53 protein-coding genes, 2 tRNA genes and 1 riboswitch are annotated in these 55,332 nt (G+C 66.1%); of the genes, 32 read left to right on the top strand and 23 right to left on the bottom strand.

What is annotated here, in order from left to right; translation table 11 throughout:
• Positions 1-3: 3 nt before the first annotated feature.
• The 10 genes from HS053_RS15950 (at position 4) to HS053_RS15905 (ending at position 8,677) form a co-directional block, all read left to right on the top strand.
• Entirely contained in the window at positions 4-879 is an 876-nt protein-coding gene (locus HS053_RS15950; RefSeq protein ID WP_174212263.1) for a MerR family transcriptional regulator, read from the top strand.
• A gap of 66 nt (positions 880-945) precedes the next feature.
• Positions 946-1,024 (top strand) — tRNA-Pro (locus tag HS053_RS15945).
• 60 nt (positions 1,025-1,084) lie between these two features.
• Positions 1,085-2,164 carry a 2'-deoxycytidine 5'-triphosphate deaminase gene (locus HS053_RS15940; protein ID WP_174212262.1) on the top strand — a complete coding sequence of 360 codons (1,080 nt, stop codon included), beginning with the start codon at positions 1,085-1,087 and terminating at the stop codon, positions 2,162-2,164.
• Positions 2,165-2,390: 226 nt separating this feature from the next.
• Positions 2,391-2,804 (top strand): cupin domain-containing protein, encoded by a 414-nt coding sequence (locus tag HS053_RS15935; RefSeq protein ID WP_174212261.1) that lies wholly within the window; start codon positions 2,391-2,393, stop codon positions 2,802-2,804.
• Positions 2,801-4,834, top strand: coding sequence for an ASKHA domain-containing protein (locus tag HS053_RS15930; protein WP_174212260.1), 2,034 nt, complete (start codon positions 2,801-2,803; stop codon positions 4,832-4,834). The genes HS053_RS15935 and HS053_RS15930 overlap by 4 nt, the downstream gene beginning before the upstream one ends.
• Before the next feature lie 37 nt (positions 4,835-4,871).
• Positions 4,872-5,411, top strand: a complete 540-nt coding sequence (locus HS053_RS15925; protein WP_174212259.1) for a sigma-70 family RNA polymerase sigma factor — start codon at positions 4,872-4,874, stop codon at positions 5,409-5,411.
• Positions 5,408-6,061, top strand: a complete 654-nt coding sequence (locus tag HS053_RS15920) for an anti-sigma factor (protein ID WP_174212258.1) — start codon at positions 5,408-5,410, stop codon at positions 6,059-6,061. The genes HS053_RS15925 and HS053_RS15920 overlap by 4 nt, the downstream gene beginning before the upstream one ends.
• A 93-nt stretch (positions 6,062-6,154) precedes the next feature.
• Positions 6,155-6,697 carry a fasciclin domain-containing protein gene (locus HS053_RS15915; RefSeq protein ID WP_174212257.1) on the top strand — a complete coding sequence of 181 codons (543 nt, stop codon included), beginning with the start codon at positions 6,155-6,157 and terminating at the stop codon, positions 6,695-6,697.
• Positions 6,698-6,892: 195 nt separating this feature from the next.
• Positions 6,893-8,545: a vWA domain-containing protein gene (locus tag HS053_RS15910; RefSeq protein ID WP_174212256.1), complete on the top strand. Its 1,653-nt coding sequence runs from the start codon at positions 6,893-6,895 to the stop codon at positions 8,543-8,545.
• A 58-nt stretch (positions 8,546-8,603) separates the two neighbouring features.
• A tRNA-Gly gene (locus HS053_RS15905) sits at positions 8,604-8,677 on the top strand.
• Positions 8,678-9,058: 381 nt separating this feature from the next.
• Here HS053_RS15905 and HS053_RS15900 read toward each other — a convergent pair.
• The 3 genes from HS053_RS15900 to HS053_RS15890 form a co-directional block, all read right to left on the bottom strand.
• Positions 9,059-9,451, bottom strand: a complete 393-nt coding sequence (locus HS053_RS15900; RefSeq protein WP_174212255.1) for a hypothetical protein — start codon at positions 9,449-9,451, stop codon at positions 9,059-9,061.
• 268 nt (positions 9,452-9,719) lie between these two features.
• A complete protein-coding gene (locus tag HS053_RS15895) occupies positions 9,720-10,265 on the bottom strand; it encodes a hypothetical protein (RefSeq protein WP_174212254.1) in 546 nt (181 codons plus the stop codon).
• 365 nt (positions 10,266-10,630) lie between these two features.
• On the bottom strand, positions 10,631-11,224 hold the full coding sequence (locus tag HS053_RS15890; protein WP_241699892.1) for a CHAP domain-containing protein: 594 nt from the start codon (positions 11,222-11,224) through the stop codon (positions 10,631-10,633).
• Positions 11,225-11,437: 213 nt separating this feature from the next.
• Here HS053_RS15890 and HS053_RS15885 point away from each other — a divergent pair, with 213 nt between their 5' ends.
• The gene (locus HS053_RS15885; RefSeq protein ID WP_174212253.1) at positions 11,438-11,791 is read left to right on the top strand and encodes a RidA family protein; all 354 of its coding nucleotides are present in this window, start codon (positions 11,438-11,440) and stop codon (positions 11,789-11,791) included.
• Between the two features lie 95 nt (positions 11,792-11,886).
• On the opposite strand, the gene pgi is transcribed toward HS053_RS15885, so the two are convergent.
• The 5 genes from pgi to HS053_RS15860 all read right to left on the bottom strand — a co-directional run bounded on the left by pgi (position 11,887) and on the right by HS053_RS15860 (position 16,679).
• Positions 11,887-13,494: a glucose-6-phosphate isomerase gene (gene pgi / locus HS053_RS15880; RefSeq protein WP_174212252.1), complete on the bottom strand. Its 1,608-nt coding sequence runs from the start codon at positions 13,492-13,494 to the stop codon at positions 11,887-11,889.
• Positions 13,495-13,497: 3 nt separating this feature from the next.
• Positions 13,498-14,169 carry a 6-phosphogluconolactonase gene (pgl, locus tag HS053_RS15875; RefSeq protein ID WP_174212251.1) on the bottom strand — a complete coding sequence of 224 codons (672 nt, stop codon included), beginning with the start codon at positions 14,167-14,169 and terminating at the stop codon, positions 13,498-13,500.
• Between the two features lie 9 nt (positions 14,170-14,178).
• Entirely contained in the window at positions 14,179-15,630 is a 1,452-nt protein-coding gene (gene zwf / locus HS053_RS15870) for a glucose-6-phosphate dehydrogenase (RefSeq protein WP_174212250.1), read from the bottom strand.
• 105 nt (positions 15,631-15,735) lie between these two features.
• A complete protein-coding gene (locus tag HS053_RS15865; RefSeq protein ID WP_174212249.1) occupies positions 15,736-16,425 on the bottom strand; it encodes an MgtC/SapB family protein in 690 nt (229 codons plus the stop codon).
• A gap of 26 nt (positions 16,426-16,451) precedes the next feature.
• Positions 16,452-16,679 (bottom strand): hypothetical protein, encoded by a 228-nt coding sequence (locus HS053_RS15860; RefSeq protein ID WP_174212248.1) that lies wholly within the window; start codon positions 16,677-16,679, stop codon positions 16,452-16,454.
• 3 nt (positions 16,680-16,682) lie between these two features.
• On the opposite strand from HS053_RS15860, the gene HS053_RS15855 reads away from it, so the two are divergent.
• Positions 16,683-18,308 carry an ATP-binding protein gene (locus HS053_RS15855; RefSeq protein ID WP_174212247.1) on the top strand — a complete coding sequence of 542 codons (1,626 nt, stop codon included), beginning with the start codon at positions 16,683-16,685 and terminating at the stop codon, positions 18,306-18,308.
• A gap of 6 nt (positions 18,309-18,314) precedes the next feature.
• Here HS053_RS15855 and HS053_RS15850 read toward each other — a convergent pair whose 3' ends face one another.
• From HS053_RS15850 to HS053_RS15825, 6 genes are read right to left on the bottom strand one after another with little or no spacing between them, the layout of a single operon-like run.
• Positions 18,315-19,091: a cobalamin-binding protein gene (locus tag HS053_RS15850; RefSeq protein WP_174212246.1), complete on the bottom strand. Its 777-nt coding sequence runs from the start codon at positions 19,089-19,091 to the stop codon at positions 18,315-18,317.
• The gene (locus HS053_RS15845; RefSeq protein WP_347233342.1) at positions 19,088-19,741 is read right to left on the bottom strand and encodes an adenosylcobinamide amidohydrolase; all 654 of its coding nucleotides are present in this window, start codon (positions 19,739-19,741) and stop codon (positions 19,088-19,090) included. The genes HS053_RS15850 and HS053_RS15845 overlap by 4 nt, the downstream gene beginning before the upstream one ends.
• A complete protein-coding gene (locus HS053_RS15840) occupies positions 19,738-20,487 on the bottom strand; it encodes an ABC transporter ATP-binding protein (protein ID WP_174212245.1) in 750 nt (249 codons plus the stop codon). The genes HS053_RS15845 and HS053_RS15840 overlap by 4 nt, the downstream gene beginning before the upstream one ends.
• Positions 20,484-21,464 (bottom strand): FecCD family ABC transporter permease, encoded by a 981-nt coding sequence (locus tag HS053_RS15835; protein ID WP_458358904.1) that lies wholly within the window; start codon positions 21,462-21,464, stop codon positions 20,484-20,486. The genes HS053_RS15840 and HS053_RS15835 overlap by 4 nt, the downstream gene beginning before the upstream one ends.
• A 43-nt stretch (positions 21,465-21,507) precedes the next feature.
• On the bottom strand, positions 21,508-22,347 hold the full coding sequence (locus HS053_RS15830) for an ABC transporter substrate-binding protein (protein WP_174212243.1): 840 nt from the start codon (positions 22,345-22,347) through the stop codon (positions 21,508-21,510).
• Positions 22,322-24,175 (bottom strand): TonB-dependent receptor plug domain-containing protein, encoded by a 1,854-nt coding sequence (locus HS053_RS15825; protein WP_174212242.1) that lies wholly within the window; start codon positions 24,173-24,175, stop codon positions 22,322-22,324. Before HS053_RS15825 ends, HS053_RS15830 begins: the two co-directional genes overlap by 26 nt.
• Positions 24,176-24,298: 123 nt before the next feature.
• Positions 24,299-24,496, bottom strand: a riboswitch (cobalamin riboswitch).
• A 149-nt stretch (positions 24,497-24,645) separates the two neighbouring features.
• Here HS053_RS15825 and HS053_RS15820 point away from each other — a divergent pair.
• The 10 genes from HS053_RS15820 (at position 24,646) to HS053_RS15775 (ending at position 34,574) form a co-directional block, all read left to right on the top strand.
• Positions 24,646-26,079 (top strand): amidase, encoded by a 1,434-nt coding sequence (locus tag HS053_RS15820; RefSeq protein WP_174212241.1) that lies wholly within the window; start codon positions 24,646-24,648, stop codon positions 26,077-26,079.
• 96 nt (positions 26,080-26,175) lie between these two features.
• Positions 26,176-27,276: an ABC transporter ATP-binding protein gene (locus HS053_RS15815; RefSeq protein ID WP_458358903.1), complete on the top strand. Its 1,101-nt coding sequence runs from the start codon at positions 26,176-26,178 to the stop codon at positions 27,274-27,276.
• A gap of 2 nt (positions 27,277-27,278) precedes the next feature.
• Positions 27,279-28,187 carry an ABC transporter permease gene (locus HS053_RS15810; RefSeq protein WP_174212240.1) on the top strand — a complete coding sequence of 303 codons (909 nt, stop codon included), beginning with the start codon at positions 27,279-27,281 and terminating at the stop codon, positions 28,185-28,187.
• Positions 28,180-28,983, top strand: a complete 804-nt coding sequence (locus tag HS053_RS15805; RefSeq protein WP_174212239.1) for an ABC transporter permease — start codon at positions 28,180-28,182, stop codon at positions 28,981-28,983. Before HS053_RS15810 ends, HS053_RS15805 begins: the two co-directional genes overlap by 8 nt.
• Before the next feature lie 29 nt (positions 28,984-29,012).
• Complete coding sequence (locus HS053_RS15800; protein ID WP_174212238.1) at positions 29,013-30,038, top strand: extracellular solute-binding protein; 1,026 nt, start codon at positions 29,013-29,015, stop codon at positions 30,036-30,038.
• 145 nt (positions 30,039-30,183) lie between these two features.
• The gene (locus HS053_RS15795; protein ID WP_174212237.1) at positions 30,184-31,614 is read left to right on the top strand and encodes an amidase; all 1,431 of its coding nucleotides are present in this window, start codon (positions 30,184-30,186) and stop codon (positions 31,612-31,614) included.
• 9 nt (positions 31,615-31,623) lie between these two features.
• Positions 31,624-32,841 carry a 3-deoxy-D-manno-octulosonic acid transferase gene (locus tag HS053_RS15790; RefSeq protein WP_174212236.1) on the top strand — a complete coding sequence of 406 codons (1,218 nt, stop codon included), beginning with the start codon at positions 31,624-31,626 and terminating at the stop codon, positions 32,839-32,841.
• 132 nt (positions 32,842-32,973) lie between these two features.
• Positions 32,974-33,450 (top strand): NUDIX domain-containing protein, encoded by a 477-nt coding sequence (locus HS053_RS15785; protein WP_174212235.1) that lies wholly within the window; start codon positions 32,974-32,976, stop codon positions 33,448-33,450.
• 51 nt (positions 33,451-33,501) lie between these two features.
• Positions 33,502-33,924: a DUF1178 family protein gene (locus tag HS053_RS15780; RefSeq protein ID WP_174212234.1), complete on the top strand. Its 423-nt coding sequence runs from the start codon at positions 33,502-33,504 to the stop codon at positions 33,922-33,924.
• Complete coding sequence (locus tag HS053_RS15775; protein ID WP_174212233.1) at positions 33,924-34,574, top strand: SDR family NAD(P)-dependent oxidoreductase; 651 nt, start codon at positions 33,924-33,926, stop codon at positions 34,572-34,574. Before HS053_RS15780 ends, HS053_RS15775 begins: the two co-directional genes overlap by 1 nt.
• A 7-nt stretch (positions 34,575-34,581) precedes the next feature.
• Here the strand turns inward: HS053_RS15775 and HS053_RS15770 are convergent, their stop codons facing one another.
• Positions 34,582-34,905 (bottom strand): 2Fe-2S iron-sulfur cluster-binding protein, encoded by a 324-nt coding sequence (locus HS053_RS15770; RefSeq protein ID WP_174212232.1) that lies wholly within the window; start codon positions 34,903-34,905, stop codon positions 34,582-34,584.
• Between the two features lie 171 nt (positions 34,906-35,076).
• Between HS053_RS15770 and HS053_RS15765 the strand changes: the two genes are divergently transcribed.
• Positions 35,077-35,634, top strand: coding sequence for a peptidoglycan-binding domain-containing protein (locus HS053_RS15765; RefSeq protein WP_174212231.1), 558 nt, complete (start codon positions 35,077-35,079; stop codon positions 35,632-35,634).
• The gene (locus tag HS053_RS15760) at positions 35,631-36,269 is read left to right on the top strand and encodes an HD domain-containing protein (protein WP_174212230.1); all 639 of its coding nucleotides are present in this window, start codon (positions 35,631-35,633) and stop codon (positions 36,267-36,269) included. The genes HS053_RS15765 and HS053_RS15760 overlap by 4 nt, the downstream gene beginning before the upstream one ends.
• A gap of 45 nt (positions 36,270-36,314) precedes the next feature.
• Here the strand turns inward: HS053_RS15760 and HS053_RS15755 are convergent, their stop codons facing one another.
• The 5 genes from HS053_RS15755 to rpiA form a co-directional block, all read right to left on the bottom strand.
• Complete coding sequence (locus tag HS053_RS15755; RefSeq protein ID WP_241699897.1) at positions 36,315-37,730, bottom strand: DegQ family serine endoprotease; 1,416 nt, start codon at positions 37,728-37,730, stop codon at positions 36,315-36,317.
• Between the two features lie 281 nt (positions 37,731-38,011).
• Positions 38,012-38,896: a protease modulator HflC gene (gene hflC, locus HS053_RS15750; RefSeq protein ID WP_458358902.1), complete on the bottom strand. Its 885-nt coding sequence runs from the start codon at positions 38,894-38,896 to the stop codon at positions 38,012-38,014.
• Positions 38,896-40,098: an FtsH protease activity modulator HflK gene (hflK, locus tag HS053_RS15745; RefSeq protein ID WP_174212228.1), complete on the bottom strand. Its 1,203-nt coding sequence runs from the start codon at positions 40,096-40,098 to the stop codon at positions 38,896-38,898. Before hflK ends, hflC begins: the two co-directional genes overlap by 1 nt.
• 154 nt (positions 40,099-40,252) lie before the next feature.
• Positions 40,253-41,626, bottom strand: coding sequence for a glutathione-disulfide reductase (gene gor / locus HS053_RS15740; protein ID WP_174212227.1), 1,374 nt, complete (start codon positions 41,624-41,626; stop codon positions 40,253-40,255).
• Between the two features lie 91 nt (positions 41,627-41,717).
• Positions 41,718-42,506 (bottom strand): ribose-5-phosphate isomerase RpiA, encoded by a 789-nt coding sequence (gene rpiA, locus HS053_RS15735; RefSeq protein ID WP_174212226.1) that lies wholly within the window; start codon positions 42,504-42,506, stop codon positions 41,718-41,720.
• Positions 42,507-42,646: 140 nt separating this feature from the next.
• Between rpiA and HS053_RS15730 the strand changes: the two genes are divergently transcribed.
• The 4 genes from HS053_RS15730 to HS053_RS15715 all read left to right on the top strand — a co-directional run bounded on the left by HS053_RS15730 (position 42,647) and on the right by HS053_RS15715 (position 47,506).
• Positions 42,647-43,987 carry an Nramp family divalent metal transporter gene (locus tag HS053_RS15730; RefSeq protein WP_174212225.1) on the top strand — a complete coding sequence of 447 codons (1,341 nt, stop codon included), beginning with the start codon at positions 42,647-42,649 and terminating at the stop codon, positions 43,985-43,987.
• A 133-nt stretch (positions 43,988-44,120) separates the two neighbouring features.
• Entirely contained in the window at positions 44,121-44,786 is a 666-nt protein-coding gene (locus HS053_RS15725) for a glutathione S-transferase family protein (RefSeq protein WP_174212224.1), read from the top strand.
• 6 nt (positions 44,787-44,792) lie between these two features.
• A complete protein-coding gene (locus tag HS053_RS15720) occupies positions 44,793-46,172 on the top strand; it encodes an L-serine ammonia-lyase (protein WP_174212223.1) in 1,380 nt (459 codons plus the stop codon).
• Positions 46,173-46,585: 413 nt separating this feature from the next.
• Positions 46,586-47,506 (top strand): DMT family transporter, encoded by a 921-nt coding sequence (locus HS053_RS15715; RefSeq protein ID WP_174212222.1) that lies wholly within the window; start codon positions 46,586-46,588, stop codon positions 47,504-47,506.
• Here HS053_RS15715 and HS053_RS15710 read toward each other — a convergent pair.
• Positions 47,445-48,125 (bottom strand): thiamine diphosphokinase, encoded by a 681-nt coding sequence (locus tag HS053_RS15710; RefSeq protein ID WP_174212380.1) that lies wholly within the window; start codon positions 48,123-48,125, stop codon positions 47,445-47,447. The two genes, HS053_RS15715 and HS053_RS15710, sit on opposite strands and share 62 nt — an antisense overlap.
• Positions 48,126-48,264: 139 nt before the next feature.
• On the opposite strand from HS053_RS15710, the gene HS053_RS15705 reads away from it, so the two are divergent.
• Entirely contained in the window at positions 48,265-50,688 is a 2,424-nt protein-coding gene (locus HS053_RS15705; protein ID WP_174212221.1) for a hypothetical protein, read from the top strand.
• A gap of 90 nt (positions 50,689-50,778) precedes the next feature.
• Here the strand turns inward: HS053_RS15705 and HS053_RS15700 are convergent, their stop codons facing one another.
• Both HS053_RS15700 and HS053_RS15695 read right to left on the bottom strand, forming a co-directional pair.
• Positions 50,779-51,018 carry a DUF2842 domain-containing protein gene (locus tag HS053_RS15700; RefSeq protein WP_174212220.1) on the bottom strand — a complete coding sequence of 80 codons (240 nt, stop codon included), beginning with the start codon at positions 51,016-51,018 and terminating at the stop codon, positions 50,779-50,781.
• Between the two features lie 18 nt (positions 51,019-51,036).
• Entirely contained in the window at positions 51,037-52,329 is a 1,293-nt protein-coding gene (locus tag HS053_RS15695) for an adenylosuccinate synthase (protein ID WP_174212219.1), read from the bottom strand.
• 90 nt (positions 52,330-52,419) lie between these two features.
• On the opposite strand from HS053_RS15695, the gene HS053_RS15690 reads away from it, so the two are divergent.
• The 3 genes from HS053_RS15690 (at position 52,420) to HS053_RS15680 (ending at position 55,022) form a co-directional block, all read left to right on the top strand.
• A complete protein-coding gene (locus tag HS053_RS15690; protein ID WP_174212218.1) occupies positions 52,420-52,830 on the top strand; it encodes a VOC family protein in 411 nt (136 codons plus the stop codon).
• A gap of 26 nt (positions 52,831-52,856) precedes the next feature.
• Positions 52,857-53,231, top strand: a complete 375-nt coding sequence (gene secG, locus HS053_RS15685; protein WP_174212217.1) for a preprotein translocase subunit SecG — start codon at positions 52,857-52,859, stop codon at positions 53,229-53,231.
• Positions 53,232-53,378: 147 nt separating this feature from the next.
• Positions 53,379-55,022: a CTP synthase gene (locus HS053_RS15680; protein ID WP_174212216.1), complete on the top strand. Its 1,644-nt coding sequence runs from the start codon at positions 53,379-53,381 to the stop codon at positions 55,020-55,022.
• The last annotated feature ends 310 nt before the right edge of the window (positions 55,023-55,332 follow it).

Below are 55,332 nucleotides of genomic sequence, written 5' to 3'. Positions count from 1 at the left end.
CGGATGGACAAGTCGCCGGACGCCTTCCGCACCATCTCCGAGGTCTCCGAGTTTCTGGAAACCCCGGCGCATGTGCTGCGCTTCTGGGAAAGCCGTTTTCCCCAGATCAGACCCGTCAAACGGGCCGGAGGGCGCCGCTATTATCGGCCCGCCGATGTGGCGTTGCTGACCGGCATCAAGCGGCTGTTGCATGATGAAGGCATGACGATCCGCGGCGTGCAGAAAATCCTGCGCGAGCAGGGCGTGCGCCATGTCGCCGGCCTGACCGGCGAGGCGCATTCCGAAGATGCCGAGGCGGCGCTTGAGGCGGCGCTTGCGGCGAATTTCCCCGGCGAAGACGATGCGCCGCTGCCGGTGGAAGAGATCGAGACGGCGCAGATCGTGGCGCTGGAAACCGCGCTGCGCCGCAACCCGCCGCCGCGGCCTGCCGTGCAGGAAAACCTTTTCGCGGGCCTGTTCGATCTGCCCGATACCGACCCGATCGTGGTCTCGCTGACACCCGAACGCCCGGCCGATCCGGTGGCCGAGACGCCTGCCGAAGAGCCGGAAATCTTCCTCGAAGTGACCGAGGCACTGGCGGCCGAGGCCGAGGATGCCCCGCCCGAAGAGGAAGAGGCGGTTGCCGCCCTTGTCGCCGCCGAGCTTGAGGCCGATTTGCAGGCCGAGATTGCCGCCGAAGATGCCATCTGGCAGGTGCAGGATGCCGCCGCCGCAGCCGAAGGCACCGATGACGCGCCGGAACCGGCCGATCTGCCCGCCCTTGCCGCACGAATCGCTGCCCTGCCGGTTTCCGCCCTGCTGCCTTGGCGGGCGCGGCTGCGGGCGCTGCGCGACCGGCTGCTTGCCCTGGAAGACCGCATGACGGCCCCGCCCTATTAGGCGGAAAAATCATGCACTTTCCTGCTTGCCCCCGCCCGGAATATCGTTATGTATCGCCGCCATCGTCGGGCCGTAGCGCAGCCTGGTTTAGCGCGTCCGTCTGGGGGGCGGGAGGTCGTGAGTTCGAATCTCACCGGCCCGACCATATGAAACCGCCCGCTTGCCGCAAGGCTTGCGGGCGGTTCCACATTCAGGGGCACTGATCATGACAGCCGGCGTTCTTCCCGCACAACATCTGCGCCACCTGATCGAAACTGGCGCCCTTGCCGCCGATCCCGCGATCCGCCCCGATCAGATTCAGCCCGCCAGCCTTGACCTGCGGCTGGGAACGGTGGCCTACCGGGTGCGCGCCTCGTTTCTGGCGGGCCATGGCGCAAAGGTCGCCGACCGCATCGCCGAATTCGAGATGCACCGGGTCGATCTGACCGCAGGCGCCGTGCTGGAAAAGGGCTGCGTCTATGTCATCCCGCTGATGGAGCGGCTGGCGCTGCCTGCGGGCATCACCGCCGTCGCTAATGCCAAAAGCTCAACCGGGCGGCTGGACCTCTTGACCCGCACCATCACCGATGGCGGCACCGAGTTTGACCGCATCCCCGAAGCCTATCACGGCCCGCTCTATGCCGAAGTCTGTCCGCGCAGCTTTTCGGTGCTGGTGCGCGCCGGGCAGCGGCTGAACCAGATCCGCTTCCGTCAGGGGCAGGCGGTGCTGTCGGATGCAGAATTGCGCAGCCTGCACGCCGAGGAACCGCTGGTTTCGGGCGCCGCGGTGATTTCCGAAGGGCTGGGATTTTCGGTCGATCTGCGGCCCGAAACGGGCGACCTGCTGGGCTACCGCGCGAAACCCCATACCGGGGTGATCGACCTTGACCGGATCGGGCATTACCCCGCCCGCGACTTCTGGGAAGAGGTGCGCGCCGGCGATGGCCGCATCATCCTTGACCCCGGCGCCTTCTATATCCTCGTCAGCCGCGAGGCGGTGACGATCCCGCCCGATTACGCCGCCGAGATGGCGCCCTATCTGGCCATGGTGGGCGAGTTCCGCGTGCATTACGCGGGTTTCTTCGACCCCGGCTTTGGCCATGCCGCCGCCGGGGGGGCCGGTTCGCGCGGGGTGCTGGAGGTGCGCTGCCACGAGGCACCTTTCGTGCTGGAACACGGGCAGGTCGTGGGGCGGCTGGTTTACGAACGCATGGCCGCGCGACCGGAAACGCTCTACGGCGCCGGGATCGCGTCCAACTATCAGGGGCAGGGCCTGAAACTGGCCAAGCAGTTCCGGGCGGGCTGACAGCCGACCCCCCTTCCCCGGCGCCGGATGCCTCCGGCGGGGATATTTTTGCCAAGATGAATGCGGCGGGTTTCATCTTGATCCAAATATCCCCCCCGGAGGGTCCGCGGCCCCAAACACGCGCAACCTTGCAGGATCACGCCGCTCCTTGACCGGGACAGGACGGATTCGGCCCTTGTCCCTGCCCCGCGCTCGCCTAGAAAGGGGGGAGCGAGCAGGACGGATCATGACAACACGACCCATCTCGGCGGATTCCGCCACCCTTCCCGACGAGCGCTGGGACAACCCGGCGCGCGGCAGCATCCGTTTCCGCACCCTGATCTCGGCCCCCGCCACGCCCAGCGACAGCCTTGTCTGCGGCGTGGCCCTGATGGCCCCCGGCGAAACCTTTGCCCTCCATTCCCACCCGCAGCCCGAAGTCTATTTCGGGCTTGAGGGCGAAGGCGAGGTGATGATCGACGGTGTGGCGCATCGTCTGGCGCCGGGCGTGGCGCTTTACATTCCCGGGGGGGCCTTGCACGGCGTGCCGCGGGTCGAGACGGCGCTGAAATGGTTCTACACCTTCGCCGCCGATTCCTTTGATGACATAAGTTACCGCTTCCCCGACGAAGCCCCCGACGAATCCAGGGACCAGACATGACCGACGACGCGCTTGTAATCTTTACCCCCTCGGGCAAGCGGGGGCGCTTTGCGCTTGGCACGCCGGTTCTGACGGCGGCGCGGCAATTGGGGGTGGACCTCGATTCGGTCTGCGGCGGGCGCGGCATCTGTTCGAAATGCCAGATCAGCCCCGGTTATGGCGAGTTTCCGAAACATGGCGTGACGGTGGATGAAGATGCACTGACGCCGTGGAATGCGGTGGAAGAGCGGTATAAGTCCAAGCGCGGCATGGCGCCGGGGCGCCGTCTGGGCTGTCAGGCGCAGGTGATGGGCGATGTCGTGATCGACGTGCCGCCGGAATCTCAGGTCCACAAGCAGGTGATCCGCAAATCCGCCACCCAGCGCGACATCGTGATGGACCCGGCGACCCGCGCCCTGTTCGTCGAGGTGGACGAGCCCGACATGCACGAACCCACCGGCGATTTCGAGCGGCTGAAGCGGGCGCTTGCCACGCAATGGGGGGTGGAAGACCCGCTGGTTGATCTGGGCCTTTTGCGCCGCCTGCAGCCGGTGCTGCGCAAGGGCGAGTGGAAGGTCACCGTCGTTCTGACCAAGGGCAACCATGACAACCGGCCCCGCATTCTCGAGGTTTATCCGGGCTTCCACGAGGGCGGGCTTTACGGGCTGGCGATCGACCTTGGCTCGACCACGATTGCGGCGCATCTCTGTTCGCTGGCCGATGGGTCGGTTCTGGCCTCGTCGGGTCTGATGAACCCGCAGATCCGCTTTGGCGAGGATCTGATGAGCCGGGTCTCCTATGCGATGATGAACCCCGGTGGTGATGTGGAGATGACCCGCGCCGTGCGCGAGGCGATCAATGCGCTGGCCGTTTCAATTGCCGCTGAGGCGAAGATCGACCCCAAGGCGATTTTCGAGGTGGTTTTCGTCTGCAACCCGGTGATGCACCATCTGCTGTTGGGGATCGACCCGGTGGAGCTGGGTCAGGCGCCCTTTGCGCTGGCCACCTCGGGCAGTCTCAGCTTGGATGCCAACGACCTTGACCTTGGCAATATCCACGGCGCGGCGCGGGTCTATGTGCTGCCCTGCATCGCGGGCCATGTCGGCGCCGATTGCGCGGCGGTGGCCCTGTCGGAAGAGCCGGGCAAATCCGAGGAAATGGTGCTGATCGTCGATGTCGGCACCAATGCCGAGATTCTTCTGGGCAACAAGGCCCGGGTTCTGGCCTGTTCCAGCCCCACCGGCCCGGCCTTTGAAGGCGCGCAGATCAGTTCGGGCCAGCGCGCCGCCCCCGGCGCCATCGAGCGGGTGGAGATTGATCCCGTGACCAAGGAACCGCGCTTCCGCGTGATCGGGTCCGACTTGTGGTCCACCGATCCGGGTTTTGCCGAGGCGACCAAGGCCAGCGGCATCACCGGCATCTGCGGCTCGGGCATCATCGAGGCGGTGGCGGAACTGCGCATGGCGGGCATTCTGGATCAGGGCGGCTTGATCGGCGGCCCCGATCAGGTGGGCACGCCGCGCTGTGTCCCCGAGGGGCGGACGCATTCCTATCTCTTGCACGACGGCAGCGCCGAGGGCGGGCCGCGCATTCTGGTGACCCAAGGTGATATCCGCGCCATCCAGTTGGCCAAGGCGGCGCTTTACGCGGGCGCCCGGCTTCTGATGGATGAAATGGGCGTCGATACCGTGGAAAAGGTCGTTCTGGCCGGGGCCTTTGGCGCCCATATCAGCCCGAAACATGCGATGGTTCTGGGGATGATCCCCGATGTGCCGCTGGACAAGGTGATTTCGGCGGGCAATGCCGCGGGCACCGGCGCACGGATTGCGCTGTGCAACGTGGCGGCGCGTGACCAGATTGAGGCGGTGGTGCATGACATCCACAAGGTCGAAACCGCCATCGAGCCGCGCTTTCAGGAGCATTTCGTCAATGCCAGCGCGATTCCGAACGCGGTGGATGCCTTCCCGGAACTGGGAAAGGTCGTCACCCTGCCCGAGGTCAGCTTCAACACCGCAGGCGCGGGCAGCGAGGGGCGGCGGCGGCGGCGTTAGGGCTTGACGGCCAGCGGCGGCGCGCTAGGTGCAGGTCATGACGGATGATCACATCGCACAGCACCTTGGCCGCATTGCCGCGCAGGACCGCGCGGCGTTCCGCGCCCTTTATGCGGCGGCTTCGGCGAAACTTATGGGGGTTCTTCTGCGTATCCTTGGCGACAGGGCCGAAGCGGAGGATGCGTTGCAAGAGGTGTTTACCCGGGTCTGGCTGCGGGCGGGCAAATTCGATGCCACGCGCGGTCAGGGCATGACATGGCTGATTGCGCTGGCGCGCAACCACGCCATCGACCGGCTGCGCGCCCGCCCGCCCCGCGCCGAAGGCGACGACGCGATGGAGGCGCTGGCCGATACCGCCCCGCGTGCCGAGGTGCAGTTGGTCGCCAGAGGCGAGGCACGGCGGGTCGCCGATTGCTTTGACCGGCTGGAACCGGACCGGGCGGCAGCCTTGCGGGGCGCCTATCTTCAGGGGCAAAGCTATGCCGATCTTGCGGCGCGCCATGCGGTGCCGTTGAATACGATGCGGACCTGGCTGCGGCGCGGTCTGCTGAGTCTTCGGGAATGCCTTGAACCATGAGCGAGCCGCCGATCCCAGCCCTGCCCGAGGATGACGCGCTGGCGGCCGAACTGGCGCTGGGCGTGCTGGAGGGCACCGAACGCGCCGCCGCCGAGGCGCGTCTGCGCCGCGACCCGGCGCTTATGGCGCGGGTGATCGCCTGGCAAGAGCGGCTGGCGCCCCTGAACCACGGCTTTGCCGAAGCGCCGGTGCCGCCCGATATGCTCAACCGGATCGAGGCGCGGCTGTTCCCCGCCCCTGCCCCGCGCCGGACATTGTGGATGACACTTGCCGGGCTGGGTCTGGCGGGGGTGACCGCGCTGGCACTGGTGGCGTTCCTTGTCTTTTCCATTCCGCCGGCGCGGGTCGAGGCGGTGCTGACGGCGGAAAACGGCACGCTGACCTATGATGCGGTCTTTGACGGGCTGCGCCTGACCGTCACCCGGGTTGCGGGCGAACCCGCGCCCGAAGGGCAGGTGCATGAACTGTGGATCATCGCGCCGGGGGCTGCTCCGGTGTCGCTGGGGCTTCTGGCGCGGGGGCCGCTGGTGGTGGCCTATCCGACCCCGCCCGCGGGCTGGGTGCTGGCCGTGACCGTGGAACCCGCAGGCGGCGCGCCCGAGGGCAAGCCGACCGGGCCGGTGATGATGCAGACCGAGATCACCTTGTAATCACAGAAACGCGAGCGGTGAAACTTACCGCGCAACTGCCGCGTAACTCCCATGAAGGCAGGGTGGTCCTGCCTCGATCAAGGGAGAAACACCATGAAATTCCGTCTCGCAACCGCCATCCTCGCCCTGACCGCCGGCATGGCTTTCGCCGAGAACCCGATGGTGGGCGGTGCTGCGATGTATGAAGACAAGAACATCGTCGAAAACGCGGTGAATTCGGCCGATCATACCACGCTGGTCGCCGCTGTTCAGGCCGCCGGTCTGGTGGAGACGCTTTCGGGCGCCGGTCCCTTCACCGTCTTTGCCCCCACCAACGAAGCCTTTGCCAAGCTGCCCGCAGGCACCGTGGAAAACCTGCTCAAGCCGGAGAACAAGGACACGCTGGTCAAGATCCTGACCTGCCATGTCGTCGCCGCCAATGCGATGTCGGATGCCATCACCAAGATGGTGGCCGATGATGGCGGCAAGCATACGGTCAAGACCGTCGGTGGCTGCGAATTCACCGCCATGACCAAGGACGGCAAGGTGATGATCGAGGATGGTCAGGGCAATGTCGCCACCGTGACCATCGCCGATGTGAAGCAATCGAACGGCGTGATCCATGTGATCGACACCGTGCTGTTGCCCGCGATGTAAGAACCGGCAGGCGGGGCCGTCATCTCCCCTCCGGTCCCGCCCGCCGCGTGCCCGCGCCCCTGTCCCCGGTGCGGGTTGTATGTGAACCGGATGTTTCCGGCGGGCGGGGCTGGGGGATTCCATACCCCTGCCCCGCCTTGTCAGCCGGGGTGACCCGACCTAGCCTTGGGTCATCCTGATCCGTCCGGGGGTGTAATGCGCCGTCTTGCCCTTTGCCTTCTTGCGCTCGTCATGCCGTTTGCCGCCATGGCCGAGGGGCGGTCGATCATCGTGCTGGATGCCTCCGGCTCGATGTGGGGCCAGATCGACGGGCGCCCCAAGCTGGAGATTGCGCGTGAGGCGTTGGGCCAGGTGCTGCGCGACCTGCCTGCGGGCAGCGAGGTGGGCCTGATGGCCTATGGCCACCGCGAAAAAGGTTCCTGTGCGGATATCGAATTGCTGGTTCCGCCCGGGCCGGGCACGGGGCCGGCCATCACGGCCGCCGCGAATGCCCTGCAATTCAAGGGCAAGACCCCCCTCAGCGCGGCGGTGCGGATGGCGGCCGCCGAACTGCGCTCGACCGAGGAAAAGGCAACGGTGATCCTGATCACCGACGGGATCGAAACCTGTCAGGCCGACCCTTGTTCGCTGGGGGCAGAGCTTGAGGCGTCGGGCGTCGATTTTACCGCGCATGTCGTGGGTTTCGGCCTGAGCGAGGATGAGGGCGCGCAGGTTGCCTGCCTCGCCAAGGCGACGGGGGGCCTGTATCTGCAAGCCTCCGATCTGCAAAGCCTGTCCGATGCGCTGGTCGAGGTGGTGCTGGAAGACCCCGCGTCCCCCCCTGCGCCGGAACCTGTGCCCGTTCCCGAGCCCGCCCCGGCGAAGGCGCTGAAGAAAAACTTCGATCCCGTCCTGTTGCTGGCCGCGGGGGGCCAAGGCCCCGAAAACCCCGATGATGGATATTTTGAGGTCTGGGCGCTGGATACCACCGGCCAGAAGGCCGAGAAGAGCGAGATTTTCTATGGTGACCGCGACGGTCTTCTGCCGCCCGGGCGCTATCTGGTGCAGGCGGTTCTGGGTTCGGCCCGCGCCGAAACCGAGGTTGCGGTGACGGCAGATCAGCTTTCGCAGCCGGTGATCGTGGTGAATGCCGCCCATCTGACCGTTCGCCTGATGTCCGCGCCGGGGGTAGAGACCGGCGACAGCGGCTATTGGGAGGTGCTGGGCGGCGACGGCGGCAATCTGGGCTTCGGCTTCGGCACGACATCGGCCTATGTGCCGGCTGGCGACTATACGTTGCACGCCACCTTCGGCGCCGCCGATCTGCGCGAAAACATCAGCCTGCGCCCCGGTGAGGTGGTCAGTCATGACATGACCTTCGGCACCGGCAAGGTGGTGCTGTCCAGCTTCTACGCCGAGGGGCTGGCGGTGGAAGACCCGCAGCAATTCATCGAGGTGTTCGGCGCCAAAGCCGACATTCAGGGCAACCGCAAATCGGTGGCCTTCGCCTATGGCCCCACCGGCAGCTTTGACCTGCCGCCCGGCGATTATGTGGCAGAGGTCTCGCTGGGCGGGGTCAAGGCCGCTTTCCCCTTCACCGCCACCTCGGGCGGCGAACTTGCGGTGACGGCAGTGCTGAATGCCGGGGTGGCCGCACTCACCGCGCCCGGCGCCAGCTATCAGGAGGTGCTGTCGGCCAAGGCCGACATCGCCGGCAACCGCAAGAGCCTTGGCTTTTCCTTCGAGGAGAGCTGGCAGATCGTGCTGCCCGCCGGAGACTATCTGTTGCAGGCCACAAGGGGCGAGGTGAAGACCGACACACCCTTTGCCGTGACCGCCGGGGAGCGGGTCGAGATCACCGCCCCCTGAATACCCCTTGCGCCCGCCTCTTGACGCCGCCAGCCGGCTGGCTTAGGTCAGGGGCAACGCGGGTGTAGCTCAATGGTAGAGCCGCAGCTTCCCAAGCTGATGACGAGGGTTCGATTCCCTTCACCCGCTCCATTTGCCCCTCTAGGCAGCTTTTTTTCAATAATTCAAGCCCTTACGGTTCTCTCCGGTGCACATTAAGGCACACACGGGGCGCACATGGGTCTAGTTTTGAAGTATTTAGAGCGAACAAAGTCGGGCAAGTGGCAGTATCGCCGGAGGGTTCCCAAGGCGATTGCCGCGATCATTACTGACCGAGAATTTAAGAAAGTGATCGGGGACACTGAGGGGAAGCCATCGCGGCATATCCCCTACATCACGCAATGGTCGAGCGAGAGATTGCAGAGGCCAAACTAGGCCGGGTGCGGTCGGAGGTGGCGTCCAGTGCCAAAGCGACGGAGCGGGAAGCCTATGCGGAGGCTTTGCGGCGTCGTGCTGATCTGGTGGCAGCGGGTGTTAGCCGTAAGAGCGATACACGTTACCGATTGACGTGACCGCAATCCCCCACATCTTGAAAACTGTGCCGATTTCCCATTCATCGGCTTCCAGATCGGTGGCAACGTAGCTTGCATAAACAGCTTTCTGCCCACCAAGGAGACCCCGCCCAGCGTCCAGTTTCACGAACAGGAACGCGCTCCTAAGCTGAGTCGGGGAGTAAAAGAACAATAGCCCTTCCTGTGCAGCTTCCATCACACCAGCACCGCCCTCACTAAACTTCGGGTGCCCGATGCTGAGGTCGCTGCCCTTGCCCCGACGCACCTTAACTGCCTCCATAGCTGTCCTTAGTTCACTGTCCACGAAGGGGATGGGCCGAGAGCCGGATACAACTTCCATCAATGTTCTTGCCATGAATTTCCACCTTGGATTGCTCCGCCTTCCTGACGGATTTATCCAATGTGTTCAATGGCTTTTGCTGGAAAGTTCGAGAAGGGACAAACGACAAAGAACGTTGTGGATGTTAATAGCGTGGTAGGTTAGTGCATCAGATGCACTTCGCCATGTCCCGGAGGGTGGACCAAAGTTGTGGTATGGGGTGCCCCGGGCGGTGGAGAAGGCGACCCCACCGGGGGGGGGGTCACGCGCGGCTTCACCTGTTGAGGTCAGGGCTTCGGATTTTTCATTCGTTTTCAAATGGACTGAGATGCTTACTCAGGTCCGCCTTGACGATACTGGCAAGGTCAAGAAACCGCAGCGCGTCTGCTTGGGAGACTTCTGCTTCGCCGTGGGCGACACGATTACGGATGGCAGCAAGGTCATCCATGAGCGCAACAGTGGTCGGCTTGATTAAATCCATTTTCATCAGATCACGAATAGTCATGCGGGATTGCGCGCGGCCGGTCATTCCACGGCTTTGGGCGATTTTCCTCAGCATGATTTCGATACTACGCCATTCGTTAATGACGACGTAATCCGGCGGATACTGTAGGGCTTCTTTCCGTTCATCGTTGTTCGCATCGGACGCCGCTGATTGCTCAGGCGCTTCCTCTTGAACGATTTTCTCAGCGTCATCGAGCTTCCCCGAGATTTCGACAGACACGCCGCCGAAAGACGCTTTTCGAATCTTGTCCATCAAAGTCGTGATGGGATCTTTGAACATCCATGCGACAGCAACGATAGCGAGCGGCCACGCCAGTGACGCGACCACGGACGAAAGCAAGTCCATCCAATCTGTCGCACTTCCACTTGAAACGGGGGCTTCGCCAATCTGCAAAGAAAACATCAAAGTGAACCGATCTGTTGAAGCACGGTGCCCTTGAGCATGACGGGTAACTCTCGCTTCCGCAAGGAGTTGTGTGTTTAGGCTAAGCCGTCTACACCGAGGCACACACTGACAGCACATCAGGCACACACGGTAGCAATCCACCGGGACGCCAAGCGGGCCGAAGTTATTGAGAAAGAAGGAAAAAGCGGCAGCGTAGCCGGGTTCGATTTTGCTCCCAGTCGCCCTTCACCCGCTCCAATTTTCCCTCTTTCGGACAAACAAAAAGCGGCGCCGAAGCGCCGCCTGCTTGCCGTCTGTTGCCGGGATCAGCGGTAGATAAAGCCGTAAACCGGGTTGGTGCGGCCCAGGGTGCCATTGGCATTGGCGACGCGCACTTCGCTCCAGTCGTTCTTGGCCGACACATCGACGACCAGCGTGTCTTCGGTGATGCGGTTGCGCTCCCAATTGGCCTGATCGACCAGAACCTCGCGGTCGCTGACCACGGCCGAGACCACGGCGACATGGCCCATCGGCATCGCGCGACTGGCGCGGAAGTTCAGAACGGCGCCGACCTTGGGTTCATTACCACGGGCATAAAGATCGGCGGCCTGTTTCCACCAGGTGGCGGCATTGCCCTTGATCTCGATTCCCGAAACGGCGCGGGCGAAGGGCACGCACCAGATGCGGCCTTTCTTCGGCGCGCTGGCCACTTCGGCCACCACCTCTTTCAGGGCGGCCCGGTCGGCTTCGGCGGCAGCTTCGGCGGCGGCCAGCGCCCGGCGCTCCTTGCGCGACATCTTCACCTTGGCGGTCGAAACCTGAACCATCGGGCCCGGATCGCGCGCTTCGGCGAAGGTGGCAGAGGCGGGAAACAGCAGGGCACAGGCCAGAAGGGCGGCGGCGAAGGGTTTTGCGGGCATCAGTCCATCGGTCTTTTGGGGTGGCGGCAGGTCCGCACGGTCGCCGCTTGGGTGGCACGGATGCTGCGCCTGCGGCAAGACCGGCAGATCAGGGGTGGCGGGTTCTCGCCAATGTGATCGGGCGTGAAGGCGGAATTCCGCGAAACGGCGCTCTCTCTTCCCTTTCGGCGCCCCGCAAGATAGCAAGGCGCAGGTCTTTCAAGGAGTATCCCCATGAGCAACGAGATCAAACGCATCGGCGTCGGCGCCCGCATGTCCGAGGCGGTGGCCTATAACGGCATCGTCTGGTTAGCCGGTCAGGTCGGCAATCCGGGCGATTCGGTGGCCGATCAGACCCGGCAATGTCTGGCCGAGGTGGACCGGATTCTGGCCGAGGCCGGCACCGACAAGACGCGCATCCTGTCGGCCCAGATCTGGCTCGCCGATATCGCCACCTTTGGCGAGATGAATGCGGTCTGGGATCAATGGGTGCCGCAGGGCAACACCCCGGCGCGTGCGACGGGCGAGGCCAAGCTGGCGACGCCGGACTATCTGGTGGAAGTCATCGTGACCGCCGCGCTGAAGTAAGGCCAAATTTCTTCGAAGAAATTTGCAAATTCGTTCGAACGAATTTGAAGGGGGGCCAGAGGCCCCCCTTTCGCATTCCCGCCCGGCAAAAGCGGTCAGTTCCGCAGGTAATCGACCAGTGTTGCGGTCGAGCCATCTTTGCCTTCGGTCCCGGCCTTGCCCTCCAGCACGGGTTGCAGTGCCAGCGCCAGCTCCTTGCCCAGCTCCACCCCCCATTGGTCATAGGAGTTGATGCCGAGGATCACGCCTTCGACAAAGACCCGGTGTTCATAAAGCGCGATGATCTGGCCCAGAGTGAAGGGGGTCAGTTTCGGATAAGCCAGCGTGGTCGAGGGCCGGTTGCCGGGAAAGACCCGGTGACGGGCCTGCCGTTCCAGTTCCTCGCCCATGGCGCCCTTTTTCGCCATGATCGCCCGCGCCGCATCGAGCGAACGGCCCCGCAGCAGCGCCTCGGATTGCGCAAGGCAATTGGCGACAAGCAGCAGGTGCTGATGGGCCAAATCCGGCTCGTGCCCCTCTTTGGCGACAAGGAATTCGCAAGGCACGATGCGGGTGCCCTGATGGATCAGCTGATAAAAGGCGTGCTGGCCGTTGGTGCCCGGCTCCCCCCAGACCACGGGGCCGGAATGGGTGGTCAGGTCGCTGCCGTCCACGGCGACGCGCTTGCCGTTCGATTCCATCTCAAGCTGTTGCAGATAGGCGGGCAGCCGCGACAGCCGCTGATCATAGGGCAGCACGGCGCGGGTGGTGTGGCCGCAGATCTGGTTGTGCCAGATGCCGACAAGCGCCAGCATGACCGGCATATTCTCTTCGAACGGCGCCCAGAGAAAGCGTTCATCCATGTCGCGGCCCCCGGCGAGGAAATCGTCAAAGGCTTCGGGGCCAATGGCGATCATCAGCGACAGGCCAATCGGCCCCCACATCGAATAGCGACCGCCGACCCAGTCCTCGAAGCCGAAAACACGCGAGGAATCAATGCCATAGGCGGCGGTCTTGTCGGCGGCGGTCGAGACGGCGGCGAATTGCGCGCCCGGATTGGCAACCTTTTCCGCCATCCAGCGTTTGGCGCTGTCGGCATTGGTCATGGTTTCAATCGTGGTGAAGGTTTTCGATGCCACGATCACCAGCGTGGTTTCCGGGTTCAGCCCGCGCAGCGTGTCGGCAATATGGGCGCCATCGACGTTCGAGACGTAATGCAGCCGCGGCCCGTCATGGTAAGGCGCCAGTGCCAGCGTCGCCATGGCCGGGCCAAGGTCCGACCCGCCGATGCCGATGTTGATGACATCGGTGATCTTGCCGCCCTGCCCGGTCACCCGGCCTTCGCGGATATCACGGGCAAAGGCCGCCATACGGGCACGGGTGGCGCGAATCTCGGGCATCACATCGGCGCCATCGACCAGAATCGCCTCACCCTCGGGGGCGCGAAGCGCGACATGCAGCACGGCGCGGCCTTCGGTATCGTTGATCTTATCGCCCGAGAACATCGCGGCGCGCTTGGCGGCAAGGCCCGAATCCTCGGCCAGCCGCACCAGAAGGGCGCGGGCGGTGGCGTCGATTCCGGTCTTGGAATAATCGAACAGCATCGCCCCGGCCCGGGCGGAAAAGCCCTGGGCGCGGTTCGGATCGGCGGCGAAAAGGTCAAGGATCGACCGGTCGGCCACGGCGGCGTGATGGGCCAGAAGGGCCTGCCATTTGTCAGTCATAGGTTACTCCGCCCAATGCACGGTTGCGGTATCTAGAACGGCACGGATCGGCGCCTGTTCCGAGGGAAGGGTCAGCGCACGCTCAAGGGCCGCACGTTTCTCGGCGCCGGTGATCAGCACATGGATGTTCATCGCCCCGCGCAGCACGGGCGCCGTCAGGGTGATGCGGGGTTCCACCGCCGCTTCGGCCCGCATCGGCAAAAGGAGCGGCGCATCCGCTGCCAGCCCCTCGGCCAGACGGTCGGCGCCGGGAAACAGGCTCGCCGTGTGCATGTCATTGCCCATGCCCAGAAGCAGCACCGAAATCGGCAGATGCGGGCGCAGGCCCGTCTCCAGCACGGCCATCGCCGCTTCGGCGCTCATGCCGGGCAGATAAAGCGGCACCAGTTCCGCCGCCGCCGCCTTGCCGCGGATCAGCCTTTCGCGCAGAAGCCGCGTGTTCGAGCGGTCCGAGCTTTCGGGAACCCAGCGTTCGTCGTTCAGGAACACCGCCACCCTGGCCCAGTCGAGGTCCACCCCCGACAAAGTGTCAAACACCGGGCCGGGCGTGCTGCCGCCCGGCACGCAAAGCGAGGCCCGCCCCAACCGGCGCAGGAAATCGGCCAGTTGCCCCGCGATCTGGTCGGCAAGGCTCAGGAACATCAGTTCCCGGTCGGGATAGGTCCGAAGGTCCATCGCCCTCTCCTAGCGGATATCGCGCCAGCGCCGCCCGTCGCGGTGCATCAGCATCATCGCATCATCCGGCCCGGAAGAGCCGGCGTCATAGGCTTGCGGCTTGTCCCCGCGCCCTTCCCAGCCCTGAATGATCGGATCGGCCCAGGCCCAGGCCGCCTCAACCTCATCCCCGCGCATGAACAGAGTCTGGTTGCCGCGGATCACATCCATGATCAGCCGTTCATAGGCATCGGGAATATCCACCGCCTCGGCCCCCACGGCATCGGCAAAGCTCATATCCAGCGGCACCTGCATCAGGCGCATCCCGCCCGGGCCGGGTTCCTTGATCATCACCATGAGGTTCATGCCCTCATTCGGCTGCAACCGGATCACCAGCACGTTTTCGCGCCAGCCGCGGTCGTCATCAAAGATCGAATGCGGCGGTTCCTTGAAGGTGATGGCGATTTCCGACGACCGCGCCCGCAGCTTTTTCCCGGTGCGCAGATAAAAGGGCGTGCCCTTCCAGCGCCAGTTCGAGATATGGCATTTCAGCGCGACATAGCTTTCGGTCCTGGACGCCGGATCTTCGGAATGCTCGACATAGCTGCCGGAACCATTGGCGCCAAGATACTGGCCCCGCACGATATCTTCGGGCTTCACCGGGTCCAGCGCGCGGATCACCTTCAGCTTTTCGTCGCGCACCGCGTCCGGGTCAAAGTGATAGGGCGGCTCCATGGCGATCAGGCACAGAAGCTGCATCATGTGGTTCTGCACCATATCCCGCATCGCGCCCGACTTGTCGTAATAGGCGCCGCGCCCCTCGACATCGACGGTTTCAGCCACGGTGATCTGCACATGGTCGATATATTCGGCCTTCCACAAAGGCTCGAACAGGATGTTGGCGAAACGCACGGCCATCAGGTTCTGGACGGTTTCCTTGCCCAGATAATGGTCGATCCGGTAGATTTGCTCTTCGGCGAAGTGCCGGGCCAGCGCGGTGTTCAGGGCGCGGGCGGTGGCAAGGTCGCGGCCAAAGGGTTTTTCCACCACGATCCGGCTTTGCCCGTCGGCGATGCCATGCAGATGCAGCCGTTCCGCCAGATCACCGAAGAGCGCGGGGGCGACCGAGAAATAGAAGGCCCGCACCACCCCCGACCGCACCCGGCCCTTGAGCGCGGCCCAGCCGCCCTCGCCCTTGGCGTCGATCGGCACATAGGCCAGAAGCGCAAGAAACGCCGCAACCGAAGCCGCGTCACGCTGCGCGGCGGGCACGAATTCCTCGATGGCGTCCTGCACGCTCTGGGCAAAGGCGGCATCGGTCAATTCCGCTCGCGCCGCGCCGATGATCCGGCTTTCCGGGGTCATCTGACCGGCAAGGAAGCGCCGATACAGGCCCGGCAGAATCTTGCGCCGGGCAAGATCGCCGGTGGCCCCGAAGATCACCAGATCAAAGGGATCAACCGGAATGACGCGCAAAGCCATGGCATACCTCGCAGTTTGGGCGCTGTTAGCGCTAACGCGGGTGTTCTAGCGCCGCTGCTGCCAGAAGTCTAGCATTCCTTGGCCCAAAGGGAAACGGCGGCGCGGCTATGCCTCTTCCAAAGGCAACCAGCGCAGCCGCAACAGCCCCGGTTCGGCCGCAAGCCGCTGCACGGCGAAATCCAGCGCCGCTTCGGCGGCCCCCTCGCCCGTCACGGTCACCGCCAGGTCAAGCCCACCCTCGCCATTGCGCACGGTGATTTCAGACACATGCAGCCCGCCCACCGTCAGCCCGTGCAACAGCTTGGCCCGCATCAGCGCCTCATCCTGCGGGGCGGTGGTCAGGATCACCCGATACCCGCGCGAAGGCGGCTCTCCAGCGCGGGTATGGCGTTTGAGCCATTTGACAAAGGGCCGCAGCCCGAGGTTGACGAACACCACCAGCGCCGTCAGCACCAGCGCATAGGGCCAGGCGCCGATCCCCGCCGTCAGCCCGACCGCTGCCGAACACCACAAGGTTGCCGCCATGTTCAGCCCGTGAATGTTGAACCCGTCGCGGAAGATGATTCCAGCCCCGAGAAAGCCGATTCCCGACACCACCTGCGCCGCAACCCGGGTGGGCGACACCTCGTTCGGCACCAGTTGCGAGAAGATCACAAAGGCCGCCGCCCCCAGCGCCACAAGGGCATTGGTCCGCAGGCCCGCCATGCGCTGCCGCACCTGCCGCTCTGACCCGATCAGCGCACCACACCCCAGCGCCACCCCCAGATTCGCCGCCGCCAGCCCAAGTTCGACCATTCCCGCCCCCGTTTTTCCGCAGACAATCACGGGGCGCCGGCAATGTGAAGGTTTTGTAACGCTTTTATGACGCAGCACGGCGAACGCCCCCGAACCGCGCGGGGCTTGACCTTGCCCCGGGCTGCGGTCTTTTTGAAGAACCGCCCCGGACCGGAGCCATCGCCACGCTGCTGATCGACCGCCTTCACCGTTTTGCCCTGCGGCAGCCCGCCGAAGAGATCGCCCGCCAGTATGAGGCGCTGCGCGGCGTCCATCTGATGCGGGTCATACTGACGCTGCTGGTCTATGTGATCGGCACCAGCTATCTGCCCTTCTGGATTCCGCTGGTTCTGGCGGTGATCGACACGGCTGCCGAATATATCGGCCTGCGCCTGATGCGGGAGCTGGACCCGGCCCGCCAGCCGGGCCGCTATCTGGTCACGCTGGGCATGATTGCCGTGGCCGAAGGGTGCTATACCGCGCAGGCCGGCCTCTTGTGGCAGCATGACAGCCCCTATGCCAAGGCGCTGGCGACCGGACTTGTCACGCTGACGCTTTTGCAACTGGCCTCGGTCCGGGCGATCCACCTGCCCCATGCCATGACCGGCTGGCTGACCACGCTGGTCTTTGCCATTGCCGCCGTTCTGGTCGAAGCTTTCATTGACAGCCCCGATGCCCCGTCGGCAGTGCCGCTGATCTGCATTGCGGGGGCGGCGTGGTTCGTGCTGACCACCATGCGCTCGAACCACGGGATGCATGATGCCATGACGCGCGACCGGCAGGCGGCACAGGCCGCCGACCGCGCCAAATCGCGGTTTCTGGCGCAGATCAGCCACGAGTTGCGCACGCCGCTGAATGCCATCCTTGGACTTGGCCATGCCGAGCTTGCCGCCTCGATCACGCCCGAGCGGCGAGAGCGGCTTGAGCTGATCGTGGCTTCGGCGCGCAGTCTGGGGGTGATGCTGGACGACATCCTAGATCTTTCGGCCATCGAGGAAGGCCGCACGCCGATCCGCCCTGCCCCGGCCGACCCTGCCGCCGAAATCCGCTCTGTCGCTGCCCTTTACCGCCCGTTCTTCGAAGGGGCGGGTCTGACGCTGACGCTGAACCTTGCCGCCGATCTGCCGCCCCGCGCCGGGTTTGACGCGCAGAGGCTGCGGCAATGCCTGACCAACCTGCTGTCCAATGCGCTCAAACACACCCGCAGCGGCGGGGTGTCGGTTTCGGCCCAACGCGATCTGGCCGGGCTGTTGTCGATTGAGGTTGCCGACAGCGGCCCGGGCGTGGCCCTGGACGAGGCCGAGGCGATTTTCGAGCCCTTCCGGCAGGGCAAGACCGCGGTGGCGGGCACCGGGCTGGGCCTGTCGATCAGCCGGGCGCTGGCGCGGGCAATGGGCGGCGACCTGCGGCTGATCCAGCGGCCCCGCGGCGCCTGTTTCCGTCTGACGCTGCGGCTTGACCCGCTGCCAAGGGCGATTGCCGCGCCCGACACGCCCCCCCGGGCCGAGCGGCTGCATTTTGGCGGCGCGCGGGTGCTGATCGTCGATGACATCGCCACCAACCGGCTGGTGGCGCGGGCGCATCTGGTGCTTTACGGGCTGCGCTGCGAAGAGGCGGCGGATGGCGAAACCGCCCTTGCCCGCATTGCCGCCGACCCGCCCGACCTCGTTCTGCTCGACATGGCGATGCCCGGCATGGACGGCGCCGAAACGCTGCGCCGCATCCGGGCGCTGCCGCCGCCCGCCAACCGCATCCGGGTGGTGGCGATGACGGCGGATGCCACGCTGGCCACCCGCTCGCAGCATGGCCTTGCGCAGGGCGGGCTGGACGGCTGCCTGACCAAGCCGCTCCTGCCCGAAGCGGTCGGCCGCCTTCTGGCCGAGCAGCTCTCGCCCCTGCCCTGAGGACCGTCAGCCACCTTCGGGCCAAAGCGCCCGCAGGATGGCATCCAGCCCGTCACTCAGCGCCGCCGGCCCCGGCTGCAGGATCAGCGGCGATTTGATTTCATGGATGCGCCCGTTGCGAACCGCCGGAATGCTGTCCCAGCCGGGCCGGGCGGCGATGCGCGCGGGAACCACCTTCTTGCCGCACCAACTGGCAAGGATCACATCGGGCGCCCGCGGCGGCACCTCTTCGGGCCCCAGGATGCGGTCTTTGGCCAGCGCTTCGGCGGCCCGTTCGGCAAATACATCCCGCCCGCCCGCAATCTCCACCAGTTCCGACACCCAGCCGATGCCGGAGATCAGCGGCACATCCCATTCCTCGATAAAGACGCCCGGATTGCACGGACGTGCAACGCTGCGCAGCGCGGCGATCCGCTCCTCATACCCTGCGGCCAGCGCCCCGGCCTGATCGGCGCAGCCGATCATCGCGCCAAGGTTGCGGATCATCCGCAGAATACCGGCCACATCGCGCTGATTGAAGATATGCACCTCGATCCCGGCGCGGATCAGTTCGGCGGCGATATCAGCCTGAAGATCCGAAAACCCCAGCACAAGATCGGGCCGCAGCCCAAGAATCTTTGGCACATCTGCCGAGGTAAAGGCGCCGATGCGTGGCTTTTCCGCCCGCACCCGCGCCGGGCGCACGGCATAGCCGGTCACACCGACGATCCGCGCCTCCTGTCCCAGAAGATAAAGGGTTTCCACCGTCTCTTCGGTCAGGCAGACGATGCGGCGATAGCTCATGCCCCGCCCCGCCGCGCCCTTTCGGCATCGCGCCAGATCACCCAATCCTTGCACGCCCGTGCAACAGCCTGCCGCACCGCAGCACCAACCGCCTCCCCCACAGCCGTATGCAAACCGGCATAGCGTCCGTCCCCGGAATCGCAGGCCAGCGCCACGCAATCGGTGCCGGTGCCGGTGACGCGGCCCGTCGCCGCCTCTACCCCGGCCTCATATACACCCACGGTGCGGGCCTGCACCGCGATCGTCAGCGCCTCAAGCTGGGCCGCCTCGGTCAGCCCGGCTTGCAGCGCGATGCCCAGATTGATCGTGCCGAAATCCGCCGTGTGATAGGGCAGCCGTCGCCCCACCGCCTCACCATTCGACAGGCCCACGGTGGCCACGCACCAGCAGGCCACACCCTCAACCTCGGCCCGCGCCTGATGAAAGGTGCCGATATCGCGCGAGGTCAGCATCCCCACCGCCCCCGGCGGCATCTGCGCCGACAGCCAGCTTTCGGCATCGAAGCCCGGCACCAGATCGGCATTCTTCACCTCGCGCCAGAGGATCGTATCGGCGCGCGTATAGCCCGCGCCATGCGGTGCCCAGCTCAACACCCGCATCTCGCGCGGCAGCGCCATGCGCAGCCATGGCCGGTCCAGCGTCACATTCACCGGATCACCCCCATCGGCTGAAACACCGGGCCATCCGGGGTTTCGGCATGGAACCCACGCACGCCGAACACCTCGGCCAGATTGGCCTCCGACAGCACCTCCCGCGGCGCCCCGTCGGCCACGATCTGCCCGCGGTGCAGCAATACCAGCCGCGTGCAGGCCCGCGCCGCCAGCCCAAGATCGTGGATCGAGGCGACAACCCCCCGCCCCTCGCGCGCCAGCCCGGCGAAGACCTCCATCGTGCGCAATTGCGCCTCGGGGTCCAGCCCCGCCACCGGCTCGTCCGCCAGCAAGAGCGGCGTTTCCTGCGCCAGCGCCCGCGCGATCAGCACCCGCGCCTGCTCGCCCCCCGAAAGCGCCGTGGCAGGCCGGTCGCGGAACCCCGACAGCCCCATCCGGGCCAGCGCAAGGTCAACCGCCGCCCGGTCCGCCACAGCGCCCCGCGTCCGTTGCGCGCCCCGTCCCAGCGCCACCAGCGCGGCAACGCTGACCGGCCAGGCAATCTCGCGCCCCTGTGGCAGAAAGGCCGCCGCCCGCGCCCGCGCCAAGGGCGGCAGCACCGCCAGCGACGAATGCCCAAGATGCGGCAAAAGCCCCAGCGCGCCGCGCAGGAGCGAGGTTTTGCCCGCCCCGTTCGGCCCGATCAAGCCGACGAATTCGCCCGCCTCCACGGTCAGGCTCACCCGGTCCACCACGGGGCATTGCCCGCGCAGCACGCTCAGTCCGGTAAGCTGCAACAGGCTCATGCCTCATCCCCCCGCAGCCGCCAGATCAGATGCAGAAAGAACGGCGCCCCGATCAGTGCGGTCAGCACGCCCAGCTTCAGATCCTGATCCGGCGCGATCAGCCGCACCGCCACATCCGCCGCCAGCACCATGGCCGCCCCGCCCAGCATCGCCGCCGGCAACAGCCGCGACGGCCGCGCGCCCACCAGCGGCCGCAAGAGATGCGGCACCACCAGCCCGACAAAGCCCACGGCCCCCGCCACCGCCACCGAAGCCCCCACGGCCAGCGCGGTGCCCAGGATCACCCCCCAGCGCAACCGGATCAGGTTCACCCCCATCGTGGCCGCGGCATCGGCCCCCAGCGTCAGCGCATCCAGACCCCGGCCCAGCCGCAACAGCACCGCCATCCCCGCCAGCATGAAGGGTGCGGCCAGCCAGACATGCTGCATCGAGCGGTCGGCCAGCGATCCCATCATCCAGAAGACAATCTCCATCGCGGCAAAGGGATTGGGCGACAGGTTAAGCACCAGCGAGGTTGCCGCCCCCGCCAACGCCGAAATGGCGATCCCGGCAAGGATCAGCGCCAGCGCCCCGCCGCGCGGCCCGGCCAAGGTCAGGATCAGCAGAACCGCCACCGCCGCCCCGGACAGCGCCGACAGCGGCAGCGCCAGCGGGAAAGCTGCGGCCATGCCGGTTTGCAGCGCCAGAACAGCTCCTAAGGAAGAGCTTGAGGAAATGCCAATAATCCCCGGTTCTGCCAGAGGATTTCGCAGATACCCCTGCATCGCCGCCCCCGAAAGCCCCAAGGCCGCACCCACCAGCGCCCCCAGAATCGCACGCGGCAGCCGGATTTCACGCATGACCAGAACCAGCGCCTCGCCCTTGCCGGTGACAAGCGCGGCAAGACTCTCGCCCAGGCCCAGCCCCGCCGGCCCGGTCAGGAGCGAGGCGGCAAAGAGTGCCAAAACCAGAAGGGACAGTGAAATGAATACCTTCATTGCAGGGCGCAACCCGAAGATTTTTCGGAGGAAAATCTTCCATTCATTCCGCCGCCCCCAGCCGGTCATGCGCCGCCCCCATCGCGGCAATGGCGCGCAGAAGATGGGGCGTGCCGCACACCCAGTCGGCATCGCTGTTCAACCCCACAGCCTTCGCCTCGGCTGCCGCCAAGGCCGGATGCGTCAGGATTTCTTCTGCACGCGAGGCGCCGGGATAGGGTTCTGACGTAACCAGCAGGTCCGGCGCGGCCAGCACCAGCCGTTCAAGCGGCAGCACGCCGCCGCCCGTCACCCCCGCCGTGGCGCCCACATTGTCAAAGCCGGTCAATTGCATCACCGCATCGGCCAGCGTGCCGCTGCCGGTGGTATAACCGTTGGGATGGTAGAAGGCGCCGGAATGCCTGCCCCCCGTCACCCGGGCGGCGGCGATACCGGCCGCGAAATCGCGTGCCATCGCCTCGGCCTTGGCATCCTGACCCAGAGCATGGCCAACGGTGCGGACCTGCTCGACTGCCTCGTCCAGCGTATTGGCCGGGGGCACCTGCACCACCGGAACGCCCAGACGCCGCAGCAGATCGACCGTTCCCAGCGCGGTATAGCTGCCCGCCAGCACCAGATCGGGGGCAAGGCGGAACACCTCTTCGGCCTGCCCGTGGTTTTCGCCATAGGCCAGCGCCGCCTCGGACATGGACGAGGATTGCGGCTCGCGGGCAAGATGGCTGACCGACAGAAGCTGCCCGGGTGCGGCCAGCAGCATGGCAAGCTGATCGGTGCAAAGATTGATGGAAACCACCCGCCGCGGCCCTTCGGCCATGGCGGGGGGCGCGGCGCTGGCCAAAGCCAGCGCCAGCACCAGTTCAGAAGCTCTTGCGCAGGCCGACATAGATCGTCCGTCCCGGCGCGGCAAAGCCGTTGGAGGTCTGATAATCCTGATCGAACAGGTTCCCGACCCCGCCCCAAACCTCGGTTTCCCCGTTCAGGTCATAGCTGATGCGGGCATCGACCACGGTATAGTCGGGCATCTGGAAGCTGGCGAAATCATCCAGCCGGTCGGCGACGTGATGCACCGAAACCCCCGCCTTCACCCGGTCGGCCAGTTGGGCGTCCAGTTTCAGCGTCAGGTCATGGCGCGGCACCAGCGCGAGCCGCGTGCCCGTGGCCCGCGTGGCGTCGATATAGGTATAGGACAGGCCCAGCGTGGCCGCTTCGCCAAGGTTCACCTCTGCACCCAGTTCCAGCCCCTGTCGCACCGACTGCCCCGCCACATTTTCAAGCGAGGAATAATCGGCCGAAGTGGCGATCAGATTGTCGATGTTCAGCCGGAACAAGGTGGCGGTCAGGCGGGCGCCCGCGCCGAATTCCTGCTCGATCCCCAGTTCATAGCTGGTGCTTTCCTCGGGCGTCAGATCCGGGTTGCCGTGAAAGAAGAAGGCCGGATAGTCGCCATAAAGCTCGTCCAGCGACGGCGCCCGGAACCCCGTTGCCAGCGCCGCGCGCAGCGTCGTGCCCTCGGCCGGACGCCAGGCCAGCGCCAGACGGCCCGAGGTGAAACCGCCATACGAGGAATGTTCGTCACGCCGCAGCGTCGCGGCCAGGTCCAGATCGTCGCGCGGCGCCCAAAGCACTTGCGCAAAGCCGCCGTATTGCCGGGTATCGGCAGAGCCGGAGGTCAGGTTCGTATAGCTTGCCTCTTCGCGCATCCAGTCGGCGCCGTAAACCAGCTTGATCTGATCCGACACTTCGGTCGTCGCGGTCCAGCCCAGCGTGGTGCGGCTGGCATCATAATCGGCGGGGCTGAATTCGTCGTCATAGACCCGGCCGATGTCATAGCGCGTCAGATCGAAGACATGTTCGGTATTGCCCGCCGAGAGTTCGGCGAAAAGCCGCGCCCCTGCCTCGCGGCGGCGCAGGGCATTGTCCTGATCTTCCAGCGTATAGGTGAAGGGATCATAGCCGTCGTAATCCACATCCGAATATTGCGTGAAGGCGGCGGCGCCCAGCGTCAGCGTGTCCGTGACATGGTATTTCCCGGTCAGCGACAGGCGCGAGAGCCGGGCCGCATCCCGTTCGGTGCCGATCGCGGCTGCCGAATAGCCGTCGGTCTGGCTGTGCGACAGGGTCAGCGCCGTCTCCAGATCGCCGGTCTTCTGCGTCAGGCTATAGCTGAGGGCGGCGGTGCCGAGATCGCCGGCTTGCAGCGCCACCTCCTGATGCACCCCCTCCTCTTCCGCGGCGGCAGAGGTGAAGTTGATCACGCCGCCCACGGCAGAGCCGCCCCACAGCGCCGACTGACTGCCGCGCAACACTTCGACACCGGCGATGCCCAGGGTCGGTAGGGTGCCATAATCCAGCGCGGTCTGAGTCGAAGAAGGGTCGGTGATGCGGATGCCGTCGAAATAGACGGCGATATAGCGGGTATCGGCGCCGCGGATGCGCAGATTGGCCGATTGGCCCAAGCCGCCCTGCTGCGAAAAGGACAAGCCCGGCAGCCCGGCCAGCACCGTCAGCGGCGACAGGCCGCCGCTCGCCTGAAGATCTACCTTGGTGATCACCGAAACCGAGGCGCCGGTGCGGTTGGCCTCGGTTGCCGTCCGGTTGGCCGACAGGGTGACCGGATCAAGGATGATGAGACCATCGGTGCTGTCCTGCGCCCGGGCCGGAAGTCCCATTGCCGCCGACAGGGCCAATGCCGAGATGATGCTTTGCTTCATACTTACCCCTTTCGGACGGTTCACCGTCCGCGATGCGCTGCCGCAGGAAGAGGTGATCCGCCCGCGAGGTGTGAACGTCACCTCTGGCGGAGAGCCGCCTCCTCCGCGCACCCCGCGCGGCGGAAAGGGTGATCACCTCGGCAGGTCTCCTGGCTTCGCGGGTCTTTGCTCGGGCGGGCCTTCCCGGTTTCCCAGTGGCCGTTTTCGCCGTCGCTCGCCGCTTACAGTTGCGGGGGCAGCTTTGGCATCAGGCCCGGAGGCCAGCACCAAATTCCCTTTTCATCCGGCTGCAAGACCGGAACCTGAGGCCAGACCTGCATAGGCTGCGCCGCGGCGCTGTCAAGCGGCTCTTGCCGCGCTTGTCGCCGCAGGTGGGCGGGGCGTCGCATCCGGGCCACGGCAGGGCGCGGGCGGGATGGACGCGGGCCGCCGCCCGGCGGAGGCTGGGCCAGAATGCAGGGGGACAGACGATGATCGGCGATCTGGGACAAAGGGATGCGACCGCGCTGGCGGCGCTGGTGGCGCGGCGCGAGGTGTCGGCAGAGGAATTGCTGGACGCGGCCCTTGCCGCGGTCGCGGCACGCAATCCGGCACTGAACGCGGTGGTTCTGGTGCAGGAAGGGCCGGCGCGGGCCGCCATCGCGGCGGGTCTGCCGCGCGGGCCGTTCCGGGGCGTGCCGTTCCTGCTCAAGGATCTGGGCTGCGAGGCGGTGGATTTTCCGGGCCACAACGGCAGTCGTCTCCAGATGAACACCCGCTATCCGGGCGATTCGGCGATCTTTGCCCGGATGCAGGCGACCGGGCTGGTGACATTCGGGCGCACAACTGCCCCCGAAAGCGGCATCGGTGCCGCAACCGAGGCAAAGGTTTATGGCGGCCCCACCCGCAACCCGTGGAACCTTGACCATACGCCGGGCGGTTCATCGGGCGGCGCGGGTGCGGCGGTGGCGGCGGGGATCGTCGCCATGGCCCATGGCAGCGACGGCGGCGGATCGGTGCGCATTCCGGCCGCCAGCTGCGGTCTGGTGGGGTTCAAACCGACGCGGGCACGTCTGCCGGATGGGCCTTACGCGGGCGAAGGCTGGGCCGGGATGGCGATTGACGGGTTCCTGACCCGTTCGGTCCGCGATCAGGCGGCGATGCTGGATGCCTGCGCGGGGGCCGACCCCGGTGCGCCCTATGTCGCGCCGCCGCTGGTCCGCAGCCATATGGATGCCATCAGCCGCCCGCCCCGCCGCCTGCGCGTGGCGATCTGCGACACCAGCTTCACCGGCGACCCGATCCACCCCGAAGTGGCCGAGGCGGTGCGCGCCACCGGGCGGCTTCTGGAAAGCCTTGGCCATCATGTGGCCCCTGCCCTGCCCACGGCGGATGTGCCGATGATGATGCGGGCCTGGACCGATATCGTTGCCGTGGGCACCGCCCTGTCGCTGCAAAAGCTGCTGAAAGGCCGCCCGGCCACGCCCGATCTGGTCGAGGGCGTCAGCCGCGGTGCCCTTGCCCATGCCGAAACCCTGCATCCGACCCGATACCTTGCGGCGGTGGGCGAGATTCACGCCTTTGGCCGCCAGATGGCCGGCTGGTTCGATCAGGGCTGGGATATCCTGCTGTCGGCCACACTGGCCGAACCTCCTGCCCGCATCGGCAGGTTCAGCCACCAGACCGAGGATTACATCGGCTTCCGTCTGGGGCCGCAGGGGGTGTTTCCCTATTCCCCCTTCTGCGCCGTCTTCAATGCCAGCGGCCAGCCCGCCGCCAGCCTGCCGATGGCGATGTCCGCTGGAAGTTTGCCCATCGGGCTGCATTTGGCGGCGCCGTTCGGGGACGATGAAACCCTCATCGCGCTGTGCGCCGAACTGGAGGCGGCGCAACCCTGGGGCGATCTGCGGGCGCCCTTGGCTTGACATCGGAAAAACCGATGCAACGCTTCGGCCAAGTATTCGTTGCGTCGCGGGTCAAGCCCGGCTCAATATGATCAAAACAACAGGGAGCGAGTCACCGTGAGCCAGTCAGCGAGCCCGGCACCGACACCGGCCGAACCGGGCCGTCTGGCCATCGAAGCGCGCAATGTGGTCAAGGCCTTTGGTCAGGGCGAAGGCGAGGTGCGGGCACTGAACGATGTCTCGGTCGAAATCCGGCAGGGAGAGTTCTTTACCCTGCTTGGCCCCTCGGGCTGCGGCAAGACCACGCTTCTGCGCCTGATCGCCGGGTTCGAGATGCCGACCGATGGCACGATCCTCTTGGACGGGCAGGACATCACTTACCTGCCGCCCAACAAGCGCCCGGTGAATACGGTGTTTCAAAGCTATGCGCTGTTTCCGCATCTGACGGTGGCGCAGAATGTGGCCTTCGGCTTGCAGATGCAGGGCAAACCGGCGGCGGAAGTCAAGGAAACCACGGCGCGGATGCTGGCGCTGGTCAAGCTGGATGCGATGGCAACGCGCAAGACCAGCCAGCTTTCGGGCGGCCAGCAACAGCGCGTGGCGCTGGCCCGGGCCCTGGCGCCGAAACCCAAGGTGCTGCTCTTGGATGAACCGCTGTCGGCGCTGGACCTGAAGCTGCGCAAGGAAATGCAGGTCGAGCTGAAGCGGTTGCAACATGAAACCGGCATCACCTTCATCTTCGTCACCCATGATCAGGAAGAGGCCCTGACCATGAGCGACCGCATCGGCGTGATGAGCGCGGGCAAACTGCAACAGGTCGGCACCCCGCGCGAGATTTACACCCGCCCGGTGAACCGCTTTGTCGCCAGCTTCATCGGCGACACCAACTTCCTGACGGGGAGTTCGGCGCCGGGCGGCGTGCGCCTGCCCTCGGGCGCGCTGATCGAGGCGGCGGTGACCCGGCCCGGTGCCGTCACCCTTGCCGTGCGCCCCGAACATGTGCGGATCGAGGCGGCGGACAGCCCCGGCGCGATGCCCGCCACCGTCAAGGGCGCGGTCTATTTCGGCACCGACATGAATTATCAGCTTGCCCTTGCCGATGGCAGCGAGATCGAAGCCTGCGTGGTGTCCGGCGTGACCGGCGAGATGGCGCTGAACCCCGGCGAGAAGGTGGGCATCCGCTTTGCCCCCGGCGCGGTTCAGGTGCTGGAGGATTAGCGATGAGCCCCGCCGAAAAGGCCCAAGGGGCCCGCACCATCCGCAATGCCTGGCTGTTGTCGGCGCCGGCGCTGATCCTGCTGACCGTCGCCGCGGCGGGGCCCCTCTTGATCGTGCTGGTCTATTCCTTCCTGCTCAAGGGCCAATACGGCAATGTGGAATGGGGGTTCAGCCTGGATGGCTGGCGCGGCATCCTGTTCACCAAGGATATTTTCGACGATACGATGGTGCTGGCCGATGCCCACCTCACGATCTTCTGGCGGTCGGTCAAACTGTCGATTCTGACGACGCTGATCACCTTTGTCGTGGGCTTTCCCACCGCATGGTTCATCGCCACAAGGCCGCCCAAGGCGCGGGCGCTCTGGCTGTTCCTGATCACCATTCCGTTCTGGACCAACCTGCTGATCCGCACCTATGCGATCAACGAGGTTTTGCGCAAAGAGGGGCTGGTGAACGCGGTCCTTTTGAAACTCGGGGTGATCGAGGTGCCGCTGGACATGCTTTACGGCCCCTTCGCCATCTTTGTCGGCATGACTTATGTCTATCTGCCGCTGATGGTGCTGCCGCTGTTTGCCGCCATCGACCGTTTCGACATGCGGCTTCTGGAGGCGGGCTATGATCTTTATGCCAGCCGACTTCAGGTTCTGCGCCGGGTGATCCTGCCCATCGTGAAACCGGGGATCGTGGCGGGGTCCATTCTGGTCTTTGTGCCCTCGCTGGGCGCCTATGTCACGCCACGGGTGCTGGGCGGGGGCAAGCAGATGATGATTGGCAATTTCATCGAATTGCAGTTCGGTCAGGGCCGCAACTGGCCGCTGGGGTCGGCGCTGTCGATGGCGCTTCTGGTCGTGGTGATGGTGGCGCTCTTGATCTATGTGCGGTTTGCCAACCGGGAGAATGCCCATGGCTAGGCAAAGCTTCTCGGCCGTGCGGCTGCCCGGCTTTACCACCACGGCGGTTCTGGTGTTTCTGGCGCTTTATGTGCCGATCTTCACCCTTGTCGCTTATTCCTTCAACGCCAGCCAGTCGGTGGCGGTCTGGGGGGGCTTCTCGCTCGACTGGTATGCCAAGGCCTGGGCCAATACTCAGGTCAAGGAGGCGACGCTGCGGTCGCTGCTCATCGCGGTTTCGGCCAGCGCCATCGCCACGGCGGCGGCCACCATGGCCGCGCTTGGCACCACCCGGCGCAAGGCGTTCCGCGGCCAGACCTTCATCTATGTGATGATCAATCAGCCGCTGATGGTGCCGGAAATCGTGACCGCCGTCGCGCTGCTGATCTTTTTCGCCGCCATCAAGGTGGCGACAGGGTATCAGGGGCTGGGCTATCTGATCCTGGCGCATTCGGCCTTCTGCATTCCCTTTGCCTATCTGCCGATCCGGGCGCGGCTTGAGGGGATGGACCTCAGCCTCGAGACCGCCGCGGCCGATCTTTACGCCACGCCATGGCAGACCTTCCGCCGGGTAACGCTGCCGCTTTTGGGGCCGGGGATCATCGCCGGGGCGATGCTGGCCTTCGTGATCAGTCTGGACGATGTGGTGATCACCGAATTCGTCAAATCCGGCGGGCAGGACACCCTGCCCACCTATATGCTGGGCCAGATGCGCCGGCAGCTTACGCCGGAAATCAATGCGATCTCGACCATGCTGCTGATGCTGACCGTGGCCATTCTGACCGCGTTCTTCCTGCTGACGCGCAAGAACGACTAAGACCAAGAACAACCAACCGGGAGAAGACCATGAAGAAGATTCTGACCGCAACCGCGCTGCTGTTGTCGGGCACCGCACTTGCCCATGCCGAAGGCGTGCTGCAGCTTTACAACTGGGGCAACTACACCTCGCCCGCGCTCTTGGAGAAGTTCAAGGCGGAAACCGGCATCACCGTGACGGTGACCGACTACGACAGCAACGATGCCGCTCTGGCCAAGGTCGAGGCGGGTGGTTCGGGTTTTGACCTTGTGGTGCCCTCGGCCAACTATGTGCCGATCTGGGTGGAAAAGGGCCTGATCGTGCCGCTGGACGCCAGCAAGCTGGCCAACAAGGGCAATATCGCCCCGGAATGGCAGGATGTGCCGTGGGACAAGGGCCGCGCCTATACCATTCCGTGGCAATGGGGTTCGACCGGCGTGGCGGTGAACACCAAGGTTTACGGCGGTGACATCAACACCTCGGCCGTCTTCCTTGACGTGCCGCCGGAGCTGGTCGGCAAGATCAACGTCGTGCCGGAAATGAACGACGTGGTGAACCTGGCGATCTGGTATGTCGGCGGCGAACCCTGCACCGAAGATACCGAAGTGCTGAAAAAGGCGCGCGACGTGCTGCTGGCGGCCAAGCCGAACTGGCTGTCGATGGATTACGGCGCCACCGAAAAGCTGTCGAACAACGACTGGGCGGCGAGCGTGAACTGGAACGGCTCGACCATGCGCGCCCGCACCGCCAACCCGGATGTGAAATACGGCTATCCGAAGGAAGGCTATCCGCTGTTCATGGATTCGGTCGCCCTGCTGGCCGATGCGCAAAACGTGGAAGAGGCTTACAAGTTCCTCGACTTCATCATGGTGCCCGAGAATGCCGCGATGATTTCCGATTTCGCGCGCTATGCCAATGGCATCGCGGGCTCGGATGCCTTCATGCCTGAAGATATGAAGACCGCGCCGGAAGTGATGACGCCGGAGGAGTTCAAGGCATCGGGCCATTTCCTGCCGACCTGCTCGCCCAAGGCGCAGGAGTACATGACGGCGATCTGGACCGAGTTGCAGAAGTAAGCGCCCTTTTCCACGGGTGATCTGACGGCGATGCGGGGGCCATGGCCCCCGCATCATTCCTATGAGCGCTGACGCGCGTGCGGGGGCGCTTCGCCCCCCGGGCCGCGGACGCGGCCTCCCCCCGAGAGTATTTGGAGAAGGGCAAATGGAGCTTTGGCAGCATTCGGCCTCGGACCTCGCGCGGATGATCGCGGCGCGGGTCGTGGCGCCCTCGGAGGTGATGGCGGCGCATCTGGACCGGATTGCGGCGGTCAATGGCGCGGTCAATGCCGTGGTGTCGCTGCGCGACCGCGATGTGCTGATGGCCGAGGCGCGGGCGGCGGATGATGCGGCGCCCACGGGCTGGCTGCATGGGTTGCCGATGGCGGTGAAGGATCTCTGCGCGGTCAAAGGCGTGCGGACGACATGGGGTTCGCCGCTTTTTGCCGATCATGTGCCGGCGAAGGACGATCTTCTGGCCGCAAGAATGCGGGCGGCGGGGGCGGTTTTCATCGGCAAGACCAACACGCCGGAATGGGGCCATGGCAGCCATTCCTTCAACCCGGTCTTCGGTGTGACGCGCAACCCCTATGACCTGTCGCGGACGGCGGGCGGATCGTCGGGCGGGGCGGCGGCGGGGTTGGCGGCGGGGATGCTGCCGGTGGCCGATGGCAGCGACATGATGGGGTCTTTGCGCAATCCGGCGGGGTTCTGCAACGTCTATGGTTTCCGGCCCAGTTGGGGGCTGGTGCCGGGCGATGCCGAGGGCGACACCTTCCTCGCCACGCTGGCGACCGAGGGGCCGATGGGCCGCACTGTGGAGGATGTGGCGCGGCTGCTGGCTGTGCAGGCGGGCGAAAACCCCGAGGTGCCCTTTGGCCGCCCGGTGGAGGATTATGTCGCGGGGCTGGACCGCGACCTGGGCGGGGTGAAGATCGCCTGGCTGGGCGATTGGGGCGGCGCCTATCCGATGGAGCCGGGGATTCTGGAGCTTTGCGAAACGGCCCTGCGGCAGTTTGAGGAGATGGGTGCGGTGGTGGAAACCCTGCCGCCGCCCTTCCCGGCCGAGAAGCTCTGGCAGTCCTGGGTCACGCTGCGCGCCATGCTGAATGCGGGTGGGTTCCGCGCGATCCATGACGATCCGGCCAAGCGCGCGCTTCTGAAGCCCGAAACCCTGTGGGAGATCGAGCAGGGCCGCAACCTGACGGCGGCGGCGGTGCATGAGGCCAGCGTGATCCGCAGCCGTTATTACGCCCATATGGCGCGGCTGTTCTCAAAGGTGGATTTTATCGCCCTGCCCGTGGCGCAGGTCTGGCCCTTCCCGGCCGAATGGCGCTGGCCGCAGGCGATCGGCGGGCGGGCGATGGACACCTATCACCGCTGGATGGAAGTGGTCATTCCGATCAGTCTGATCGGTCTGCCTGCTTTGTCGGTGCCGGTGGGGTTCGGGCCGCAGAGCCTGCCGATGGGGATGCAGCTTGCCGGGCCGGTGGGCGCCGATGCAAGGGTGCTGGCGCTGGGGCAAGGCTGGCACCGCGCCACCGACTGGCCCTCGCGCCGCCCGCCTGCACTGGACGGAGGGGCGGCGGCGGGATAGTCCTGCGCCATGGTGATCTATCAGCTTTTCATGGTGCTGGCCCTGCCGGGGCTGATGCTGGCCGCGCTGATCCGCGGCGGTCTGGCCGAGCGGCTGGGCTTCGTGCCGCAGCCCGAGGACCGGGCGGGGCCGCGCCTCTGGCTGCACGGCGCCTCGAACGGTGAGCTGACTTCGGCGCGCTGGGTGCTTGAGGCGGTGCTGGCGGCCCGGCCCGGGGTGCAGGTGCTGGTCACGGCCAACAGTGCCACCGGGCGGGCGATGGTGGTGGGCTGGGGTCTGCCGGGGGTGGTCGCGGCCTATGCGCCGCTGGACACCGCCGGGGCGCCGGGCCGGGTTCTGGACCTGTGGGAGCCGCAGGCGCTGGTGGTGATCGAGAACGAGCTTTGGCCGTCGCGGCTTGCGGCGGCGGACCGGCGCGGCGTGGCGGTGCTGGTGATCGGCGCGCGGATGTCGGAGCGTTCGGCGGCACGCTGGGCCAAGACGGGCGGGCTGATCCGGGGCACGCTGGCGCGGGTGTCGTGGCTGTCGGCGCAGGACAGTGCCTCACTCGCGCGGTATCGCGCGCTGGGTCTGGCCGAGGCGGCGGCGGGGCCGGTGGTTGTGCTGAAGGCACAAGGCGGCGCGGCGGCGGGGCCGCTGCCCTTTGCGCCGCCTGCCCCGCGTGAGCGGGTTCTGCTCGCCGCCTCCACCCATGAGGGCGAGGAGGAGATTGCGCTGGACGGCTTTCTTGCCGCCCCCAATCAGTTTGACCTCTTGATCCTTGCCCCCCGCCATCCGCGCCGCAGCGCCGAGGTGCAAGAGATGCTGGACCGGCGCGGCGTGGCCTATGGCTTGCGCTCGCGCGGGGAGGCGGCGGTGCATCCGGTCTATCTGGCCGACACGCTGGGCGAGATGGCGGGCTGGTATGCCATGGCTGGCGCCTGTCTGATTGGTGGCAGTTTCGCACCGCGCGGCGGCCATACCCCGTGGGAGCCGGCCCGTGCCGGCTGCGCGCTGCTGCATGGCCCCGATGTCGAGAATTTCGCCGGCCCCTTCGCGCGGCTGGACGCCGAGGGCGGCGCGCTGCGCCTTGCCCGGCCCGAAGATCTGGGCGCTGCGCTGCGTGGGCTTTCGGCTGCGCGTCAGGCGGCGCTTGCGACGGTGGCGACCCGGCTCCTGACACCGCAGGACGGCGGCGAGCCGGTGGTGCAGGCGGTGTTGCGCGCTTTGCACAGTCCGGTGGCCTGAAAGGCGCTTTTGGGCAAAACCGGGTATCAAATGGGAAAGAATTGTAATATTCCCTTTGTATACCCATATTTCTATGTCATGAAACTGTTACAATCCGGGCGCAGACCCGGACATCCGATACAGGCGTAACCCGTGCCCAAAGATCTTGTCCCCACCGCGGAAGACCGCGACGGTCTGCCCATTCAATGCGGCGCCGTCTGCTGGCGCAAACATCGTGGCAGCGTTGAAGTGCTGCTGATCACCAGCCGCGACACCGGGCGCTGGGTGATCCCGAAGGGCTGGCCGATGAGCGGCCTCACCCTGGGCGGGGCGGCTGCGCGCGAAGCCTGGGAAGAGGCCGGCGTGCGCGGCGCGCTGGACGAGGGCGAGATCGGCGCCTTCTGCTATGACAAGCTGCTGAAGCCCGGGCAGGCGCTGCATTGCAGGGTGAATGTCTATGGCTTGCGGGTGTCGGAGCTGGCCGACAAGTTTCCCGAACGCAAGATGCGCCGCCGCAAGTGGTTCGACCATGCCAAGGCCGCCCGCAAGGTGGCCGAGCCCGAGCTGCGCGGCCTGCTGATGGCGCTGCCGATGCTGCTGGGTGTCGATACCGCCCTTGCGGCGGAATGAGTTCGGGCGCAGTCTGCGCCCAGACATCCTTGGCTTGGGACCGCCTGCAAGATGATCCGTTATGCCCTGCGCTGTGACAAGGCGCATGAGTTTGAAAGCTGGTTCGCTTCGGCTGCGGGCTATGATGCGCTGCGGGCGGCGGGGCATGTCGCCTGCCCGGCCTGTGGTTCTGCCCATGTCGAAAAGGCGCTGATGGCGCCGCAGGTCGCCACGGGCGAGGCGGCGGAACGCCCCCGGCTGGACCAGCCGCAGAGCGAAGCCGAGGCAGCCTTGGCCGAATTGCGCCGCCAGATCGAGGCAAATTCCGAATATGTCGGCATGAATTTCGCAGCCGAGGCGCGGGCGATCCATGATGGCGACGCCCCCGCCCGGTCCATCTATGGCGAGACGCGGGGCGACGAGGCGCGCAAACTGATCGAAGACGGGGTGCCGGTGGCGCCCTTGCCCTTCCTGCCCGGCCGGAAGGCCAACTGATGGCGGTTCTGATCACCGGCGCCGGGCGGGGCATCGGGCTGGCGCTGACGGTTGAGGCGCTGGCGCGCGGGCAGGAGGTGATTGCCACCACGCGCGGCCCGACCCCCGGCCTTTCCGGCCCGCGCTGGGAGCAGCTTGAGGTGACCGACCCCGCCGCGCAATCCGCCCTTGCCGCCCGGCTGGCGGGGGTGCCGCTGTCGCTTCTGGTCTGCAATGCGGGGATCTATGCCGAGAAGGCCACGCCCGGCTATGGTCCGCAGGTCTGGCAGGACAGTTTTGCCACCAATGTCGTGGGGGTCTGGCTGACCGTTGAGGCGCATCTGCCGGCGCTGCGGGCCTCTGGCGGCAAGATCGCCCTCATCGCCTCGCAGATGGGGTCAAGCGCGCGGGCGCCGGGCGGGTCTTATGCCTATCGGGCGTCCAAGGCGGCGGCGGTCAATCTGGGGCGCAATCTGGCGACCGATCTGCGGGCCGAGGGGATTGCGGTGGGCATCTATCACCCCGGCTGGGTGCGCACCGATATGGGCGGCAGCGGCGCCGAGATTGAGGCCGAGGTGGCGGCCAAGGGGCTGATGGGCCGATTTGCCGCCCTGTCCCTTGCCACCACCGGCTGTTTTGAGGATTGGCAGGGAAGACCCCTGCCCCTTTGACCGCAGATCAGATCTGCTTTTCCGGCATCTGCACCCGCAGCCCGTCGAGCGCCGGCGTCACCTTGATCTGGCAGGTCAGGCGCGAGCGGACCGGATCGGGATTCCAGGCGAAATCCAGCATGTCCTCTTCCATCGCATCCTTCTTGGGCAGCTTTTCCACCCATTCCGGCGCCACATAGACATGGCAGGTCGAACAGGCGCAGGCGCCGCCGCAATCGGCTTCGATCCCCGGAATGCCGTTGTCGCGTGCGCCTTCCATCACGGTCAGACCTGCGGCCACCTCGACCACATGCTCTTTGCCGGAATGTTCCACATAGGTGATCTTCGCCATTCTTTCCTGCCCGGTTTCGCGCCGCCCTGCGGCCTTTCGCAGGACATAGGCCAGATTGCCGCGATTTGCCAGAGGGTGGGGTGTGCAGGACTTTCGCGCAGGCGCAGGGGCCGCTATGCTGGCGGCAGAGAACCGTCCGGGGGGCAACTCCGGCGCGCAAAAGGGCAGAGCATGGCATTTCCCTCCCTTCGCAGCCTTTGGCTGGGCGCCGCCGTGGTGGCGCTGCTGGCGGGCTGCGTGGCGCAGGGCGGCAGCGGCCCCGGCCCCGCGCGTGCCGATCTGGCGCGCGAGCTGATCCGCCGCCCGCCGGGATCGGAAGCGCCCGAGGGGCCCGCCGGGGCCTGCTGGGCCAAGGACACCACGCCCGCAGTGATCGAGACGGTGACCGAGCAGGTCGTGGTAACACAAGAGCAGCGCGATGCGGCGGGCAAGGTGATTGTGCCTGCCAGCTTTCGCACCATCACCTCGCAGCGGATGCTGCGCGAGCGGGAGGAGGTCTGGTTCCGCGCGCCCTGCCCTGCGGATCAGACCGTGGCCTTTGTCGCCACGCTGCAACGGGCGCTGAAGGCGCGGGGGCTTTATGATCAGCCGGTGACCGGGGTGATGGACGGCGCCACCGCCGCCGCCATCCGCCGCTTTCAGGCCGAGCGGGGGCTGGACAGCGCCACCCTCTCGCTCGCCGCTGCCCGCGAACTGGGGTTGAGCGCGGTGGAGCTGGACCGGCTGTGAACAGCTACCGTGCGATCGTGGCGGCGGTCTGGGCGCAGGGCCCCGCCGACGGCGCGCATGACCTTGGCCATCTGGCCCGCGTCTGGACCAATGCAAAGGTGATTGCTGCGGATGAGACGGCGCGGGGCATCGCCGTCGATATGGCGGTGCTTGAGGCGGCGGTCTGGTTCCACGATCTGGTCAACCTGCCCAAGGATCACCCCGACCGCGCCCGCGCCTCGACCCTTTCCGCCGAGGCGGCGGTGCGGATATTGCAGGGCGAAGGCTTTGATCCCGCGCGCCTGCCCGCCGTGGCCCATGCCATTGCCGCCCACAGCTTTTCCGCCGGGATCGCGCCGGAAACAGCCGAGGCGCGCATCCTTCAGGATGCCGACCGGCTTGAGGCGCTGGGGGCGGTGGGGCTGGCGCGGATGTTCGTGGTGGCCGGGGCGATGGGCCGCGCCATCGCCGACCCGGACGACCCTTTGGCGTGCAACCGCCCGCTGAACGACCGCGCCTTTGCGCTGGACCATCTGGAAACCAAACTTTTCCGGCTGCCCGCGCTGATGCAGACGGCGGCGGGCCGGGCGCTGGCCGAAGAGCGGGCGGACTGGCTGCGCGGCTTCCGCGACCGGCTGTTGCATGAAATGGGTTAGGGCGGCCCCGCGCGGGACCGCCCCTTTCTGTGCAGGCGGATCGGGTTATTCGACCGACAGCGCCACGAAACGCGGATCGCCTTCGCGCCGGATCAGGAGCAGAAGCGACTTGCGCCCGGCAGCCTTGGCCTCGTCGATGCGGGCTTGCAGATCGGCCAGACGGGTGACCGGGGCCTGCCCGGCCTCGACGATGATATCGCCCGGCGCCACGCCCTTGCCCGCCGCATCCGAGGTGGCATCGACCGCCGTCACCACCAGACCTTCGGTGCCAGCAGGCAGGCCCATGCCCTTGATCACCTCATCATCGACCGGAGAGAGCGTCAGGCCCAGCACCTCGGCCTCTTGCGGTTCGGCCTGACCCTGCGGCGTGCCCGAGGCGGGCACCACCGCTTCGGCCTCTTCGCGGCGGCCAAGCTTGACGGGGATGGTCTGTTCCTTGCCTTCGCGCAGCACCAGAACCGGAACCTCTTCGCCGATCGGGGCATCGGCCACGGTGCGGGTCAGGTCGCGCACGTCGCTGATCTCGTCGCCGTTGAAGGTCAGGATCACATCGCCCGCCAGAAGCCCGGCATCGCGCGCCGGTCCTTCGGGAACATCGGTGATCAGCGCACCCTTGGCAGCGGCAAGGCCCATCGCCTCGGCCACGTCGGGGGTCACGTCCTGAATCTTGACGCCCAGCCAGCCGCGGCGGGTTTCACCGAATTCCTTGAGCTGATCCACCACTTTCGAAACCACATTCGACGCCATCGAGAACCCGATCCCGATGGAGCCGCCCGTGGGCGACAGGATCGCGGTGTTCACCCCGATCACCTGCCCGTCCATGTTGAACAAGGGGCCGCCCGAATTGCCCTTGTTGATCGCGGCATCGGTCTGGATGAAATCGTCATAGGTGCCCTGCAACTCGCGTCCCCGGGCCGAGACGATCCCGGCCGACACCGAGAAGCCCTGCCCCAGCGGGTTGCCCATGGCCATGACCCAATCGCCGACGCGCATATGGTCGCTGTCGCCGAAGGTGACAAAGGGCAGCGGCTCGGGGCTGTCCACCTTCAGAAGCGCGATATCGGTCTTGGGGTCGGTGCCGACCAGCTTGGCCTTCAGCCGGTTGCCGGAAAAGAACTCGATCTCGATTTCATCGGCGCCTTCGATGACGTGGTTGTTCGTCACGATATAGCCATCGGCCGAAATCACGAAGCCCGAACCCAGCGCCTGTTCGCGCTGCGGTTCCTGCGGGCCCTGCCCCTCTTGTCCGAAGTCCTTGAAGAACTCTTCAAAGGGCGAGCCTTTGGGCACCATCGGCCCGCCATCGGCGGGGGCGGCGACAACGGCGGTGGTGGTGATGTTCACCACCGAAGGGCTGATCGACTGGGCAAGATCGGCAAAGCTTTCCGGCGCGCCAAGCGCCAGCGCCGGGGCGCCGGGCAGCGCCGAGAAGGCCAGCGACAGGCCAAGGGCGGTCGCCATCAGCGCACGCGCCACCGGCCGGCGGGCCGGGGGGGTCAGGGGCGCCGGGCGGGGGGCCTGAGCAGGGAAACGGGTCAACACGTCCGAACTCCTTTTCATTCTGGGCGGGGCCCTGCGGCCCCTTCGGATCTGGGTTGCATCATCAGGTAACCAAGCGGGAAGGCAATGCAATCCCGCTCGCGCGCCGTCAACGCCTCGTGAAGGGGTTTGTCACGGCAAGGGGGCGGCGCGCAGCAAAAAGGGCCGGTGCAATGACCGGCCCTTTCGCAATCTGTCACGGCTCAGGGTGCCGGAGCGGGTGTCGCGGCCTGATCGCTGTTGAGATAGTCGAAGAAGGCCGAGTCGGGCGACATCACGATCGAGGAATTGCCGCCCTGCAACGCCCGCTCATACGAGGTGAGCGAGCGGGTGAAGGCAAAGAACTCGGGGTCGCGGCCAAACGCCTCGGCATAGATGCGGTTACGTTCGGCATCGGCCTGACCGCGGACCACCTCGGCGTTCTTGCGCGCCTCGGAGGTCAGCTCGACCACGGTGCGGTCGGCGGCGGCGCGCACACGCTGCGCCGCTTCGTTACCACGCGCGATTTCGTCGGCGGCTTCCCTTTGGCGTTCGGCCCGCATCCGGGCAAAGGTCGCCTCAAGGTTCTGGTCCGGCAGGTCGGTGCGGGTCAGGCGCACGTCGATCACTTCGACCCCCAGAGAGGCCGCCTCGCGCCGGGCCAGATCGCGGATCTGGTTCATCAACGCGGTGCGGTCTTCGGACAGCACACGGCCCGAGGGGACCGAGCCCAGAACCTCGCGGATGGCGGCATTCACAATCCGGTCCAGCCGGGCGCGGGCCTGATCCTCGCCCCCCGGGCCGACGGCTTCGCGGAATTCCAGCAGATCGGTGATCCGCCAGCGGGCAAAGGCATCAACCACAAGGCGGCGGTCATCGGCGGGGGTGACTTCGATCGGCTGGGTCGGCAGGCCCAGAATGCGGTCTTCATAGCGGACCACTTCCTGAATGAGCGGGATCTTGAAGCCAAGGCCCGGCTCGCTGACCTCTTGCTTGACCTGACCGAATTGCAGCACCAGCACGCGCTCGCGCTCGTCCACGATGAAGACCGAGGACAGGGCCAGCGCGCCCAGAACGGCAAGAGCCGGAAGAATGACAGCGGCGCGCATCAGTTGGTCCCCCCGTTCGTGGCGGCAGCGGCACCGGAGTTCATCCGGCCCAGTTCGTTCAGCGGCAGGAAGGGCACCACGCCCTGCCCGGCCTCGCCACCCTGCACGCCGTCAAGGATCACCTTGTTCATGCCGCCAAAGACCCGTTCCATGGTTTCCAGATACATCCGCTTGCGGGTGACCTTGGGCGCCTTGACGTATTCTTCATAGACCGAGAGGAAACGGCTCGCCTCGCCCTCGGCATTGTTCACGACCTGCGCGCGATAGGCTTCGGATTCTTCCAGAAGCTGCGCCGCCTGACCACGCGCGCCTGCGGTGACGCGGTTGGCATAGGCATCAGCCTCTTTCTCAAGCCGGTCGCGTTCCTGCTGTGCGGCCTGCACTTCGCGGAAGGCGTCGATCACCTCGCGCGGCGGGTCGGCCTTGGCGAAGTTCACCCGCACCACGTTGATGCCGGCATCATAGCTGTCGAGCGTGCCCTGCACCGCCGTCCGCAGATCGGTGGCGATCCGGCCGCGGTCGCGGTTCAGGATCGGCGCCAGTTCGCTGCGCGCGATGATGTCGCGCATGGCGCTCTCGGACACAGCGCGGATCGTGTCGGCGGGATCGGCAAGGTTGAAGAGGTATTTCGACGGGTCCGAAATGTTCCAGACCACCTGAAATTCGATATCCACGATGTTCTGGTCGCGGGTCAGCATCAGCCCGGTGTCCATGTCGCCCGCGGCGCCGGTGCCGATATCGGTCGTCCGCTCGCCCGTGACCGAGACGACTTCGGCGGTCACGAAGGGCCAGGGCGCAAAGTTCAGACCCGGATTGCCCGGGGTTCCGGTATATTCGCCCAGAAACAGCTCGACCGAGCGTTCTTCGGGCTTGACCGTGTAGAACGACATATAGCCCCAGAGCGCCGCCGCCCCCAGCAGGCCCAGCATCAGCCCCTGCCGCGTGAAGAGCGGCCCGATCGGGTTTTGCCCGGCGCCATTGCCACCGGGCGGCGCACCGCGCCCGCCACGCCCGCCCATCAGGACGCGCAACTGCTCTTGCCCCTTTTTCATCAGCTCGTCGATTTCGGGGATCTGCCCGCCGTCGCCCGGACGCCGACCGCCGCCATTGCGCTTGCCCTCATCGCGCGGTCCCCGGTCCTGGCCCCGGTCATCGTCGCCCGAGCCACCGCCGCCGCCCCAAGGGCCTCCGCTGCCTGCCATAGGTCTTGTCCTTCCCGTCAGATTTCCTTGCCCTGAATTGGGCAGTTTGACCGCAAAATCAAGCGCCCTGCGGCGCAAAGCCTGACAATCCCGCGCTTTGTCGCGGCGGGCGGGCGCGCGACAAGGCGGTGAAACCGCCCGGCGCGCCCCGGTTTCAGGCCGTTTGCCCCACACGGCGGGTGGGTTTGCGCATGGTCACCAGCTCTTCGGCGGCGGTGGGATGCACCGCCACGGTGCGGTCGAAATCCTCTTTCGTCGCGCCCATGCCGATGGCGATGGCGGCCAGTTGCACCATTTCGCCCGCGCCCTCGCCGACGATATGGCAGCCCAGAACCTTGCGGGTTTCCACATCGACCAGCAGCTTCATCAGCATCCGGTCCTGCCGGCCGGCGAAGAGCGTCTTCATCGGGCGGAAGCTGGCCACATAGACATCGGTGGCCCCGCGCGCCGCCGCCTGTTCCTCGGTCAGGCCAACGGCGCCGAGTTCCGGCTGGGTGAAGACGGCGCTGGCGATGTTTTCGTGGCGGAACTGCGTCGGCACGCCGCGAAACACGGTATCGGCAAAGGCATGGCCTTCACGGATGGCGACCGGGGTCAGGTTGACCCGGTTCGTCACATCGCCCACCGCAAAGATCGACGGCACGGCGGTCTGCGACCAGTCATCGACCTTGACCGCGCCTGCTGTGTCAATCTCGACCCCCAGCGCCTCAAGCCCCAGCCCATGGGCATTGGGCTTGCGGCCCGTGGCGTAAAGCACAAGGTCGAATTCTTCGGCGGCGCCATCGATGGTTTCGGCGCGGATGCCGGTGGCAGTCTGCTCCAGCCGGGCGACATCCGTGCCGCAGCGGATGATGATGCCCGCCGCCTGCATCGCCGCTGCGACATGGCCGCGCGCCTCGTCGTCAAAGCCGCGCAGGATCTGGGCACCCCGGTAATATTGCGTCACCTGAACGCCAAATCCGTTCAGGATGCCGGCAAACTCGCTGGCAATATAGCCGCCGCCCACCACCAGCGCCCGTTTCGGCAGGGCGGGCAGGTTGAACATTTCGTTCGAGGTCACGGCCAGCTCGCGCCCCGGAATATCCGGCACAAAGGGCCAGCCGCCGGTGGCGATCAGGATATGTCGGGTGCTGAACCGCTCCCCCGTCGCCAGACGCACGGTATGGGCGTCTTCCACCACGGCGCGGGTGTCGTGGATGGTCACCCCCGCGCCCTTGAGCGTGCCGCGATAGGCGTTTTCCAGCCGGTCCAGCTCGGCTGCCAGCGTGGCGCGGAAGGCGGGCCAGTCAAACGCGCCGCCGGTCACCTGCCAGCCATAGGCACGGGCGTCTTCGATCAGATGCGGGAAGGCAGAGGCATTCACCATCAGCTTTTTCGGCACGCAGCCGCGGATGACGCAGGTGCCGCCCATCCGGCTTTCCTCGGCCAGACCGACCCGCGCCCCACCTTCCGCCGCCGCGATCCGCGCCGCCCGGACCCCGCCCGAACCTCCGCCGATGACGAAAAGGTCATAGTCGAATTGCGTCATAGTCCGGTCCTTGTGTCAAATGTCGGACCCGGGGGTTTTGCACCCCCGGCCCCCGCAGGATATTTGGGGAGAGAGGATGGAAAAGGAAAGATCAGTCGCCCAGATCGGCGAAAATGTTGGTGTCGGGCGCGAAAAGGATGCGGTCGTCCCGCTCGGTGCCTTCGTTGATGTCGCGCACCGTCACCCGGCCATCGCCATGGCCGATGATCACGATATCGCAGATGTCGATGAAAAGACCGTTCTCCACAACGCCGGGGATCTGGTTCAGCACCAGCGACAATTGCCGCGGGTTGCCGATGCGTTTCAGGTGAAGGTCAACGATGTAATTCGCCTCATCCGTCAGAAGCGGCTTGTCGCCGTTCATCCGCAGGGTGACGTCGCGGTCCAGCACATCCATGCCGACCAGCAGCTCTTCGACCAGCGCCTTGGTGGTCTGCCAGCCGAAGGGGATGATTTCCACCGGCAGCGGGAAGGCGCCAAGCTGCGCCACCTCTTTGGCAGCATCGGCAATCACGATCATCTGGTCCGAGGCGGTGGCGACGATCTTTTCCTGCAACAGCGCCGCACCGCCGCCCTTGATCAGCGCAAGGTTGGGGTCAAATTCATCGGCGCCGTCAATCGTCAGGTCCAGCCATTTGGCATCGTCCAGCGAGGTGACGGGCACCCCCACCTGCCGCGCCAGTTCCGCCGTGCGGGTCGAGGTCGGCACGCCGACCACGCGCAGCCCCTCTTCGCGCACCCGCTCGCCCAGGCAGCGCACCATCCATGCGGCAGTCGAGCCGGTGCCAAGGCCCAGCTTCATCCCGTCCTGCACGAAGTCCACCGCGCGTTTGGCGGCAACGAACTTGGCCTTGTCGATGGGGGAAAGATCTGCGGGCATGGGGCCTCCGGGGGTTGTTGCCGCGCTTATAGGCCGAAGCGCACGGCCATGCGAGGGGTTTTGCTGCGGGTTTGCAGCCGTGCTTGACTTGTCGCGGCCGCGGGTTATGTTGCGAATAATTCGCATTAGCAGGAAGCACCATGACACACAAACCCGCTTTCGATCTTGCCTCGGGCTGGCGCGGGGCCCGCGGCGAGGCGGCGCTGTCGGATGTCAGCCGCACGATCCAGTTGCCCAAGGGCACATGGCGCCGCTTTGCCGCCTTCCTTGGGCCGGGTTATATGGTGGCCGTCGGCTATATGGACCCGGGCAACTGGGCGACCTCGCTCGCGGGCGGTTCAACCTTTGGCTATACGCTGCTGGTGGTGGCGCTGGTGTCGAACCTGATGGCCATCGTGTTGCAGGCGCTGGCGGCGCGGCTGGCGGTGGCCTCGGGGCGCGATCTGGCGCAGGCCTGCCGCGATGCCTTTCCGGCTTGGGTCTCGGTGCCGCTCTGGGCGCTGGCGGAAATCGCCATCATCGCCACCGACATTGCCGAGGTGATCGGCACGGCCATCGGGCTCAACCTGCTCTTCGGGGTGCCGCTGGAGATCGGGGTGGTGATCACCGCGCTGGATGTCTTCCTGATCCTCTGGCTGCAAAAGAAGGGGTTCCGCTGGCTTGAAGCCTTTGTCATCACGCTGCTGGGGGTGATCGCCGCCTCTTTCGCCATCCAGATCGCGCTGGCCGATCCCGATTGGGGTGCGGTGATCAAGGGCTTTGCCCCCACGGTCGAAATCGTGAAGAACCCCGAGATGCTGTATCTGGCGCTGGGCATTCTGGGCGCCACGGTGATGCCGCATAACCTCTACCTGCATTCGGCCATCGTGCAGACCCGCGCCTGGGGCGATAGCCTGCCCGAAAAGCGCGAGGCGCTGCGCTATGCCACGATCGACAGCACGGTGGCGCTGATGTTCGCGCTCTTGATCAATGCCTCGATCCTGATTCTGGCGGCGGCGGCGTTCCACGGGCCGGGGCAGCCGCAGGTCGCCGAACTCGGCGATGCGCACCGGATGCTTGGCCCGCTTCTGGGGGCCACGGTGGCGCCGATGCTGTTCGCGGTGGCGCTCTTGGCCTGCGGGCTGAACTCCACCGTCACCGCGACACTGGCGGGGCAGGCGGTGATGGAGGGCTTTCTGCGGATGCGGCTGGCGCCCTGGGCACGGCGGCTGATCACGCGGGGCATCGCCATCCTGCCCGCCGCCGGGGTGACGATCCTTTACGGCAGCGCGGGAACGGGTGAGCTTCTGATCCTGACGCAGGTGGTTCTGTCGCTGCAACTCAGCTTTGCCGTGGTGCCGCTGGTGATGTTCACCGCCGACCGCGCCAAGATGGGGGCGCTGGTGGCGCCGCGCTGGCTGGTGGTTCTGGCGACGGCGATCGCGGTGGTGATCGTGGGGCTGAACCTGAAACTGCTGGTGGATTTCTTCGGCGGGGTGTGATCCCCGCCCCCAAGACCGACCGCCAAATCTGCGGACCTGCCCGGTCTTTTGGCATCCGGCGTCCCAAAGCGTCGCATTTTGCATTCCGGTCAGGGCGGCCCCTTGCCATAGTCGCGGCAAATGGAGGTCCAAGATGTATGTCCTGCACTACTCCCCCGACTCGGCCTCGATGGCCGTGCGGATGGTTCTGGAGGAGCTGAACCTGCCGCACCGGCTGCAACTGGTGAATCGCGAGGATGGCAGCCGCGACAGCGCCGCCTACCGCGCGATGCAGCCGCTTGGCCTGATCCCGGCACTGGAAACGCCCGAAGGCGTGATGTTCGAGACGGCGGCGATCCTGCTCTGGCTGGCCGACCGGCATCCGCAGGCGCGGCTGGCCCCGGCGCCGGGCGATGCGGCGCGCGGCGATTTCCTGAAATGGTTCTTCTACACCTCGACCAACCTGCACCCGACGCTGTTGCAGGTCTTCTACCCACACCGCCTGATCGGCCCCGAGGCCGCCGATGCGGTGGCACAGGCGGCCCATGCCCGCTTTGTCAGCTATCTGCCCGCGCTTGAGGCGGCGGCAGCCGCGGCGCCCGACTGGCTTTCGCCGCACCGCCCCACCATCCTCGGCTATTATCTTGCGATGCTCCTGCGCTGGATGGGCAGCTTTGCCCCCGACAGCGGGTTGCGGATTGACCCGGCGGATTATCCGGCGCTGCACCGCGTCCTGGCCGCGCTGGAAACCCGGCCCGCGGCACAATCCGTCGGCCGACACGAGGGGCTCGGCCCCCTGCCCTTCACCGCAAGCACCTGAGGCGCCATGTTTCTTTCCGTCTTCGACATGTTCAAGGTGGGCGTCGGCCCGTCATCGTCCCACACCATGGGGCCGATGGTGGCCGCCGCAAGGTTCCTTGACCTGATGCGCGCCTCACCCTTCCATTTCCACGGGGTTGCAGGCTCACTTCACGGCTCGCTGGCCTTTACTGGCGTCGGCCATGCCACCGACCGCGCCACGATCCTCGGCCTTGCCGGGTTCGAGCCGGCCAGCTATGACGCGGCCAAGGCCGAAACCACGCTGGCCGCGATCGAGGCGACCCACCGCATCGCCCCGCCCGGCCTGCCGGAACTGGCCTTCAACCCGAAAACCGACCTCACCTTTGACTACGGCCCTCCCCTGGCCGGCCATGCCAACGGCATGATCCTCAAGGCAAAGGATGCGCAGGGCGACGTGATCCTGCAGGAAACCTATTACTCCATCGGCGGCGGCTTCGTGCTGACCGCGGCGGAACTGGCCGAAGCCGGCGGCGCCGGCGCCAAGGCCCGCGCCGACGTGCCCTATCCGTTCGAAACGGCGGCTGAAATGCTGGAGATGGCCGCGAAATCGGGCCTGAGCATCGCCCGGATGAAACGCGCCAACGAGCTGAAATTCCGCACCGCCGCCGAGATCGACGCCGGTCTTGCCCGGCTGTGGGAGGTGATGAACGCCTGCATCTCGCGCGGGATGACCGGCGAAGGCATCCTGCCCGGCGGCCTCAAGGTGCGCCGCCGCGCCAAGGGCATCCATGATCAACTGATGGCCGAGCGCGGCCTGAACATGACCGCCCCGCATACGATCAACGACTGGATGAGCCTCTACGCCATGGCGGTGAACGAAGAAAACGCCGCCGGGGGGCAAGTGGTGACTGCGCCGACCAACGGGGCGGCAGGCGTGCTTCCGGCGGTGATCCGCTACTGGCTTGACCATGTGCCGGGCGCCGCCCCCTCGGGCGTGGGCGATTTCCTGCTGACGGCGGCGGCCATCGGCGGCCTGTGCAAACACAATGCCTCGATCTCGGGCGCCGAATGCGGCTGTCAGGCCGAAGTGGGCAGCGCCGCCGCCATGGCCGCCGCCGGGCTCTGCGCTGTGATGGGCGGCAGCGCGATGCAGGTGGAAAACGCCGCCGAAATCGCGCTGGAACACCACCTCGGCATGACCTGCGACCCGGTGAAAGGGCTGGTGCAGGTGCCCTGCATCGAACGCAACGGCCTTGGCGCGATCAAGGCCGTCTCCGCCGCCTCGCTGGCGCTGCGCGGTGACGGGGTGCATCTGGTCTCGCTGGATGCCTGCATCGAGACCATGCGCCAGACCGGTCATGACATGCACGAGAAATACAAGGAAACCTCGCTGGGCGGGCTGGCGGTGAACGTGCCCAACTGCTGAGGCCGCACCCCGGTCTTCGGCAGGAGCGGGGGTTTCACACCCCCGCACCCCCGTGGAGTATTTCCAAAGGTGCAAATGCAAGGGATTGCGTCCCGGCCGACGGCACCAGTCCAGTGCGCAGGGGTTAACGCCCACGCGACCGGGACGACTTGCACCTTGCGGCCATCGGGACTCCTCCCTGTTCCGCAGGATCATGATGCGGCGAAATGGTAAACAACTCCCTTACATTTGCACCTTTTGAAATACTCCCGCCGGAGGCCCCGGCTTCCGCCAGACCACCGCCCCGGTCTGTCGTCCGCGGCAGCCGGGCGCGCGGGGGCTCGATGCCCCCAAGCGGCCGCCCCGGAAGGGGAAACACCCGCGAGGTCGCAATCAGACGATCCTGCGGCGACGCATCCGGTTAGGAAGGCGGCATGACACAGGACCGCATCCTTCCCGGCATCATCCTCATGTTGGCCTTCTGCGTGCTGGCGCCGCTGCTGGACACCGCATCCAAGCTGGCCACGGCGACCATTCCCGTCGGCCAGATCACCACGGCGCGATTTTTGGTTCAGGGGGTGCTGATGGTGCCGGTGGCGCTGGTCATGCGGCTGTCCTGGGGGGCCTCGCCGCGGGTGCTGGCGCTGATCACCCTTCGGGCGGTGTTCCTGATCGCCTCGACCTTCGGCTTTGTCGCGGGGGTGCAGTTCATGCCCATTGCCGATGCCCTGGCCATCGTCTTTGTCGAGCCCTTCATCCTGTTGATCCTGGGCCGGCTGATCTTTGGCGACCATATCGGGCCGCGCCGGATCATCGCCTCGCTGGTGGGATTTGCCGGGTCGATGCTGGTGATCCAGCCCTCGCTCGCGGCATTCGGCACAGTGGCGCTCTATCCGCTGATCTCGGCCTTTGCCTTTGCCTTCTACATGCTGGTCACCCGGGCGATTGCCGCCGAAGTGCATCCGGTGATCCAGCAACTGCACACCTCGATTGCCGGGGCGGCGATCTGCCTGCCGGCCATGGTGTTGTTGGACGGCACAGGGCTGGCCATGTTCGATCCGGTGATGCCGCAGGGCTGGGCATGGGTGTGGCTGTTCGGCGTGGGCTTCTGGGCGGCGGCCAGCCATATGTGCATGACGCTGGCGCTGAAACATGCCCCGGCCTCCACCCTGGCGCCGATCCATTATCTGGAGATCGTTACCGCCGTCGCCCTTGGCTATGCCGTGTTCGGCGATTTCCCAAATGCGCTGACCTGGGTCGGCATGGGCATCATCATCGCCTCGGGGCTTTACATCATCCACCGCGAGCGGGTGACGGCAGGCCAAATCCGCGCAGAACTGCCCGAAGCGATCTGACGGGCAGGATCACCAGCATCGCCGCCGCGTCGAAGCGCAGCCGCACCCGCGGCGCGCTGACTTCGTTCGAGGTGCCGATCATGCCGTCCGGCGCGAAGTGCAGCCCGTCGATCGGCCAGCGCAGCCCCTCGCTTGTCCCTTGCACCGGCGCCATGGGGAAGAGCGACAGACGCGAGCCGACGGGCAGGTGCAGCTCCATCTCGGGCGGCGCCAGAAACGTCACCTCCTGCGCGCTCAGGATCAGGGCGCGGCGGTCGGGGTGGCGGGTCAGCGCGTTCAGCACGGCAAGCCCGTGGTCCAGCCGCGCCCCCTGAAACCCCACGCCCAGCACGAAGGGCGCCCGGATATGGCGCAGCGCCTTGTCAAAATCGGTGGTTTCCTGTTCCGCAACGGGAAACAGTCGGCCCTGCAACCGGGCCTGTGCCCCTGCCGAAATCGAATCGAAATCGCCGTAGACCGCCCGGGGCATGACCCCCAGCCGCAAGAGCCGGTCCGCCCCGCCATCGGCGGCAACGATTTCAGGGGCATGGGCCAGCGCCCGGCGCAGCAAAGCCGCGCCGAAAGGCGCCCCGCCGGCCAGTGTCACCCCCTCGCGGGATTCGACAATCCCCTGATTCATGCCAATACTGTTCATCCAATTGCGGCAAAGAGCCCATCCGGTGAACACAATCAATCCTTCAAATTACCGCCGTCTGTCCATGGAAACGAACAGGACGGCGGGCAATTTGGCGGGGTGAATAGTCAAGAGGCGGCATCCGATGCTCGGAGCGAGTAAAATTCTGACGGTGTCCTACGGGACATTCTCCTGCACGCTGGAGGGGTTTGACGAGCCCTTCTCGACGATGAAGGCGATCGCAGAATATTTCCGCGATCTGGCCGCCGAGGACCGCTATTTCGGCGCCGAGCCGCCCACCCCCGATGCCGCCATGCTGCACCGTATCGCCGAGCGCGAGATTCAGCGCCGGGTCGAGGCCAAGGTGCAGGAAAACGGCGTGATCCTGCGGGCGGGTGACGAGGGCAGCGTGCGGGCGGCGCCGGTTCCGGCTGTGGCCCCCTTTCTGGATGCGGCCCCTGCACCGGATGCGGCCCCGGCGGAATCCGCGGCGGACAAGCTGCGCCGCCTGCGCGGCGAGGCGGCGGTGCTGCCGGTTGCGCCCGCTGTGGCGCCCGCGGCAGAGTCGGCGGCAGAGCCGAGTGAACCCGAAGCAGCCCCGCTGGTCGCCCCCACGGCGCCGGTTCTGGCGGCGGCTTATGAAGAGGATGAGCCGGTCGAAGACCTGCGCGCCGATGTCGGCTTTGACGATGACGCGCCGGTGGAAACCGGCTTTGGCGCCGATTTCGACTATGACGGCGATCTGGAGCCCGAGGCGCCGCAGGCCGATCTGCTGCCCGAGGTGGCAGAGCCGGTGGCAGAGATTGCCGAAGAATTTGTCGAAGAGCCCGTCGAAGACTTGGCCGAAGACCTGATCGAAGATTTGGGCGAGGAATTTGCCGGGGACGAGCCGGTGCTGACTGCGGCTGAAATTCTCGACGCGGATGTCGCGGAAGAGTTGCCCGACAGCTTTGCCGAGGAATTTGCCGAAGACACCGACCTGTCCGAAGAGACCGATCTCGCCGATGACGGCGACGAGGCGATGCTGGCTGCGCTTGCAGTGCTGGATGCGCCCGCCCCTGCCACCGAAGCGGTGACGGAAGCGGGGACCGATGCCCTGCCCGAAGATCAGGACTGGGACGACGAGGATGAGGGTGACGACACCGCCGCCATGCTGGCCGCTCTGGTCGATCCGCAGCCCGAGGCCCCCCCGGCCGCCGCGCAGGATGACGCCGAAGATGACGGGTTTGCCCTTGGCAACCTGACCGCGCCCGCGACCTTCGACTTTGACGACGATGCGGATGACAGCTTTGCCGAAGATGAGGCCGAGGCCAGCACCGGCACCGAAGCGATCGACGCGGCCGAACTGGTGGCCGCGGCCCCTGCGCCTGCGCCCGAAGCCGAAGAGTTGGCCGAAGAGGCGACCCCCGCCCCGGTCAGCGAAAAGGCCCAGCGGGCCCGCGCCCGGGTGATCCGTATTCGCCGCAGCGATGCGCCGGCTGTGGCCCCCGTCGCAGCTCCTGTCGCGGCACCCGCCCCTGCCGAAGCCGCGGCGCAGCCGCTGCGCACCTCGCTCTTGTCACCCGAAGCCGAAGCGGCGTTGCAGGCCGAACTGGCCGCGCTCGAAGCCGAGATCGGCGGGCCTGAGGTCCATGCACCTGCCCAGCCCGCCGTTCAACCCATGGAACAGCCCGAGGCCGAACCGCGCCGCCGGACCGAGACCGGCGCCCTTGGCACCGGCGCGGATGATTCGGTGTCGCGGCTGATCGCGCGCACCGACACCGAGATGGACGGCGAAGACACCCGCCGCCGCCGCTCGGCCATCGAGCATCTCAAGGCTGCCGTGGCCGCCACCACCGCCGAACGCCAGATGCAGGGCGCCACGCCCGCGCGCGGCGAAACCCGCAAGGATGCCTACCGCGCCGATCTGGAACAGGCCGTGCGCCCGCAGCGTTCCGAAGGCCAACGGCTGTCGCCGCTGGTTCTGGTTTCGGAACAGCGCATCGACCGCCCGCGCTCGACCGCCTCGACGGCGGCGCTTTCGGTCGCGTCGGACAATCTGGCCGATGCAGCGCCCGCCGCCCCGGCCAGCGCCCCCGGCCCGGTGCGTCCGCGCCGCGTCAAGGCGGGACGCCATACTGCCGCTGTGGCCCAGACCGTGGCCGAACTGGCGCCCGAAGAAACGCCGGTCGCCCCGCCCGCGCCGCCCCGCCCGCAGGTGGTGCCGCCGCAGGCCGATCTGGATGCCTTCGATCTGGATGATGAGGATGAGGACGACGGCAATGTCTTCTCCGACAGCAAGGGCTTTGCCGACTTTGCCGAACGGCTGGGGGCGACGCAGCTTCCCGATCTGATCGAGGCGGCGGCGGTCTATTGCGCCATGGTGCTGAAGCGGCCCGAATTTTCGCGGCCGCTGGTGCTGCGTCAGGTTGCCGAACTGCCCGCCGGTGCGGGCCTTGCGCGTGAAGAATGCCTGCGCAGCTTTGGCTATCTGATGCGCAAGGGCCGGATCGCCAAGATCCGGGCCGGGCATTTTGCGGTGACCGAACGCTCGCCGATCCTGGCCGAGGCACTGCGCAACGCCGGCTGATCAGGATACCGGGACAGAACATCGGGGCGGAGGCTGCCACTCACGCCCTTGCGAAGGCGGGCCATCGGGGGATGGTCCGCCTTTTGCCTTTCAGGGGTCTTTCGGCGCGTCCGGGTCGTCTTGCCCCACACCGCGGAACACCGCCCGCAAGGGCAGCGCCCAGAGGACGCCAAGCCCGACATAGACGAGGAACTCCATCGGAACCGAAGGGCGGCCCCGCCAGGCATTCAGCCAATCCACCAGATTGACCGCCACTACGATATACAGCGGCAGCCCGACCAGAAGGATCAGCAGCGACAGGCGGCGGCGGGTCTTGTAGCCAAGGGCCATGGCCGTTCCTTCCGGGGTTCAGTCGGCGAAGGGATCGGTCACCAGAATGGTGTCGTCCCGTTCCGGGCTGGTGGACAGGAGCGCGACCGGGCACTGGATCAGCTCTTCGATGCGGCGGACATATTTGATCGCCGCCCCCGGCAGATCGGCCCAGGACCGCGCGCCTGCGGTATTCTCGGACCAGCCTTCCATCTCTTCATAGATCGGCGTGCAGCGGGCCTGTTGATCGGCGGCGGTGGGCAGGTAATCCATCCGCTGGCCGTCGAGTTCATAGCCGACGCAGATTTTCAGCGTCTTGAACCCGTCCAGCACGTCGAGCTTGGTCAGCGCGATGCCCGACACGCCCGAGGTGGCGCAGGTCTGGCGCACCAGCACGGCATCGAACCAGCCGCAGCGGCGCTTGCGCCCGGTGACGGTGCCAAACTCATGCCCCCGCTCGCCCAGACGCTCGCCATCGGCGTCATGCAGTTCGGCGGGGAACGGGCCTTCGCCGACGCGGGTGGTATAGGCTTTGACGATGCCAAGGACGAAATCAATCGCGGTCGGGCCAAGGCCGGTGCCCGTCGCCGCCTGCCCGGCGATCACGTTGGACGAGGTGACAAAGGGATAGGTGCCAAAGTCGATGTCCAGAAGGGCGCCCTGCGCCCCCTCGAACAGGATGCGCTTGCCCGCGCGCCGCGCTTCGGTCAGCACTTTCCAGACCGGGCCGGCATAGGGTTTGATCTTGGGTGCGATTTCAAGGATCTGCGCCTTGAGCGCCGCCGGGTCCACCGGATCAAGGCCAAGCCCCGCCCGCAGCGCGTTGTGATGGGTCAGCAGGCGGCCGATCCGGGTGTCGAGCGTGGCTTCGTCAAAGATGTCGGCCACGCGTATGGCGCGGCGGCCCACCTTGTCTTCATAGGCCGGGCCGATGCCGCGCCCGGTGGTGCCGATCTTGGCCACGCCGGTCTGGCTTTCGCGGCCGCGGTCCAGCTCGCCATGGATCGGCAGGATCAGGCTGGCATTTTCCGCAAGGATCAGGTTTTCCGGCGTGATGTCCACGCCCTGCGCCCGCAGCTTGTCGATCTCGGTCACAAGGTGCCAGGGGTCCACCACCACGCCGTTGCCGATCACCGAAAGCTTGCCGCCGCGCACGATCCCCGAAGGCAGCAGCGACAGCTTGTAGACCTTGCCGTCAATCACCAGCGTATGGCCGGCGTTGTGGCCGCCCTGGAATCGCGCCACGATGTCGGCACGTTCCGACAGCCAGTCCACGATCTTGCCCTTGCCCTCGTCGCCCCACTGGGCGCCCACGACAACCACGTTTGCCATATGCACGGTCCTTGCGCTTTGGAAAAACCGTGCGAGCTATAGCGACCACAGGCGGCCAGCGAAACAGCAAAATGGCCGCAGGAGGATGCGATGTTTCTCTACCTGACCCTCGGCACCAATGATCTGGCCGCCGCGAAACGCTTTTACGATGCGGTGATGCCGACGCTCGGCCATGGCTTGCGCGCCGAATATCCTGATGAGGTGGGCTATGGCCCGCCTGCCCCGGCGCGGATCACGCTCTGGATCACCCATCCCTATGACAAGCGGCCCGCAACGGTGGGCAACGGCTCGATGCCGGCGCTGGTGGCGCCCAGCCGGGCCGCCGTCGATGCCTTTCACGCGGCGGGGCTGGCGGCAGGCGGAACCGACGAAGGCGCGCCGGGCCTGCGCCCCCACGGGCCGCATTTCTACGCCTGTTATCTGCGTGACCCGGACGGCAACAAGCTTTCCGCCGTCTGCGAGGCGCCGGACGGGCTTGCGCCGCCGGGGGGTTCCGCCTAGATAGGCGCGTCAGCTTCGGGGTTCCCATGGAAAACGTCGTCCTTATCATCCACCTGATCCTTGCGCTTCTCCTGATCGGGGTCGTGCTGCTTCAGCGTTCGGAAGGGGGCGGCCTGGGCATGGGTGGCGGTGGCGGCGGCGTGGTCTCGAGCCGGGGCGTGGCCACGGCACTGGCCAAGCTGACCTGGATTTTTGCCATCGCCTTCATCGCCACCTCGATCACGCTGACCGTGCTGGCCAGCCGTGCCGCGGATCAAGGCTCGGTCGCCGACCAGATCGGCACCACGGCCCCCGCCACGCCCGAAGCGCCCGCCACGGGGGGCAACCTGCCCACCGGCACCGACCTTCTGCCGCCGCCCGCGGCCGATGCGCCTGCCGCCCCGCCCGCCGCCGAAAACTGACCACTACCTTTTGACGCCACCACGAAACCGACTGCAAAATCTTGCGGTCCGGTTGCGCCTTGGTCATTCCTCGGCTATAGGTCAACTCCCGTGGTGCTGCGATTCCCACGCGCCGAATCGCGCTTTTTATCGACTACGGGAGGCCCAATGGCTCGCTATATCTTCATCACCGGCGGTGTGGTGTCCTCTCTGGGCAAGGGGCTGGCTTCGGCCGCCCTTGGGGCGCTGTTGCAGGCGCGCGGCTATACCGTGCGGCTGCGCAAGCTTGACCCCTATCTGAACGTCGATCCCGGCACGATGAGCCCGTTTGAACATGGCGAGGTTTTCGTCACCGATGATGGCGCCGAGACCGATCTGGACCTTGGCCATTACGAACGCTTCACCGGGGTTCATGCCCGGCAGACGGATTCCATTTCCTCGGGGCGGATTTACTCCAATGTGCTGGAAAAGGAACGCCGCGGCGACTACTTGGGCAAAACCATTCAGGTGATCCCGCATGTCACCAATGAAATCAAGGACTTCCTCCGCATTGGCGATGATGAGGTCGATTTCATGCTGTGCGAGATCGGCGGCACGGTCGGCGATATCGAGGGACTGCCCTTCTTCGAAGCCATCCGCCAGTTTATCCATGAGCGCCCGCGTGGCCAGTCGATCCTGATGCACCTGACGCTGCTGCCCTATCTGGCGGCCAGTGGCGAGCTGAAGACCAAGCCGACCCAGCATTCCGTCAAGGAATTGCAGTCGATCGGCCTTGCGCCCGATGTCCTTGTCTGCCGCAGCGAACATCCGATCCCCGACCGCGAGCGGGAAAAGATCGCCCTCTTCTGCAACGTCCGCAAAGAGGCGGTGATCCCGGCCTATGACCTGAAGACGATCTATCAGGCTCCCTTGGCCTATCACAAGGCGGGGCTGGATCAGGCGGTGCTGGATGCCTTTGGCATCACCCCGGCGCCGAAACCGAACCTTGCCCGCTGGGAAGATGTGATGGACCGCCTGACCCATGCCGAGGGTGAGGTGAAGGTGGCCATCGTCGGCAAATATACCCAGCTTGAAGACGCCTATAAGTCGATCGCCGAGGCGCTGACCCATGGCGGCATGGCCAACCGCACCCGCGTCAAGGCCGAGTGGATCGACGCCGAGATTTTCGAGCGCGAAGACCCGGCCCCCTGGCTGGAGAATTTCCACGCCATTCTGGTGCCCGGCGGCTTTGGCGAACGCGGCACCGAAGGCAAGATCAAGGCCGCCCAATTCGCCCGCGAAAAGAAAATCCCCTATCTGGGCATCTGTCTGGGAATGCAGATGGCGGTGATCGAAAGCGCCCGCCATCTGGTCGGCCTGAAGAACGCCGGGTCCGAGGAGTTTGACCACGAGGCGGGTGAAAAGCGTTTTACCCCGGTGGTCTATCACCTCAAGGAATGGGTGCAGGGCAATCACACCGTGCGCCGCAAGGCCGATGATGCCAAGGGCGGCACCATGCGGCTGGGCGCCTATACCGCCAATCTCAAGGCCGGCTCGCGGGTGGCCGAAGTCTACCACGCCACGGTGATCGAGGAACGCCACCGCCACCGCTATGAGGTGGACATCCAGTATCGCGCCCAACTGGAAGAGTGCGGCCTGATCTTCTCGGGGATGAGCCCGGACGGCAAGCTGCCGGAAATCGTCGAGGTGAAGGACCATCCGTGGTTCATCGGCGTGCAATTCCACCCCGAACTGAAATCGAAACCCTTCGCCCCGCATCCCCTGTTCGCGGATTTCGTGCGGGCCGCGAAAGAGGTTGAGCGGTTGGTGTGACGGTTACCCCTGCGATAGGAGGGTTATCCGGCGTAAGACCGGATGACCCCTTCGATGGCGATTGCATGGCCAAGTATCTGACCAAGCTCCGAAATCGGGTGCTTGGTCTCGTTCTTTTCAGAATCAAAGAGCCCGATAGCCTTGTTTGATTTCGAATTGAAGTAAAGCCGGCAAACCGGCTTTCGATTGTTATCATCCACAAAAACACTGCAGTAGGACTTTGCATCGCGCATGGCTCTGTTGCACAAATCGGTTGATCGTGGGACCTCCCCTTTCCGTGGACAGACCTACCCCGCGACCTCTGTGATAG

Origin of the sequence: Tabrizicola fusiformis (assembly GCF_013328815.1) — a bacterium.
GTDB lineage: Bacteria > Pseudomonadota > Alphaproteobacteria > Rhodobacterales > Rhodobacteraceae > Fuscibacter.
The sequence above is the reverse complement of the archived record's forward strand: the minus strand, read 5'-3'. Positions and strand labels throughout refer to the sequence as shown.

Bases quoted from the DNA above. Each gene is read 5' to 3' on its own strand.
- pgi (WP_174212252.1), bottom strand. From the start codon at position 13,494: ATGACTGACAAATGGCAGGCCCTTCTGGCCCATCACGCCGCCGTGGCC.
- HS053_RS15900 (WP_174212255.1), bottom strand. From the start codon at position 9,451: ATGGCAAGAACATTGATGGAAGTTGTATCCGGCTCTCGGCCCATCCCC.
- HS053_RS15710 (WP_174212380.1), bottom strand. From the start codon at position 48,125: ATGAATCAGGGGATTGTCGAATCCCGCGAGGGGGTGACACTGGCCGGC.
- HS053_RS15855 (WP_174212247.1), top strand. From the start codon at position 16,683: ATGCGGGTCATACTGACGCTGCTGGTCTATGTGATCGGCACCAGCTAT.
- HS053_RS15755 (WP_241699897.1), bottom strand. From the start codon at position 37,730: ATGGCGACCGCCCTTGGCCTGTCGCTGGCCTTCTCGGCGCTGCCCGGC.
- HS053_RS15765 (WP_174212231.1), top strand. From the start codon at position 35,077: ATGGCATTTCCCTCCCTTCGCAGCCTTTGGCTGGGCGCCGCCGTGGTG.
- HS053_RS15915 (WP_174212257.1), top strand. From the start codon at position 6,155: ATGAAATTCCGTCTCGCAACCGCCATCCTCGCCCTGACCGCCGGCATG.
- HS053_RS15825 (WP_174212242.1), bottom strand. From the start codon at position 24,175: ATGAAGCAAAGCATCATCTCGGCATTGGCCCTGTCGGCGGCAATGGGA.
- HS053_RS15830 (WP_174212243.1), bottom strand. From the start codon at position 22,347: ATGTCGGCCTGCGCAAGAGCTTCTGAACTGGTGCTGGCGCTGGCTTTG.
- HS053_RS15910 (WP_174212256.1), top strand. From the start codon at position 6,893: ATGCGCCGTCTTGCCCTTTGCCTTCTTGCGCTCGTCATGCCGTTTGCC.
- HS053_RS15895 (WP_174212254.1), bottom strand. From the start codon at position 10,265: ATGGACTTGCTTTCGTCCGTGGTCGCGTCACTGGCGTGGCCGCTCGCT.
- HS053_RS15925 (WP_174212259.1), top strand. From the start codon at position 4,872: ATGACGGATGATCACATCGCACAGCACCTTGGCCGCATTGCCGCGCAG.
- HS053_RS15730 (WP_174212225.1), top strand. From the start codon at position 42,647: ATGACACACAAACCCGCTTTCGATCTTGCCTCGGGCTGGCGCGGGGCC.
- hflK (WP_174212228.1), bottom strand. From the start codon at position 40,098: ATGGCAGGCAGCGGAGGCCCTTGGGGCGGCGGCGGTGGCTCGGGCGAC.
- rpiA (WP_174212226.1), bottom strand. From the start codon at position 42,506: ATGCCCGCAGATCTTTCCCCCATCGACAAGGCCAAGTTCGTTGCCGCC.
- HS053_RS15835 (WP_458358904.1), bottom strand. From the start codon at position 21,464: ATGAAGGTATTCATTTCACTGTCCCTTCTGGTTTTGGCACTCTTTGCC.
- HS053_RS15720 (WP_174212223.1), top strand. From the start codon at position 44,793: ATGTTTCTTTCCGTCTTCGACATGTTCAAGGTGGGCGTCGGCCCGTCA.
- HS053_RS15780 (WP_174212234.1), top strand. From the start codon at position 33,502: ATGATCCGTTATGCCCTGCGCTGTGACAAGGCGCATGAGTTTGAAAGC.
- HS053_RS15795 (WP_174212237.1), top strand. From the start codon at position 30,184: ATGGAGCTTTGGCAGCATTCGGCCTCGGACCTCGCGCGGATGATCGCG.
- HS053_RS15800 (WP_174212238.1), top strand. From the start codon at position 29,013: ATGAAGAAGATTCTGACCGCAACCGCGCTGCTGTTGTCGGGCACCGCA.
- HS053_RS15860 (WP_174212248.1), bottom strand. From the start codon at position 16,679: ATGGACGCCGCGCAGCGCCTCATACTGGCGGGCGATCTCTTCGGCGGG.
- HS053_RS15920 (WP_174212258.1), top strand. From the start codon at position 5,408: ATGAGCGAGCCGCCGATCCCAGCCCTGCCCGAGGATGACGCGCTGGCG.
- HS053_RS15705 (WP_174212221.1), top strand. From the start codon at position 48,265: ATGCTCGGAGCGAGTAAAATTCTGACGGTGTCCTACGGGACATTCTCC.
- HS053_RS15930 (WP_174212260.1), top strand. From the start codon at position 2,801: ATGACCGACGACGCGCTTGTAATCTTTACCCCCTCGGGCAAGCGGGGG.
- HS053_RS15865 (WP_174212249.1), bottom strand. From the start codon at position 16,425: ATGGTCGAACTTGGGCTGGCGGCGGCGAATCTGGGGGTGGCGCTGGGG.
- HS053_RS15790 (WP_174212236.1), top strand. From the start codon at position 31,624: ATGGTGATCTATCAGCTTTTCATGGTGCTGGCCCTGCCGGGGCTGATG.
- HS053_RS15885 (WP_174212253.1), top strand. From the start codon at position 11,438: ATGAGCAACGAGATCAAACGCATCGGCGTCGGCGCCCGCATGTCCGAG.
- HS053_RS15950 (WP_174212263.1), top strand. From the start codon at position 4: ATGGACAAGTCGCCGGACGCCTTCCGCACCATCTCCGAGGTCTCCGAG.
- HS053_RS15935 (WP_174212261.1), top strand. From the start codon at position 2,391: ATGACAACACGACCCATCTCGGCGGATTCCGCCACCCTTCCCGACGAG.
- HS053_RS15850 (WP_174212246.1), bottom strand. From the start codon at position 19,091: ATGAGCTATCGCCGCATCGTCTGCCTGACCGAAGAGACGGTGGAAACC.
- HS053_RS15810 (WP_174212240.1), top strand. From the start codon at position 27,279: ATGAGCCCCGCCGAAAAGGCCCAAGGGGCCCGCACCATCCGCAATGCC.
- HS053_RS15940 (WP_174212262.1), top strand. From the start codon at position 1,085: ATGACAGCCGGCGTTCTTCCCGCACAACATCTGCGCCACCTGATCGAA.
- secG (WP_174212217.1), top strand. From the start codon at position 52,857: ATGGAAAACGTCGTCCTTATCATCCACCTGATCCTTGCGCTTCTCCTG.
- zwf (WP_174212250.1), bottom strand. From the start codon at position 15,630: ATGGCTTTGCGCGTCATTCCGGTTGATCCCTTTGATCTGGTGATCTTC.
- HS053_RS15805 (WP_174212239.1), top strand. From the start codon at position 28,180: ATGGCTAGGCAAAGCTTCTCGGCCGTGCGGCTGCCCGGCTTTACCACC.
- HS053_RS15840 (WP_174212245.1), bottom strand. From the start codon at position 20,487: ATGAGCCTGTTGCAGCTTACCGGACTGAGCGTGCTGCGCGGGCAATGC.
- HS053_RS15775 (WP_174212233.1), top strand. From the start codon at position 33,924: ATGGCGGTTCTGATCACCGGCGCCGGGCGGGGCATCGGGCTGGCGCTG.
- HS053_RS15770 (WP_174212232.1), bottom strand. From the start codon at position 34,905: ATGGCGAAGATCACCTATGTGGAACATTCCGGCAAAGAGCATGTGGTC.
- HS053_RS15690 (WP_174212218.1), top strand. From the start codon at position 52,420: ATGTTTCTCTACCTGACCCTCGGCACCAATGATCTGGCCGCCGCGAAA.
- HS053_RS15715 (WP_174212222.1), top strand. From the start codon at position 46,586: ATGACACAGGACCGCATCCTTCCCGGCATCATCCTCATGTTGGCCTTC.
- HS053_RS15725 (WP_174212224.1), top strand. From the start codon at position 44,121: ATGTATGTCCTGCACTACTCCCCCGACTCGGCCTCGATGGCCGTGCGG.
- hflC (WP_458358902.1), bottom strand. From the start codon at position 38,896: ATGCGCGCCGCTGTCATTCTTCCGGCTCTTGCCGTTCTGGGCGCGCTG.
- pgl (WP_174212251.1), bottom strand. From the start codon at position 14,169: ATGGACCTTCGGACCTATCCCGACCGGGAACTGATGTTCCTGAGCCTT.
- HS053_RS15680 (WP_174212216.1), top strand. From the start codon at position 53,379: ATGGCTCGCTATATCTTCATCACCGGCGGTGTGGTGTCCTCTCTGGGC.
- HS053_RS15820 (WP_174212241.1), top strand. From the start codon at position 24,646: ATGATCGGCGATCTGGGACAAAGGGATGCGACCGCGCTGGCGGCGCTG.
- HS053_RS15700 (WP_174212220.1), bottom strand. From the start codon at position 51,018: ATGGCCCTTGGCTACAAGACCCGCCGCCGCCTGTCGCTGCTGATCCTT.
- gor (WP_174212227.1), bottom strand. From the start codon at position 41,626: ATGACGCAATTCGACTATGACCTTTTCGTCATCGGCGGAGGTTCGGGC.
- HS053_RS15890 (WP_241699892.1), bottom strand. From the start codon at position 11,224: ATGCCCGCAAAACCCTTCGCCGCCGCCCTTCTGGCCTGTGCCCTGCTG.
- HS053_RS15695 (WP_174212219.1), bottom strand. From the start codon at position 52,329: ATGGCAAACGTGGTTGTCGTGGGCGCCCAGTGGGGCGACGAGGGCAAG.